This window comes from Lysinibacillus cavernae (genome assembly GCF_009724685.1).
GTDB lineage: Bacteria > Bacillota > Bacilli > Bacillales_A > Planococcaceae > Lysinibacillus > Lysinibacillus cavernae.
Map to the genome: position 1 here is coordinate 57,672 of NZ_WMEF01000011.1, position 57,671 is coordinate 115,342.

Annotated in this window: 57 protein-coding genes (2 of these 57 cut by a window edge); 21 read left to right on the plus strand and 36 right to left on the minus strand. The window is 37.1% G+C overall.

From position 1 onward, the window contains the following. Both GJU32_RS18465 and GJU32_RS18470 read right to left on the minus strand, forming a co-directional pair. Positions 1-374, minus strand: partial view of a PH domain-containing protein gene (locus GJU32_RS18465; RefSeq protein WP_155593395.1) — the 5' portion only. Its footprint begins 241 nt before the window's first position; only the first 374 of its 615 coding nucleotides appear in the window; it begins with the start codon at positions 372-374; its stop codon lies off the left edge, out of view. Between the two features lie 58 nt (positions 375-432). Next, positions 433-945: a hypothetical protein gene (locus GJU32_RS18470; protein ID WP_155593396.1), complete on the minus strand. Its 513-nt coding sequence runs from the start codon at positions 943-945 to the stop codon at positions 433-435. Between the two features lie 176 nt (positions 946-1,121). Between GJU32_RS18470 and GJU32_RS18475 the strand changes: the two genes are divergently transcribed. Together GJU32_RS18475 and GJU32_RS18480 are read left to right on the plus strand one after the other, a co-directional pair. Further along, positions 1,122-1,844: a response regulator transcription factor gene (locus GJU32_RS18475; protein ID WP_155593397.1), complete on the plus strand. Its 723-nt coding sequence runs from the start codon at positions 1,122-1,124 to the stop codon at positions 1,842-1,844. After that, positions 1,841-3,229, plus strand: coding sequence for a sensor histidine kinase (locus GJU32_RS18480; protein ID WP_155593398.1), 1,389 nt, complete (start codon positions 1,841-1,843; stop codon positions 3,227-3,229). The genes GJU32_RS18475 and GJU32_RS18480 overlap by 4 nt, the downstream gene beginning before the upstream one ends. A gap of 24 nt (positions 3,230-3,253) precedes the next feature. Here GJU32_RS18480 and GJU32_RS18485 read toward each other — a convergent pair whose 3' ends face one another. From GJU32_RS18485 to GJU32_RS18515, 7 genes are all read right to left on the minus strand, one after another. Beyond that, a complete protein-coding gene (locus tag GJU32_RS18485) occupies positions 3,254-3,613 on the minus strand; it encodes a YxeA family protein (RefSeq protein ID WP_155593399.1) in 360 nt (119 codons plus the stop codon). 1 nt (position 3,614) lies between these two features. Next, on the minus strand, positions 3,615-5,489 hold the full coding sequence (locus tag GJU32_RS18490) for an ABC transporter permease (protein ID WP_155593400.1): 1,875 nt from the start codon (positions 5,487-5,489) through the stop codon (positions 3,615-3,617). Continuing rightward, positions 5,476-6,243: an ABC transporter ATP-binding protein gene (locus tag GJU32_RS18495; protein WP_155593401.1), complete on the minus strand. Its 768-nt coding sequence runs from the start codon at positions 6,241-6,243 to the stop codon at positions 5,476-5,478. The genes GJU32_RS18490 and GJU32_RS18495 overlap by 14 nt, the downstream gene beginning before the upstream one ends. Positions 6,244-6,586: 343 nt before the next feature. Beyond that, positions 6,587-7,063 carry a glutathione peroxidase gene (locus tag GJU32_RS18500; RefSeq protein ID WP_155593402.1) on the minus strand — a complete coding sequence of 159 codons (477 nt, stop codon included), beginning with the start codon at positions 7,061-7,063 and terminating at the stop codon, positions 6,587-6,589. 14 nt (positions 7,064-7,077) lie between these two features. Next, positions 7,078-8,412, minus strand: coding sequence for an FAD-dependent oxidoreductase (locus GJU32_RS18505; protein ID WP_155593403.1), 1,335 nt, complete (start codon positions 8,410-8,412; stop codon positions 7,078-7,080). A 13-nt stretch (positions 8,413-8,425) separates the two neighbouring features. After that, the gene (locus GJU32_RS18510) at positions 8,426-9,571 is read right to left on the minus strand and encodes a VanZ family protein (protein WP_155593404.1); all 1,146 of its coding nucleotides are present in this window, start codon (positions 9,569-9,571) and stop codon (positions 8,426-8,428) included. A gap of 151 nt (positions 9,572-9,722) precedes the next feature. Next, a complete protein-coding gene (locus GJU32_RS18515) occupies positions 9,723-10,010 on the minus strand; it encodes a DUF6509 family protein (RefSeq protein WP_155593405.1) in 288 nt (95 codons plus the stop codon). 156 nt (positions 10,011-10,166) lie between these two features. Here GJU32_RS18515 and GJU32_RS18520 point away from each other — a divergent pair, with 156 nt between their 5' ends. Further along, positions 10,167-11,345, plus strand: coding sequence for an alanyl-tRNA editing protein (locus GJU32_RS18520; protein ID WP_155593406.1), 1,179 nt, complete (start codon positions 10,167-10,169; stop codon positions 11,343-11,345). 46 nt (positions 11,346-11,391) lie between these two features. Here GJU32_RS18520 and GJU32_RS18525 read toward each other — a convergent pair whose 3' ends face one another. Continuing rightward, a complete protein-coding gene (locus GJU32_RS18525; RefSeq protein ID WP_230875091.1) occupies positions 11,392-13,413 on the minus strand; it encodes a methyl-accepting chemotaxis protein in 2,022 nt (673 codons plus the stop codon). Between the two features lie 307 nt (positions 13,414-13,720). Here GJU32_RS18525 and GJU32_RS18530 point away from each other — a divergent pair, with 307 nt between their 5' ends. Genes GJU32_RS18530 through tatC form a run of 4 tightly spaced genes read left to right on the plus strand, consistent with a single transcriptional unit; the run spans position 13,721 to position 17,293 of the window. Continuing rightward, complete coding sequence (locus GJU32_RS18530; protein WP_155593408.1) at positions 13,721-14,470, plus strand: gluconate 2-dehydrogenase subunit 3 family protein; 750 nt, start codon at positions 13,721-13,723, stop codon at positions 14,468-14,470. A 10-nt stretch (positions 14,471-14,480) separates the two neighbouring features. After that, the gene (locus GJU32_RS18535; RefSeq protein ID WP_155593409.1) at positions 14,481-16,193 is read left to right on the plus strand and encodes a GMC family oxidoreductase; all 1,713 of its coding nucleotides are present in this window, start codon (positions 14,481-14,483) and stop codon (positions 16,191-16,193) included. Between the two features lie 39 nt (positions 16,194-16,232). Beyond that, the gene (gene tatA, locus GJU32_RS18540; protein WP_155593410.1) at positions 16,233-16,436 is read left to right on the plus strand and encodes a twin-arginine translocase TatA/TatE family subunit; all 204 of its coding nucleotides are present in this window, start codon (positions 16,233-16,235) and stop codon (positions 16,434-16,436) included. Between the two features lie 11 nt (positions 16,437-16,447). Beyond that, positions 16,448-17,293, plus strand: a complete 846-nt coding sequence (gene tatC / locus GJU32_RS18545; RefSeq protein WP_155593411.1) for a twin-arginine translocase subunit TatC — start codon at positions 16,448-16,450, stop codon at positions 17,291-17,293. A 14-nt stretch (positions 17,294-17,307) separates the two neighbouring features. On the opposite strand, the gene GJU32_RS18550 is transcribed toward tatC, so the two are convergent. Further along, on the minus strand, positions 17,308-18,123 hold the full coding sequence (locus GJU32_RS18550; protein ID WP_155593412.1) for a metallophosphoesterase: 816 nt from the start codon (positions 18,121-18,123) through the stop codon (positions 17,308-17,310). A 256-nt stretch (positions 18,124-18,379) separates the two neighbouring features. Here GJU32_RS18550 and GJU32_RS18555 point away from each other — a divergent pair, with 256 nt between their 5' ends. Further along, entirely contained in the window at positions 18,380-21,406 is a 3,027-nt protein-coding gene (locus tag GJU32_RS18555) for an ATP-binding protein (protein ID WP_155593413.1), read from the plus strand. Continuing rightward, positions 21,393-22,112: a DNA-binding response regulator gene (locus tag GJU32_RS18560; RefSeq protein ID WP_230875092.1), complete on the plus strand. Its 720-nt coding sequence runs from the start codon at positions 21,393-21,395 to the stop codon at positions 22,110-22,112. Before GJU32_RS18555 ends, GJU32_RS18560 begins: the two co-directional genes overlap by 14 nt. Positions 22,113-22,159: 47 nt before the next feature. Here the strand turns inward: GJU32_RS18560 and GJU32_RS18565 are convergent, their stop codons facing one another. From GJU32_RS18565 to GJU32_RS18600, 8 genes are all read right to left on the minus strand, one after another. Further along, positions 22,160-27,010 carry an InlB B-repeat-containing protein gene (locus GJU32_RS18565; RefSeq protein ID WP_155593415.1) on the minus strand — a complete coding sequence of 1,617 codons (4,851 nt, stop codon included), beginning with the start codon at positions 27,008-27,010 and terminating at the stop codon, positions 22,160-22,162. A gap of 15 nt (positions 27,011-27,025) precedes the next feature. Further along, entirely contained in the window at positions 27,026-27,550 is a 525-nt protein-coding gene (locus GJU32_RS18570) for a phage tail protein (RefSeq protein WP_155593416.1), read from the minus strand. 14 nt (positions 27,551-27,564) lie between these two features. Beyond that, entirely contained in the window at positions 27,565-28,065 is a 501-nt protein-coding gene (locus GJU32_RS18575; protein ID WP_155593417.1) for a phage tail protein, read from the minus strand. Between the two features lie 14 nt (positions 28,066-28,079). Then, complete coding sequence (locus tag GJU32_RS18580; RefSeq protein WP_155593418.1) at positions 28,080-28,592, minus strand: phage tail protein; 513 nt, start codon at positions 28,590-28,592, stop codon at positions 28,080-28,082. A 178-nt stretch (positions 28,593-28,770) separates the two neighbouring features. Beyond that, positions 28,771-29,232, minus strand: a complete 462-nt coding sequence (locus GJU32_RS18585) for a GNAT family N-acetyltransferase (protein WP_155593419.1) — start codon at positions 29,230-29,232, stop codon at positions 28,771-28,773. Between the two features lie 20 nt (positions 29,233-29,252). Then, a complete protein-coding gene (locus tag GJU32_RS18590; RefSeq protein WP_155593420.1) occupies positions 29,253-29,648 on the minus strand; it encodes a hypothetical protein in 396 nt (131 codons plus the stop codon). Between the two features lies 1 nt (position 29,649). Beyond that, positions 29,650-30,786 carry a hypothetical protein gene (locus tag GJU32_RS18595; protein WP_155593421.1) on the minus strand — a complete coding sequence of 379 codons (1,137 nt, stop codon included), beginning with the start codon at positions 30,784-30,786 and terminating at the stop codon, positions 29,650-29,652. Positions 30,787-31,069: 283 nt separating this feature from the next. Further along, positions 31,070-32,116 carry a LuxR C-terminal-related transcriptional regulator gene (locus GJU32_RS18600; protein WP_155593422.1) on the minus strand — a complete coding sequence of 349 codons (1,047 nt, stop codon included), beginning with the start codon at positions 32,114-32,116 and terminating at the stop codon, positions 31,070-31,072. Positions 32,117-32,214: 98 nt separating this feature from the next. Between GJU32_RS18600 and GJU32_RS18605 the strand changes: the two genes are divergently transcribed. Further along, positions 32,215-32,919: a class I SAM-dependent methyltransferase gene (locus GJU32_RS18605; protein ID WP_155593423.1), complete on the plus strand. Its 705-nt coding sequence runs from the start codon at positions 32,215-32,217 to the stop codon at positions 32,917-32,919. Continuing rightward, on the plus strand, positions 32,916-33,977 hold the full coding sequence (locus GJU32_RS18610) for a saccharopine dehydrogenase family protein (protein WP_155593424.1): 1,062 nt from the start codon (positions 32,916-32,918) through the stop codon (positions 33,975-33,977). Before GJU32_RS18605 ends, GJU32_RS18610 begins: the two co-directional genes overlap by 4 nt. Positions 33,978-34,049: 72 nt before the next feature. Here the strand turns inward: GJU32_RS18610 and GJU32_RS18615 are convergent, their stop codons facing one another. The 10 genes from GJU32_RS18615 to GJU32_RS18660 form a co-directional block, all read right to left on the minus strand. After that, entirely contained in the window at positions 34,050-34,772 is a 723-nt protein-coding gene (locus tag GJU32_RS18615; protein ID WP_155593425.1) for an amino acid ABC transporter ATP-binding protein, read from the minus strand. Next, complete coding sequence (locus GJU32_RS18620) at positions 34,765-35,424, minus strand: amino acid ABC transporter permease (protein ID WP_155593426.1); 660 nt, start codon at positions 35,422-35,424, stop codon at positions 34,765-34,767. The genes GJU32_RS18615 and GJU32_RS18620 overlap by 8 nt, the downstream gene beginning before the upstream one ends. A gap of 133 nt (positions 35,425-35,557) precedes the next feature. Continuing rightward, positions 35,558-36,352 (minus strand): transporter substrate-binding domain-containing protein, encoded by a 795-nt coding sequence (locus GJU32_RS18625; protein WP_155593427.1) that lies wholly within the window; start codon positions 36,350-36,352, stop codon positions 35,558-35,560. A 310-nt stretch (positions 36,353-36,662) separates the two neighbouring features. Further along, complete coding sequence (locus GJU32_RS18630; RefSeq protein WP_155593428.1) at positions 36,663-37,022, minus strand: Na+/H+ antiporter subunit G; 360 nt, start codon at positions 37,020-37,022, stop codon at positions 36,663-36,665. After that, entirely contained in the window at positions 37,000-37,284 is a 285-nt protein-coding gene (locus tag GJU32_RS18635) for a Na(+)/H(+) antiporter subunit F1 (RefSeq protein WP_025116881.1), read from the minus strand. The genes GJU32_RS18630 and GJU32_RS18635 overlap by 23 nt, the downstream gene beginning before the upstream one ends. Further along, a complete protein-coding gene (locus GJU32_RS18640; protein WP_155593429.1) occupies positions 37,284-37,766 on the minus strand; it encodes a Na+/H+ antiporter subunit E in 483 nt (160 codons plus the stop codon). The genes GJU32_RS18635 and GJU32_RS18640 overlap by 1 nt, the downstream gene beginning before the upstream one ends. Next, complete coding sequence (locus GJU32_RS18645) at positions 37,766-39,271, minus strand: Na+/H+ antiporter subunit D (RefSeq protein ID WP_155593430.1); 1,506 nt, start codon at positions 39,269-39,271, stop codon at positions 37,766-37,768. Before GJU32_RS18645 ends, GJU32_RS18640 begins: the two co-directional genes overlap by 1 nt. Continuing rightward, a complete protein-coding gene (locus GJU32_RS18650) occupies positions 39,264-39,602 on the minus strand; it encodes a Na(+)/H(+) antiporter subunit C (RefSeq protein WP_004233143.1) in 339 nt (112 codons plus the stop codon). The genes GJU32_RS18645 and GJU32_RS18650 overlap by 8 nt, the downstream gene beginning before the upstream one ends. 3 nt (positions 39,603-39,605) lie before the next feature. Beyond that, complete coding sequence (locus GJU32_RS18655; RefSeq protein WP_155593431.1) at positions 39,606-40,028, minus strand: Na(+)/H(+) antiporter subunit B; 423 nt, start codon at positions 40,026-40,028, stop codon at positions 39,606-39,608. Next, complete coding sequence (locus GJU32_RS18660) at positions 40,018-42,429, minus strand: Na+/H+ antiporter subunit A (RefSeq protein ID WP_155593432.1); 2,412 nt, start codon at positions 42,427-42,429, stop codon at positions 40,018-40,020. Before GJU32_RS18660 ends, GJU32_RS18655 begins: the two co-directional genes overlap by 11 nt. 600 nt (positions 42,430-43,029) lie before the next feature. Between GJU32_RS18660 and GJU32_RS18665 the strand changes: the two genes are divergently transcribed. Further along, positions 43,030-43,716: an adenine nucleotide alpha hydrolase family protein gene (locus GJU32_RS18665; RefSeq protein WP_155593433.1), complete on the plus strand. Its 687-nt coding sequence runs from the start codon at positions 43,030-43,032 to the stop codon at positions 43,714-43,716. Positions 43,717-43,753: 37 nt separating this feature from the next. Here GJU32_RS18665 and GJU32_RS18670 read toward each other — a convergent pair whose 3' ends face one another. Continuing rightward, the gene (locus GJU32_RS18670) at positions 43,754-44,959 is read right to left on the minus strand and encodes an MFS transporter (RefSeq protein ID WP_155593434.1); all 1,206 of its coding nucleotides are present in this window, start codon (positions 44,957-44,959) and stop codon (positions 43,754-43,756) included. Positions 44,960-45,065: 106 nt separating this feature from the next. Here GJU32_RS18670 and GJU32_RS18675 point away from each other — a divergent pair, with 106 nt between their 5' ends. Then, positions 45,066-45,785, plus strand: a complete 720-nt coding sequence (locus tag GJU32_RS18675; protein WP_155593435.1) for a YetF domain-containing protein — start codon at positions 45,066-45,068, stop codon at positions 45,783-45,785. A gap of 18 nt (positions 45,786-45,803) precedes the next feature. On the opposite strand, the gene GJU32_RS18680 is transcribed toward GJU32_RS18675, so the two are convergent. Then, positions 45,804-46,508, minus strand: coding sequence for a CBS domain-containing protein (locus tag GJU32_RS18680; protein ID WP_155593436.1), 705 nt, complete (start codon positions 46,506-46,508; stop codon positions 45,804-45,806). Positions 46,509-46,713: 205 nt separating this feature from the next. Between GJU32_RS18680 and GJU32_RS18685 the strand changes: the two genes are divergently transcribed. Together GJU32_RS18685 and GJU32_RS18690 are read left to right on the plus strand one after the other, a co-directional pair. Beyond that, positions 46,714-47,475 carry a MerR family transcriptional regulator gene (locus GJU32_RS18685; protein WP_155593437.1) on the plus strand — a complete coding sequence of 254 codons (762 nt, stop codon included), beginning with the start codon at positions 46,714-46,716 and terminating at the stop codon, positions 47,473-47,475. Continuing rightward, entirely contained in the window at positions 47,472-48,125 is a 654-nt protein-coding gene (locus tag GJU32_RS18690) for a GAP family protein (RefSeq protein ID WP_155593438.1), read from the plus strand. Before GJU32_RS18685 ends, GJU32_RS18690 begins: the two co-directional genes overlap by 4 nt. 175 nt (positions 48,126-48,300) lie before the next feature. On the opposite strand, the gene GJU32_RS18695 is transcribed toward GJU32_RS18690, so the two are convergent. The 5 genes from GJU32_RS18695 to GJU32_RS18715 all read right to left on the minus strand — a co-directional run bounded on the left by GJU32_RS18695 (position 48,301) and on the right by GJU32_RS18715 (position 51,685). Beyond that, on the minus strand, positions 48,301-49,083 hold the full coding sequence (locus tag GJU32_RS18695; RefSeq protein ID WP_155593439.1) for an ABC transporter permease: 783 nt from the start codon (positions 49,081-49,083) through the stop codon (positions 48,301-48,303). Continuing rightward, entirely contained in the window at positions 49,080-49,964 is an 885-nt protein-coding gene (locus GJU32_RS18700; protein ID WP_155593440.1) for an ABC transporter ATP-binding protein, read from the minus strand. Before GJU32_RS18700 ends, GJU32_RS18695 begins: the two co-directional genes overlap by 4 nt. After that, complete coding sequence (locus GJU32_RS18705; protein ID WP_155593441.1) at positions 49,961-50,164, minus strand: PLDc N-terminal domain-containing protein; 204 nt, start codon at positions 50,162-50,164, stop codon at positions 49,961-49,963. Before GJU32_RS18705 ends, GJU32_RS18700 begins: the two co-directional genes overlap by 4 nt. A 121-nt stretch (positions 50,165-50,285) precedes the next feature. Next, complete coding sequence (locus tag GJU32_RS18710; RefSeq protein WP_155593442.1) at positions 50,286-50,717, minus strand: protein-tyrosine phosphatase family protein; 432 nt, start codon at positions 50,715-50,717, stop codon at positions 50,286-50,288. 20 nt (positions 50,718-50,737) lie between these two features. Next, positions 50,738-51,685: a carbohydrate kinase family protein gene (locus tag GJU32_RS18715; RefSeq protein WP_155593443.1), complete on the minus strand. Its 948-nt coding sequence runs from the start codon at positions 51,683-51,685 to the stop codon at positions 50,738-50,740. Between the two features lie 156 nt (positions 51,686-51,841). Between GJU32_RS18715 and GJU32_RS18720 the strand changes: the two genes are divergently transcribed. The 6 genes from GJU32_RS18720 to argH form a co-directional block, all read left to right on the plus strand. Then, positions 51,842-52,405, plus strand: coding sequence for a GNAT family N-acetyltransferase (locus tag GJU32_RS18720; RefSeq protein WP_155593444.1), 564 nt, complete (start codon positions 51,842-51,844; stop codon positions 52,403-52,405). A 23-nt stretch (positions 52,406-52,428) separates the two neighbouring features. Then, the gene (locus GJU32_RS18725; RefSeq protein WP_155593445.1) at positions 52,429-53,343 is read left to right on the plus strand and encodes an EamA family transporter; all 915 of its coding nucleotides are present in this window, start codon (positions 52,429-52,431) and stop codon (positions 53,341-53,343) included. A gap of 199 nt (positions 53,344-53,542) precedes the next feature. Further along, a complete protein-coding gene (locus GJU32_RS18730) occupies positions 53,543-54,634 on the plus strand; it encodes an extracellular solute-binding protein (RefSeq protein ID WP_155593446.1) in 1,092 nt (363 codons plus the stop codon). 83 nt (positions 54,635-54,717) lie between these two features. After that, a complete protein-coding gene (locus GJU32_RS18735) occupies positions 54,718-55,788 on the plus strand; it encodes an ABC transporter ATP-binding protein (protein ID WP_155593447.1) in 1,071 nt (356 codons plus the stop codon). A gap of 12 nt (positions 55,789-55,800) precedes the next feature. Next, positions 55,801-57,522 carry an ABC transporter permease gene (locus GJU32_RS18740; RefSeq protein ID WP_155593448.1) on the plus strand — a complete coding sequence of 574 codons (1,722 nt, stop codon included), beginning with the start codon at positions 55,801-55,803 and terminating at the stop codon, positions 57,520-57,522. Between the two features lie 27 nt (positions 57,523-57,549). Further along, positions 57,550-57,671, plus strand: partial view of an argininosuccinate lyase gene (gene argH / locus GJU32_RS18745; protein ID WP_155593449.1) — the 5' portion only. Its footprint extends 1,393 nt past the window's final position; only the first 122 of its 1,515 coding nucleotides appear in the window; the start codon lies at positions 57,550-57,552; its stop codon lies off the right edge, out of view.

Sequence of the window (57,671 nt, forward strand, 5' to 3'; positions counted from 1 at the left end):
AAATCTTTAATGTCATCAATAAAGCGTTTATGGATGTCGATAGATAGTGGAGAATTGCCGATTGTAAACTTAATTTCGACATCAAGATCGATTGTTCCTGCTGTTTCGAGAAAAACATCTGTAATAGAATACATAGAAAAATCATAGCGTCGTAGTAATCGTTTCTTACTCATGGCACTTTCGCCATCTACATGAATAATGGCACGATTTGTAAAGCAATACTCATCTGCCTTCGTTTTAATTAAAAAATAAATTTTCTCGTCAATTTCATGAAGAATAAAATCATCAGCATCTGTTTTATCATAATCCTCTTGTGACACAACTACCCCAATATCTGAAAGTCCAAGTGCATCTGCTGCTATTTTTTTAAACATCTTCATTCCTCCTAATTCGTAATACTCTTTTTACGCTTTAGTATCTGTAAAGGTTTCATTACTCTCCTAAATCATCCATTGGTTGTGTATATCTGATCATTGTTTCACATTGATAGTCCGAGCACTCGAAATAGTAGGGTTCCTCGGTAACTGTAGTTGTAATTTTCACTTTATACCTAAAAGGAAATCCTTCTTTTTTGGTATACTCTCCAGTCTCCACCTGTCTAATTTGTCTTTTTTCTAATCCTTTAAAAGCTTGTGAAGCCCCTGTTAATAAAATTTGTTTCTTCTGGAAATGGTCATATTTATGATGATTAAAATAACCAGCCACACCTATTGAACAAATGAAGAGAATAATAATAGCTAAAATCGAAATAGAGTTTGTTAATTTTTTATTATTCGATGTTACTCCAATAATAAAAAGACTAATCATCACGGAAGTGAAACTATAAATGGCTGTAAATATAAGTGTCGGCTTTGCATTTAAGGGCATTTGATAAATAAACAAGATAAATACAAACACAACAAGTAAAACAATCCAAATAGGAATGAGTATTCTTTTTGATGTCATCTTTGTAAACCCCACATATCATTTAACCCAATTCTAGCATATACTGTATATTTATACATACAAAATCTTACATAAATACGATTCAATGTAGTATCTTCATTTCCTCTTTCCAGTACATTTCATTTATAATGATTGTCAGTAAAAGATTCTTTTAAATAGAAAGGTCGTGTGAACAAGTGCAAGAACCAACCATATTAGTAGTGGATGATGAAGCTGATTTAGCTAATTTGCTAAAATTAAGCTTACAAAAAGAGGGTTATAAACAAATTTACACAGCTGGCTCCATTCGCGACGCTTGGACAAGCTTTCAACAAGCAAAGCCAGATATTGTACTTCTAGACGTCATGCTTCCAGATGGAGAGGGCTACGATTTATGTAGACGTATCCGAGAAGTATCACATGTGCCTGTGCTCTTCATGTCTGCTAAAAATGAAGAAATTGATAAAATTTTAGGGCTAGCTATTGGTGGTGACGATTATATTACCAAACCTTTTAGTCCTAAAGAGGTTGCCTATCGCGTAAAGGCTCAATTACGCAGAGCTGGCTATCAAACACAAGAGACAGCTACAAGCATTGCCGAAAAAGCACTACAGATTGGGCCGTTTCAGCTAAATGCCGATGAAACTGAAGTACATAAAGATGGGGTTTTATTGGAGTTAACAGCTAAAGAAATTGGGCTAATGACATGCTTTATGCACAATCCTAATCGAATTTTAAGTAAAGAAACACTGTTTGAACGTGTATGGGGAGAGGATTTTTTCGGTTCCGATAATACCGTCATGGTGCATATTCGACGTTTGCGTGAAAAAATTGAGCAGGATGCCTCTAAACCTTTGTATATCACAACAGTAAAAGGGCTTGGCTATAAATTCATCATGCCAAAAGAAACGCAAGGATGAAGTGGAAATTAACAGCGCGCTTTCTCCTTTCCGTACTATCTATTGTCATCATCGTTATTTTTGTCAATACGGCCATTTTAATGGGACTGCTCACTTATCGGTTAGCAACTGATTCTGATGGTGCTTCTGCAACCAAAGAGGAAAACTTTGTACGGGATTTCCAGAAGTATATTGAAATAAAGGACGGAGCGCCTTCAATAAGTACTGAGGGACTTGAACACTTGCATCATCGAAATGCTTGGATTCAATTACTTGATGTAAATGGTCAAGTTATCGATTCCCATTTCACGCCAGATCAAGCTCCTTCACACTATGCACCTATCGACTTAATTCAAGTATATAAATATAAAGAATTTGATTCTGATACTACGGTTTATGTTGGTAGTAAGGATGAGGTTAGTTACCTTATTGGCATCAAAGGTAGTGGTGTTACAAGACTTGTTATGCACGTTTCTGGTTCCTCACTCTTACAGTTCATTGGAAAATTTGGTTTATTCATTGTCATTGCAGACTTGTTAGTAGCTACATTAGTTGGCTGGCTTTTTGGTCGTACATTAACTAAACCTCTTTATGCGATGATAGAGCGCATACATCATTTAAAGAATCATGAGCATAAGTTTATTAAAACCCCTGGTGGTGTCTACAAGCCTGTTTTTGAAAATTTAAATGAAGTATCGCGCGAATTGGCTGCGCATGAACAGGAGCGAAAGAGACTCGAGATTATGCGTGAGGAATGGATTAGTAATGTCTCACACGATATGAAAACTCCACTAGCCTCCATTCGAGGTTATGCAGAGCTATTGAATGATGAACAATTAATTCATAGTGAGCAAGCTGCGTACGCAAAAATAATAGAAAAACAATCCTTGCATATGCAGGATCTACTCGAGGATTTAAATTTAACGATGCGTTTAAGACATCAACAGCTGCCACTCACATTAAAAAAAGTGAATATGGTGCCATTTATTCGTGAAGTTGTGATCGATACATTGAATACACCACAATATGAGCTTGCCAATATTGAATTTGAGGCATCTACAGAAAATAGTCTCCATCAAATTGATGAGCATTTTATGCGCAGAGCTATCATGAACTTTTTACAAAATGCCCTACTTCACAATTCGCCTGATGTATCTGTTCATGTGTCTGTTGATGATGCTACTATTACAATTTCTGACAACGGCAAAGGGATAGCAGCAGAGGATTTAGAACATATTTTTGAACGCTATTACCGAGGTACAAATACAGAAAAAACAACTGGCACTGGTTTAGGCACAGCCATTGCTAGAGATATTATCGAGGCCCATGGAGGCATTGTTACCATCAGCTCTGATGAAGGGAAAGGCACAACCGTTACCATTTATTTAAAAAAGGAGCAGCCCTAGTTTTCTAGTGACTGCTCCTTTTGCCTATTTCATTTGATCCTGCACCTTAGCAGGTAACTCATGGAATTTTACTTCATCGAATGAAGTGACTTCTGTTTCTTTTTTCACATAAAGCTTTAAGTAAGCATCATGACGTAGATTTTTGTGAGCTGAAAACTTTAACGTTTTATCTTTTCCATTTTTATCGTAAGCAGATAGCTCGTACCAATACATTTTAAAGATTTCACCGCTATCTGCCTTATACTCCTCTATCTCACCATCAGCAGTGATATGAACATAGTATGTGTCTTTATTTAATCGGTTAAAGTCTACAGTCATCAATACGACCAACCCTGCAACGAATAAGATAAACAATGCACCTATTCCGAAAAATACTTTTTTCATATTAATTATTCCCCTGTCTCACTATTTTATAGAACGAACGCACTGTAAAGATATAATAAATAAAGTAAATAGCTGAGTATGCAACCATCCACAGTATTACTGGCTTTGTAATATTCATACCAAATAACTGTGAAAACGCTAGTAGCGCAAACGCACTATGCACTATGCCTACGATCAGTGGTGCACTAAAGATAACAGCCACCTGCCCTGCCACCGTCTTTAAGATTTGCTTACTATTCACACCGATTTTATTTAGTATTGCGTATTTTGCCTGATCTTCCTCAGCTTCCGTTAAAATTTTGAAATAGATAATACTACCAGTTGCCGCTAGGAAAACGAGACCTAAAAAGCTTCCTACAAACAATAGTGCACCAACTGTTGCTAAACTATCCTCATAGCTTTGAGGAACACTAGAGAAGGATTCTTGTTGTTCAGAAGATAATTGCTTGTAAATATCTTGTGAAACGTCCTGTTGTTTCAAATCATTGTCCAATCCAACAACCTGCATTATTACCTCTTCGGCATCATTTGTAGCAGTAAATTCTTGATCATTTACAACGAGTACTGTTCCCGCTGGTATAAAGTTTAGTACGCTTTCTGTGAACATTCTCTCTACATGGAAGGAATCTCCGTTTTGTAGCTTAAAGTCTTCTCCCGTAAAATCATGTGAAAATCGATCGTCATAGGCTGCATCAAGTAAAACAGTAGAGCCATCTGCAATGTGCAGTTCTTGATCCTTACCTTGTAATTTCGCTAAACGATTATAATCAGATTCCTTAAGTAATGTATATTCAAAAAACGAGAATTCATTATCGACACGTAAATTTTTCACAGACAGTGCTTCATTATATAAGACGTCTTTCTGAGAAAATTCTACTGTATCGCCTTTCCACATAAATGTATTTGGCAACATCTGACGTACGGTTGCTTCTGCATTGTAATACATCCCGAAGACGCCACCGCCCGCTGTAATCGTTGTTGCACTTAAAATCGCAATGATCGATAAGGATTTAGCATTTGCTCGAATTCGATACAATAGCTGAGAAACACCGATTAAATTCAAGCCCTTCCAGGACCATGATGTCGCTCTTTTTAATGCTGTTAATACAAAGACACTCACAGTATGGAATAGAAGATATGTCCCGGCAATTGTTACGCCTATGACCATTAGTGGCGTACCTAACACCGTAAAGAACCGCCAAATTTCACTTGTAAACATATCAGAGGCAGCTGTGTAATAACCAAATGCAATGAGAGCTGTGCCAAGTAAAGCGGCTACTAAAGAGGCACGTGGAATTTGCTCACCTTGTTTTTCTGCATGAAATAAATCAATCAACTTAAATTGATAAATAACACGATACCCTTGTAATGAAGTGAATAAAAACAGTAGTGTAAAAATACCAGTCGTATTCATTAGGGCATCCATTGAAAATGTCAGGCTTCCAACAACTTCATAGCCCATTAAACGTACTAAGATCATTAATAGACCTTGTGACATAAAGAATCCCAATACAATACCAAGCACTAGAGAAACAAGCCCTATTACTAAGTTCTCAAAAAAGAGCATTAAGCCAATTTTTTGCTTACGTACACCTAGTAAAGAATAGAGGGCTACTTCCTTCTTCCGTTTCTTCATAAAAAATGAGTTAGAATAGGCCATAAAGATGACAATAAAGAATAATAGCACTACTGACGACGCACTCATCAATCCTTTAATTTGCTGAGAGGATTGTTTTAAAGCTGAAAGATCGTCATTATATTTGAGCGTCACAAACGTAAAGTAAATGACGATACTAAATACCATGGAGGCAATATATAAGAAGTAATTCGACAAATTACGCTGAATATTTTTGCGCGCTAAACTAAATAACGTCATTTACTCCACCCCCGATGCTAGACAGCACCTGCAAGATCTCTTGGAAAAATTGCTTCCTTGTAAGAGTCCCACGATGAATTTCCTTAGAAAGCCGCCCATCCTGAATAAATAGTATGCGCTGACAGAAGCTAGCTGCAAAAGCATCATGGGTAACCATCATAATGGTTGCCGCTTGAGTTTGATTTAAATCACTTAAACTTTCTAACAAATCGGTTGCTGATTTCGAATCTAATGCACCAGTAGGCTCATCGGCAAAAATTAATTTTGGCTCTGTCACTAATGCTCGTGATGAGGCTGTACGCTGCTTTTGTCCACCTGAAATTTGATAAGGATATTTATCAAGTAAATCACTTATACCAAACAATGCAGCAATCCGATCAACCCTTGCGTTTATAGCCTTTGTTGGCATCTTCGCAATAGCTAGTGGTAAAACAATATTTTCTCTTACTGTTAAAGAATCGAGTAAGTTATAATCTTGGAAAATGAATCCTAAATTATCACGACGAAAATCTGCTAATTCAGCATCCTTCATACGTGCTAAATTAGTATCACCAATAATAATTTCACCAGTCGTTGGCGTATCGATAGTTGCTAACACATTTAGCAACGTAGATTTCCCAGCCCCAGAAGGACCCATTACACCAACAAACTCTCCTTTTCCTACTTCAAATGATATATTTGATAGCGCTGTAAAAGTATTTGCGCCTTTGCCGTAAGTTTTTCCAACGTTTTGTACCTTTAATAATGGCGTCATATACGCTCACCTCTTCTTTCTGACTTTAGTATACGACCCCAAACTTACAACAAATTTGTCGCAAGCTTACAACAACCTTAAATCATTCGTTCAGAAAATGTTTTTTGAGCGAAACAGAAACGTCAGGTACAGAAGACTTCCCCTTATATAAAGGGAGGAGTCTTCTGCTAAATCAAGATACAGCTATCATAGATTCTGAATGCAAACATGCTGAGGCATAATTGATTATCGATAAATACACGCTTTTTATTAAAATAATATCCTTATTTTTCACCAAACTTTTGAAATTTATCGACATAAAAAAAGATCCATACACAAATAACTGTGCATGAACCCTTCTAATCTATTGTGCTAAAACCTTTTGAATATCATCCTCAAAGCTACTCGGCTTATCCGCCGATGCGTAACGTCCAACAACTTCACCATCGCGATTCACAAGGAATTTTGTAAAGTTCCATTTAACGCTGCTACCTAAAAATCCTTTGGAGTGAGAAGTAAGATAATCGAAAATAGGATGGGCTTCCTTACCATTCACCTTGACAATCTCATGCATCGGGAACGTCACTCCATATGTCAGTCGACACTGCGATGCTGCTTCCTCAGCAGTTGCTAGCTCTTGCTTAAATTGATTTGACGGAAATCCAAGTACAACAAGGCCTTCTTCCTGATATTTTTCATAGAGACCTTCTAACTCCTCAAATTGCGGTGTAAAGCCACATTTCGAAGCTGTATTGACGATTAACATAGGCTTCCCTTTATAACGTTCTAGACTATAGTCAGTACCATCCTCTAAAGTTACGTTAATATCATAAATGCTCATTTCTCTACCTCCTATTATAAACGTCCATTCATTCTTGCCACCTGCTGCAAAGGATCCCAAACACCGTTAAATGGCGGTGCGTAGGCTAAATCTAAATCTAGCAAATCAGGTAATGTCATTTTACTATATAATGCCGTAGCAAAAACATCGATACGCTTATCGACCCCCGCGGGACCCACGATTTGCGCGCCTAATAGCAACTGATCACGCTTGCGCACAACCACTTTAATATACATACGCTGTGCGCCTGGGTAATAACCAGCTATATGGCGCGCTGATAATTTAAATGCCTCATAGTCAAAGCCAAGCTCTTTTGCATTGCGCTCATTAATGCCTGTCGTAGCAATTGTTAAATTGAAAAATTTTAAGATAGAAGTCCCCACAATTCCTCTAAAAGGTGCAAATTTCCCTGACATATTAAGGCCAGCTAAACGACCTTGCTTATTGGCAGTGGTTCCCAAAGGTACGTAATCTAAACGCTCTTTCACAATATTAAAATGGGTTGCACAATCTCCAGCTGCATAGATATTTTCAATAGAAGTCTCCAAATGTCGATTCACAATGATAGCTCCATTTTTTGCAAGTGCTATCCCTGTGTCCTTTAGAAACTGCGTATTTGGTTTAATACCTGAAGCTACAATCACTAAATCTGTCTCATAAACACCGTTGTCTGTAATAACACGTTCAACCCGTTTATTACCTTCAAATGCTTCCACACTTGTATTTAATAACAGCTCCACATTGTTGTTCTTTGCTTCCTCATGAACATGTTGAGCAAGCTCTTCATCTAAAATTCGCGCTACATGGCTGCCTCGTTGAACCAGTCTTACCTTTTTCCCGCAGGCATGTAGCGTTTCTGCCATTTCTAAACCAATATAGCCACCACCTATAATGGTAACCTGTTCTATATTTGATGTTAAATCAGATAGTAAATCCTCTAGTTGAGGAATCGTTTTCACTGTGTGGATACCTTCTAGATCGATTCCCTTGTTCACAGGTATTACTGGATTGGCACCTGTTGCAATAAGAAGCTTATCATAGGGAATTTCAAATGATTCGCCACTTGCTTGTGTACCGGTAATAATCTTTTTTTCTATATCTACATTTTCTACCTCATAGCCAACTCTTGCATCAATGCCATACTTATCTCGAAAAGTCTCGACATCTCTTGCAATTAAACGTTTGGTTGATGAAATACGACCATCTACAACATAAGGCAATCCACATTGCCCATATGAATAAATAAAACCACGTTCTAAAGTAGTTATTTCTGCCCCTGGTACATTACGATAGATTTCCATTGCTGCTGACATACCTGCAGCATCTCCCCCAACGATGACGTATTTCATTCTACAAGCCCCCTTATTTTTTCCTTGTTGCGATTAAATCTGCATATTGATCGATATACAAACGTCGTTTTCCACCACTTACAATGACACGAATAACATGAATAGCTATTATTATTGTAAGTGCAAAACCTGCTAATGCAGTTAGTAGAGAAATGACAATTTGCAGAACATAAAATGGTGAATCCATATCTAATTGAATGCCACCAAGTGTTGCAATGGCATCTGATAGACAAACGGTTGCGATAATGGCTACACAACGACGCCACGATTGCCTTACAATACTTTTACCATTCCTGTTGACCATTGTAAAACGCATCACTTTCATACCTAGCGTTGCACCATTCATCATACTTGGAATCAAACCAAAGAGTATCATGTAAAGAACCATTTTCACTAAAAATTCGAAAGTGCCACTATACCCTGTCAGAACACCAATAATGAGCCAAATCGTTTGTGCAATAAATAAATCAATGACTAGTGCCAGTAAAATAGAAATAGGTTTAACAATATCCTTTTTTTCCATTTCTGTAGCTTTAGCCTCAACCTCTTCATGAGAAGGGAATAATGCCCAAATAATCGGTGCTAAGAAGAATCCTAGTAACGCGCCTACACTGTTTAGTAATAAATCATCAACATCAAAGATGCGGTATGCACAATTAAAAATGCCGTATATACCCGTTCTTTGTGTGACCTCATAAAACAATGTTAGCAAAAAACTTATTAGAAATGCACGTTTCCAGTACCTTCTTTCTTTAAGAAAATATCGTAAGTAAACACCAAACGGCATTAGTAGTAAGAAATTAAAAAAGGATTGGAAAAATGCTTGCTGTTTCGTAACAATAAGCCAAGTAGACGGATTTGTTACAACAACTCCACTGTCCTTTAAAATATCTTCGACAAATTGAAAAAGTCGTAAGTTTGTATGGACTGTATTAGCTGATTGCAGTGAGCAAGTATCTCTTGTAGATGGAAATGGCAGTAACACTAAACATAACGCGGATAGAAAGTAAAAAATAAATGACAACATAATAATAGTTTTGGACATAGATAAGTAACCATATTTGCGATACGTATAAATAAGCCACGGAATAAAAAGTACAAATGAAAAAATAATAGTTATAATAAATGCTATTAAGATGGATTGTGTGTAAGTTGACATATAAGCACCTCTCTATTTAAATTGCCCGATTTTATGAACACTAAAACTAAGTTTAGCCCTCTAACACTACATGTATATTTCATCAAACTTACATAATCCTTAATTCAATAAAAAAACAGGTAAAGAGTATATACTCTCTACCTATTACTTATTATGCTTTCGTTATTTCATCTTTACAAAATACTAAAATCTCTTCTAGCTCATCTTCTTCTAATGCAAAGTCTAAGTATTCACCCTCTGCTTTTTCGATGATGAAGTAATTTAAAATGAATGGCTCCTCGCCCTTTTCACCAATGAGTGCACGAATTTCAATGCCAGATTCGTGGTATAGCTCATCTTCTTCATCAATTTCTACATCCAAAATAAATTCATAACGCTTACCTTCAATAATATTTGTAGGGTCTAAAATTTCTTCCATTGAGAATTGTGTAATTTCCATTATGCTAGCTCCTTTTTCTTTAGCTGTTCCTTTTTATATTAAATCAATTTCAGCATGGGTCAACTAGAAAAGCCGTATACACCTGTAAGTAATTATGCCAAAATAAAATGGAATTCATTTTATAGTTAAGTATATCTACATAAAGGAGGCTATTTCTTGAAAGAACTATTATATTATCAAGACGTAATGTTACGTGAGTTTGATGCTACCATTGTCAGCAAAGGAATCGACGAAGCTGGTCATCATTATGTTGTACTATCTAATACCGCATTCTATCCAACTGGAGGAGGGCAACCTCATGACACAGGGACATTAAATACGATTGAGGTTATAGACGTTGAGAAAATTGATGATGAAATTCGGCACTATATTCAAGGTGACCTATCAGCTTTAGATGGTGTCATACATGGCAAATTAAATTGGCCAAGACGATTCGATCATATGCAGCAACATGCTGGTCAACATATTTTAACAGCTTCCTTTGTGGAGCTTTTTGATGCTCAAACTGTAAGCTTTCACCTAGGAAGTGAGCAAGTCACAATTGATATTGCTGTAGATGCTCTGACAGAACAACAGCTTGCAGCGGCAGAAGCAAGAGCGAATGACATCATTTTAGAAAATCGCCCAATTCAAACGGCATGGATTACAGAGGAGGAGCTTGTCAACTATAACCTTCGTAAAGAAGTCGCTGTGACAGGAGATATTCGACTTGTGATGATTCCTGATTTTGACTACAACGGCTGCGGAGGAACGCATCCAACCTCTACGGGACAGGTCAGTGCCATTAAAATTCTAGGAACTGAAAAAATGAAGGGCAATGTGCGCGTCTCTTTTGTTTGTGGACAACGTGTTTTAATTGAGCTTGCAATGCGTAAGAAAGTATTAGCTGATGTTGCTCGACAATTAAGCGTCCCTGAAATTGAAGCCGCTACAACACTTGCGAAAGTTCTATCGGCTCAAAAAAATACAGAAAAAGCACTTGTAGCTACGAAAGAGGAGTTACTAACATATGAAGCCAAAGCACTTGTTGCTAATAGTGAAGGTGTAGTAACTGCTGCTTTTAATCAACGGACAATGCAGGAGCTACAAAAAATAGCTCGTATTATTGTCACAGACCAAGCAGACATTATGACCCTACTTGTTTCAGAAAATGAGGGCAAACTACAATTCGTTGCTGCAAAAGGGAAAAATGTTACTAAAAGCATGAAGGATGTTGCTGGAAAGGCACTGCCTCTTATTAATGGTAAGGGTGGAGGAAGTGATCAAATGGTACAAGGTGGCGGAGAATGTACCATGTCTAAGGAAGAACTACTAGTAGCTCTGCAAAACGCTTAATTTTATTACAAAAAGGAGCTGTCAACACTGGACAGCTCCTTCTTTTTTAATATTTAAATTTTTGAATGGCTCCATATAATCGCTTTGCCATTTCTGATAATTTCTCGGTTTGAATGTTCATCGTTGCTACTGTCTTCACCTGTTCTGTTGTTGCATCTGTTACCTCATGCACATAATCACTTGCTGCATGTGCAGTTGCTGCCATTTCTTCCATAGAAGCTGAAACTTCCTCCGTATTCGCAGACATTTGTTCAGCTGAAGCATTCATTTCTTCAATTTGACCAGCTATTTCTCCAACCGCTCGAACCATTTCCTCAAAACGCTCACCTACTGCCTCAATAGACGCTAACCCACGCTCTACATTATCTTCGCCTGATTCAGCTGCTTTTACTACTTCTAATGTGTAGGATTGAACGCGTTCAATTAATACATTAATTTTTGTAGCCGATTCAGCTGTTTGCTCTGATAATTTGCGAACTTCTTCTGCCACAACAGCAAATCCTTTACCAGCATCTCCCGCACGTGCTGCTTCAATAGAAGCATTCAGTGCCAATAAATTCGTTTGATCAGAAATATCGGTAATCATTTTAGAAATTAAGCTAATTTCCTCTGACTCTTTTTCTAGTTTGTGTATAATCGTCAACTCAGCTGATGTACCTTGCTGAATCTCATTCATGCGATTAATAGATTGATGGACAGCATCATTGCTTTCACTAATTTTCTGGGAAATAAATTCTGTATTACAAGCAATTGTAGACGCTACTTCGGCTACATTTTGTATACCTAATGCCATTTGTTCCATTGCAGATGCACTTTCCTCTGCCATCACAGTTTGACTCTGCGCCCCTCTGTCTACTTCATTGATTGCACCAGCTATTTGCTTGGAATGCTTTGTCACAGCAGTTACATCCCCCATTAAATCACATGAAGCTTCATTCACTGCAGTTGCTTCCTGGCTCACTTTCGCAATCATTTCCCGCATATTAGCAGTCGTACGATCTAATGCACGCGCCATTGTCCCCATCTCATCAATACGCTTTAAATACTTCTCAGGAATCTCTTGTGTAAAGTCACCTTCTGATAAACCTTCACTAATGCGAAGCACATGACGAAGTGGTCTGCTGACAGAGCGTGAAATAGCAAACGAAATGAATAGACCTAGTATCGAAACAATGAAGGTCGTGACAATAAAGTTTGTCTTAAGCTTAGAAAGCCCTGAGAACATCTCGTTTTCTACTGCTATAACGCCCATTTTCCAACCATTATTAAGGGTATGATAGCCCATTAAGTTCGTACCTGCATCCTCTGCTGTAAATGAAAAATAGCCGCTATTATTAGCGATCATTTCTTTTGCAGCCAATGCTCTGCCCGTCATGATACCTGTTTCTTCAGCTTCTTTAATGGGATTGTTTTGCTCCTTTACATATGCATGATTATTATGCCCAATGATGGTTCCTTTGGCGTCTAACATAAATGCGTAGCCACTGTCTCCCACTTTGATACCTTCTACAATATTGGATAAATAATAGCCATCAATGCGGGCTAATAATAAAGCTTTTTCACCTGTTACTGTATTAATTGGTGAAACGATTAAAATAACGGGTTCACCTGTTACACGGCTAATCGTTATTTCAGACATAACAGACTTGCCAGTAAAACCTTCCTTGACATAATCACGATCACCTAATTCAGCTGTTGTATCATCTAAATAATGAGCAACTCCATCAGCTTTAATAATGCCAAATCCTAAATAATTTTCATTATTAGCAAGTCGTTTCGACAAGTATTGTTTTTGCTTCTCAAATTCCATACTACGAACTGCCTCTTGCTCTGCTATTGCCTCTACCTCCACTAATGTTAATTGGAAGTGCTCTTCTATGTATTGTGAAACATCCCCTGCTCTAGATACTAAATTGGATTCCACTTGCTCATTCATTGCATTCGTACTATTTATCCAAGTAGATAGTCCAAGCGTGCCGCAAGTCACAAATACAAGAGCTATAATTGCAACAATTAATTTACCACCAATACCTTTTATCCACATTTCTCTACTTCTCACTTCTTCCATTTTTAGCTATGTTATTCGGATATTTATGCATTTACTTCAGAGTAAGGTCACTAAAAGTAGAAGTCAACAAAACTTTTCCAATATGATTAATAAATGTATAATAATACCATTTTCACTATTGTTATAGTGCTTACAATTTTCTACAATTTTTTTAATTCATAGGCACACTTTGCTATAGAAAGACAGAATGCATCAGCACTATTGGATTAAATTAAAACTTTTTCCAACAGGAATTGATTATAATTCACATTTTTTGCTGATTAATAAAGATAGGATCGGTTTAAAACATTTTGAGGGGAGGATTACTATGAGCACAGAGAAAAACAATGTTTCTCGTCGAGACTTTTTAAAAACAACAGGTATTGCCGCTGGTACATTAGTTGGTGGCGGATTAATTGGTGGTCTAGTAGGCTATAACATCAATGGTAAAGGAACTGCTACTCTGGAGCATGATAAGCATGGCACTACGAATGAAGCTACTGGTTCACCAAAGGCTAAGATGTTTTTCAGAAATGAAAGAGATTTTAGTATCCTATCAAAGGCCACAGAACGTATTTTCCCAGAAGACGATTTGGGACCAGGTGCTATAGGCTTGGATGTTCCTTACTTTATCGATCATCAACTAGCAGGAAATTATGGAAGTAACTCTAAAGAATATATGCAAGGACCATTTGACGTGGGTGCCCCTACACAAGGCTATCAAAGTCGTTTAACACGTGCAGAAATTTTCAGGCAGGGCATTCAAAAAATAGATGACGAGGCTCAAAAGCGTTATAAAAAGAGCTTTAACGATTTAGACGGTAAACAAATGGATGAGATTTTAACAACTTTTCAAAAGGGTGAAATAGAAATGGTTGGGGTAACATCTGCATTCTTCTTTATATTATTACGTGCCGCTACATTAGAGGGGGCCTATTCTGACCCAATGTATGGGGGAAATCGTAATATGGATGGCTGGCGTATGAAGGGATTCCCTGGCCACCAAATGGCTTTTATTACGCAAATAGAAGATTCGAAGTTCCAAAAAATTGAGCCTAATCCACTAGGCGGTCATTAGGGGGGAGAACATGGCTAAAACATTGCCAAGTGTAGACGTTGTAACAGTTGGTGTAGGTTGGACAGGCGGTATTGTTGCTGCTGAATGTGCCAAAGCCGGCTTAAAGGTTGTCGGTTTAGAGCGTGGACAAAAGCGTGGTACTGAAGATTATTTAAATGTCCATGATGAATACCGTTATGCCATTCGATATGATTTAATGCAAAATCTATCCAAAGAAACGGTAAGTTTTCGTAATGATCGAAATATGAAGGCATTGCCAATGCGTCAGCTTGGCTCCTTTTTACTCGGAGAGGGTCTAGGAGGATCAGGAACACACTGGAATGGTATGACATATCGATTTTTACCCTATGATTTTCAAATAAAAACTTTAACAGACAAACGTTATGGACCAAACAAGCTTGGACCAGATTATCTTATTCAGGATTGGGGTTTAACATACGATCAATTAGAGCCCTATTTCGACAAATTTGAAAAAACCGCAGGTATTTCAGGTGATGATAAAAATACATTTAGTGGTAAGCGTTCAAACCCTTATCCAACACCACCTATGAAAAAAACACCGATGCTTGCACAATTTGAAAAAGCCGCAAATAATTTAAAGCTAACACCTTTTATGGTGCCATCTGCCAACGTATCAGAGGTTTATAAAAATCCTGATGGTGAAACGATAAATGCTTGTCAATATTGTGGGTTCTGTGAACGTTTTGGTTGCGAATATGGCGCAAAATCTTCTGCAGAGATTACGGTAGTCCCTACTGCATTAAAGACAGGTAATTTTGATTTACGCTTTAATTCGAACGTTGTGGAAATTTTAAAGCAGGGCAATAAGGTTACCGGTGTAAGATATATCGATACCGTATCTGGGGAGGAATTTATTCAGCCTGCTAATGCTGTCGTATTAACTAGTTATGTCTTTAATAATGCCAAGCTATTAATGGTCTCTGATATAGGTGAAAGATATGATCCTACTACTGGTAAAGGAACACTTGGCAAAAACTATTGCTATCAAATCTTACCTGGTGCTGCTGGATTCTTCGATGAACAATACAACACTTTTATGGGTGCAGGTTCTTTAGGTATGTGTATAGACGACTACAATGGTGATAATTTTGACCACAGTGATTTAGATTTTATTCATGGTGGTAATATCGCCCTCACACAAACAGGTACCCGACCAATCGGCTCCAATCCAACACCACCAGATACACCTACTTGGGGACCCGAATTTAAAAAACAATCTATTTATTACTATACACGCTCATTCGGGATTGGGGCGCAAGGTGCGTCTATGCCACATAGGGAAAACTATATATCACTGGATCCTACCTACAAGGATGCTTACGGGCTACCATTAACTCAATTAACATACAACTTTACCGCGCAGGATCGTGCACTTCATAAATATATTTCTGCACGTGCTGCAGACATTATGAAGGAAATGGGTGCAAAAACGATTGTCCCTAACGCTGAAATTACCGATTACAATATCGTACCTTATCAAACAACGCATAACACTGGTGGGACTGTAATGAGCTTATCACCAGAGCAAGGTGTCGTTAATAATTACCTACAGCATTGGAATGTTGATAATCTTTTTGCGGTAAGTGCTGGGAACTTTGCACACAACAGTGGTTACAATCCAACAGGTACGTTAGGAGCACTTGCTTATCGTTGTGCAGAAGGGGTTATTAAATATAGTCAATCAGGCGGGTCTTTAGTGTAATTTTTTAATGAAAAATTAATTGTAAAGGAGGCAAGACTTATGGGAGGTCTTGGAGCAATTGGAGTACCTGGATTAATCATTATTTTAGTCATTGTGTTAATTGTATTTGGTCCGAAAAAATTGCCAGAAATCGGTGGAGCAGTTGGAAAAACTTTTGCAGAATTTAAAAAGTCTACTAAGGGGCTTATGGACGATGATGATGATCCCGTGAAAAAGGTCGAAAAAAAATCTGACGCTTCGTAGGAGGGTTTCCTATGGATCCATATGAAGACGGAAAAAGAAAATATTTAAGCCCTCTTGATAAACCACAAGCTGAGCCTTCTATAACTGTGGAGGCTTTAGTTGAAATTCCAACGGTAACAGTTGAACAGGGTTATGTAGCAAATGAACCATTAATACCTATTCACTCATTATTGGAACATCTTTCTGAACTACGTAAGCAAATCATAAAAGGGCTAACCGTTTTTATTTTATTTTTTATTATTGTCTTTTCTACTATAAATATTTGGTTTCCCTTTGTAACTCGAGGTCATTCTCTAATTATTTTAGGACCACTTGAGGTTGTGAAATTTTATATGACGATTTCAACTACTTTAGCATTTGGTCTTTCAATGCCTTTTCTCGTTCATTTTCTGTGGAGCTTTGTAAAACCAGGGTTAAAGGAAGAGGAAAGTCGATTTTTAGGTCTCTATTCACCAATTATGCTAGTCCTTTTCTTATTGGGTATAGCTTTCGGCTATTTTGTCGTAAACCCACTTAGCTATTCATTTTTAGTAAGCATAGGAGCTACCAATTTCGATGTCATGGTATCAGCAAGTGAATATATGCATTTTTTAATCATGACCACTGTACCACTTGGTTTATTATTCGAATTACCGATTGTCGCCCTATTCTTATCAGCCATTGGTGTACTGACTGCTGAATCCATGAAAAAAATACGAGGCTGGTCTTATATTGCAATGGGCGTAGGCTCCGCTATCATAACCCCACCTGATTTTATAAGTCAGCTACTCGTCTTAATACCTATGATTATTTTGTATGAAATAAGCATCTATCTTGTCAAACGTATAGAACGTAAACAAATTGAAAGCACTGCGTAAATTTAACGCAGTGCTTATTTTTTCTTCAAATCCATCACAATAATTTCTGGGAGATTAAACATGCGATATGGTACTGAACTATTGCCTAACCCTCGGCTAACCACCATTTTGGTCGCCTCAGCTTCGTAGACACCGGCTGTATATTTTGGAAATAGTCCCTGTCCTGGCGCAACAAGCCCACCAAGCCCAGGAATACGAACTTGCCCACCATGCGCATGTCCTGAAAATACTAAATCTATGTGATAACTTACATACGTAGTAAACATTTCAGGTCGGTGTGCTAGTAACAGCTTAAACATATCGTCTGGTAAATAAGCTGTTGCCATGTCCAACATATCTTCTGTTGATCTACCCATTAACGGATCCTCAATTCCAACAATCGCCAAGCGCTCCCCGTCGCGCTCTAACACGGTCGATTCATTGGCCATTATATGTACCCCTAACGATGACAGCGCCTCATAAATTTCATTAACCTTATTTGTCGCTACTTCATGGTTTCCCAGTACATAATAAACATCCGCTATTTCAGCTAGCCCTTTCACTGCCTGTAGACTTTGCTTTAAATCGTAGCGATTGCTATCTATCACATCACCTGTGATAAAAATATAGTCAGGATTTGTATCCTTAACCTTAGCAATCAGTTTTTGTTGATTGTCACCAAAGAGGGCATCATGTAAATCCGATACTTGTACAATGCGTAGCCCATCAAAGCTGGCAGGCACTTTTTCTGATTCAAACTCATGTTTACTTATGACTAGCCAGTGATTGTTTACGTACAAAAAAATGACTATAAAAACAACAAAGAAAATAACATATAATAATTTTTTCAATCGCAATCGCTCACTTTGTGGCTACTTTTTTCAGAAAGAATCTGACTTCCCTATTATAAGCAAAAAACAGATTGATTGTAAGTATATGCACTATAATTACATAAAATGCACAAAATCTATCCATAGCCTAGCGCTTATGATAGGAAATCATGCGCATTTTAACTATTCTTACCCAACTTTCACATGATATACTATGGGTATAATTACATACGTATGTACAACATTGTCTTAAAATAACAAGATTGAGAGAACAAGAATGAGAAAGTTGTTACTTATTTTTATGGTCATTATTAGTGTTGTGATGATTGGGGTGACGTCTCAATTACTCAGTAATGAGAGCCCTAATGCTCCAAAAGCAGTTGCTGGAGTAATAGATCTAAGACAGTATGATATGCACCGTAATACCATCAGTTTGGATGGAGAATGGGATTTTGTCCCTAATAAATTATTAAACTATTCAGAATTCGATCATTACAAATCTTATTTAGTAAATGTTCCATCACTATGGTCAAAGTACAAACTTGATGATCAAAATTTCACTACTTTTGGTAGCGGTACCTATCGGTTAAAAATTTTAATTAATGATACAGATACTATATTGGGTATAAAAACCGGTAATATTCGGATGTCGAATGCCGTTTACATTAATGAAAAACGCATTGGACAAAGTGGTGAACCTGCAGAAGACTCGACATTTGTACAACAAAATGTCCCGTATATTGCTTATTTCTCGCCTGAAAAGGGAGAACTTGAACTCATCATTCATGTAGCTAATTTTGATTATGCATCAGGTGGAGGAATTATTGGGTCAATTTTTATCGGGGATCAAGAAAGTATTGGTAAATTAAGAGAAAGCTCACTTTTCTACGATTTAATAACCATTGCTGCCTTTTTTACAATGTTTATCTATTTTGCTGGTTCATATCTTTATGCCAAGCTTGAAATCGATCAGCTATACTTTTCCTTATTCTGCTTCATGGTTGCTTTATACTATGCCTCCCATGGAGAAAAAATATTAATGTTGTTACTCCCTATCTCCTATGAACTCCTTATAAGAGTTCAGATCATTTCAAGTATCTGTACAGGCATATTCATGCTGTTGTATTTTTACCATGCCTTACATCAATTTGCTTATAAAAAAGTCGTGAAATTACTTTGTATTATTGGATTTGTATTATTAGCTACCGTTATGCTACCAATATCCATTAGCTCATACTTACAAATTGTGTATTCCATTTATATTTTTATGAATATCTGTTATATCCTTTATATTCAAACCATTGCAATCTTTAAACGAGCAGTTGGAGCCATTTATTTATGGCTTAGTTCATTTGCTATTCTCGTCTATATGGTTGTAGCTACTTTAAATCTCAATATCAATCTAGAAATCTACTCTTTACCTCCCTTGCTCCCTTTCATTTGTTTAACGATGCTCTCTCTTTATATTTCTCATCGTTTTACAGATTCTTATTTAGAAAAGGGAAGATTAACAAAAGCTTTAATTAGAGTAGATAAATTAAAAGATGAGTTTCTCGCAAAAACTTCCCATGAATTTCGCACTCCATTACACGGTGTGATTGCCATTTCTCAGTCCATGTTAGAGCCTCATGACAGCTCTACATTAACACTGGAACAAAAGGAAAAAATATCGCTCATATTTAATATCACAGAAAAGTTATCTCACCTTGTTAATGACATATTAGATTTTTCAAAATTAAAAGAAGGTGAACTAAAACTACGTCTTACCAACGTTGATCTTTATTCTGTAACTCATGTCATCGTTGAAATATTGTCGTACATCGAAAATAAAGACGTAAAAATTTACAATTACATCGAACGAGGAAAATTCATATTAGCTGACGAGGATAGACTACGTCAAATTCTTTATAACTTAATAGAAAATGCTGTTAAATATACGAGGCACGGAAAAGTAGAGATTTCATGTTATGAAGAACATGGATTCCTTGTTATTGAAGTAAGTGACACTGGTCGAGGTATTGCTCCCGAACATTTAGAGTCGATCTTTGAGCCATTCCGACAGTTAGGAAATGCAAGTAGAGGAGCAGGTCTAGGTCTAAATGTGACTAAAGAGCTTGTAAAGCTGCATGGTGGGGAAATCACTGTCCATTCAGTCGTTGACCAAGGCACAACTTTCTGCGTCAAACTACCTGTAGAACAATTAAAGAAAGAGCAGCAATATAAACAACAAAAAAATCAAATCACATTGACTAAAGAATATTTGCCGATAACTTTCCCTTATTTTACAGAAAGAAAAATGGGCAAAAAAATACTGATTGCTGATGATGATCATATTAACCTCAAAGTATTAATCGATATTCTTGCAAAGGAGAATTACTCTATCATTGCGGTTGACGATAGTCAGCAGGTTTTTCAACAATTAATATTGCATCCAGACATCGATTTACTGATTTTAGATATTATGATGCCTAACCTTTCTGGATACGAGGTCTGCCAGCAAATTAGAAAGAACTATTCTTCTGCGGAACTACCAATATTAATGCTCACAGCAGCCATTCGTCCAGAGGATTTGCTTGCAGCTTTCCAATCTGGAGCTAATGATTTTCTACATAAGCCATTAGATACTGCTGAATTGAAGACAAGAGTTAGAAATCTTATCTTGCTAAAGGAATCTGCGGAAACAGCTGTAAAAATGGAAACTGCTTTTTTACAAGCACAAATTAAACCACATTTTATTTATAATGTTTTAAATTCCATTCTTTCGCTGAGCTATTTAGACATAGATAAAGCGCGTACTATGATAACGGATTTTGCCACATTTTTAAGAAGCAGCTTTTCATTTGAGAATACTAATAGCCTTATTCCTTTAGAACAAGAACTTACGCTTATACAAGCTTACGTAAATATTCACCAGACAAGATATCCAGATCAGCTAGTATGGGAAAGTCAGGTGGAGGAGCATTTAAGCATACTGATTCCCCCCCTGCTACTTCAGCCTTTAGTGGAAAATGCACTTTTTCACGGATTAAAAAACAAACGAGTAAATGGAAAAGTGACAATGACTATTAAAAAAGAGCAACAAATGATTGATATCCTAATCAAGGATAACGGTAGTGGGATGACACAAAAAATGGTAGAAAACATTTTAGCGGAAGAGCATTCCGTTCATCAAGGTGTAGGAATCCGTAATATCTCTAAACGTTTAAAAAAATATGAAAATGCTACTTTCCTTATCGAAAGTGTTGTAGATAAAGGAACGACCGTAACAATAAAATTTCCATTAATTTTGGATGAAAAGAGGTGAAAGAATGTTAAAATCGATCATCGTGGACGATGAAATTTTAGCAATCCACTTATTAGAGGCAATGTTAAAGGACAATGAGACAGTAGAGGTTATTGGCAAGTTTACAAATCCTCTAGAAGCGATAGACAACATCTTTAAGCTAAAGCCAGATATTCTTTTTTTAGATATTGAAATGGCGGAGATGAATGGCATTGAGGTTGCCAGCAAAGTAGAAGAATTAGCGCAATTAATGGATATCATCTTTATAACCGCCTATGAGCATTATGCTATTGAGGCATTTTCAGTTCAGGCAGTAGACTATATTTTAAAGCCAATAGAAAAAATGCGTTTAATGAAAACCATTGAAAGAATCGCTTTACGAAGGAAGCAAACACATTTAATAGATAGGCCTAGTAAAGATGAAGCTATTCGAATCATTGATAATTTTCACTTTCATGTTCATTCCGGAAGGGCTTATATTGAGGATATAGCATTAACATTATCAACAAAAGAATTTCAAATTTTATTCTTTCTAGCACAACGCCCAGAGCAAATTTTCCATCCGACTGAATTGTACAAACTGATCTGGGCAGAGGAAAGCATTGGACAAACACAGGCATTGAAAGTGCATATTAGTAATTTACGAAAAAAACTGGAGTCCGCCTCCGGTCATCGAGCTAAAATTGTAACTGTGAGAGGATCTGGTTATCAGTTCCTCTTTGAATAAAGAAAAAAAAGCACGACGAATCGAAAACTAAATCGCCGTGCTTCTTTTTAATTTTGTGCCGCTTCTTGGATTTCATAAAACGCCCAATGAGTGCTTGGGACATCTGTAAAAGTTGGATTTTGATGCTCTTTTGTTACTTGACGCTCAAACAAGCGATTTAGTACCTTCACCGCTTGTGCACGCGTTACATAACCATCAGGGTTAAATGTGTCTGCTGTCATGCCGGTCATTATACCCAATTTACTAACAGTATCAATCGCTTTAACAGCCCAATGATTGAGACTCACATCTTTTAATACTACACTTTGTGAAGTTGGTTGACAGAAATCTACATTTGGACGATTTACACATTGCTCTTCTATCCAGCGGGCAGCCACTGTTGCCATCTGAGCACGAGTAATCAAGCCGTTTGGATTAAAATTAGTTGTAGTAACCCCTTTAAACAGACCCTTTTCCTTCGCAAATTCTATAGCATCTTTAGCATCATGTTGTAGTGTATCTGTATATGTTGCCTTCGCTTGCGGAATTTCATTACCTGTTAATTGACGAGCAAACATACTTGCCATTTGTGCTCGTGTAACAGGGGCATTTGGACGAAAGGCACCATCCTGGTAGCCTTTAATATAAGGTGTATTTGTAACAGCATCTGTAATTAGCTCCGTCACTTCTTCCTTTTCTGGTAAGTAGAGAATGGAGAAAGTGGAGAACTTATTTACCACAAACTGTAAACCTGCTATTCCTTTTTGAAATTCTACAATCTTTCCATACACAACCTCTTTTGTGCCATCACTATGCTCAATATAGATAGCCAGATGATCAAGCTGTTCCTGTGTTAAATCTGTAGGTAGAGGTAAGGTTAATGTGACGGGACGGCTTTGCATATTTGTTTCTATGGTCATTGGACGACCAAGCAACTCAACAACTGCACTTCCTGCCAACTGCTGCACAACCCTTTCCTTTTTTGCTTGTTCTTTGATATCCAATTGTTCAGCCTGCCCTTTTATAGGAACAAGTCGGAAATAGAGATTATCATTAAACATTTCCAACGAAGTTTTTGGCACTTCAATTCTGACGTTATCTGTGACAATTTCAAGATGGACTGCACCATTTTTTAAAAGTGTCACCACATTTTTTGGTATGGACACATGGACTTGATTTACTTGATCCTGCTGGTCTGGAATAATTATTCTAGCTTTATCATTTCCTTGTTCCTTTAATTTCCTAATCGTCTCTGTTGCGCTCTCTGCAGTTAATGTCACTTCATCGTTTATCGTGTTATCTACATTTTTTGTTCGTTTTATTGTTGTTTTAGAAACTAGGTCACCATCACCAGACTCAACATCTACCACAATTTCCTCTACATTGGTTGAAGGTGTTGATGAACCTGAATCAGGATTTGGTGAAGGATCCGTATTGCCGCCACCTGTATTACTACTAATCCATTTTGCATAAATCACTGTGTTCGCTGTAATAGCAGTATCAAAATTATATGGTGTTGTGTAGGCATTACTTGTATACCAGCCACCAAATGTATGCCCCGCTTTTGTTGGCGTTGGTGTCGGCTGACTTGCTTTTCCTTCATGTGCCACCGTCTGATTTGATATGGCACTTCCTCCTGCTACATCAAAGCTTACCGTATGTGTCACAGCTAATGGATTCCATTTTGCATAAATCGTTGTATCCGCTGTAATTACACTGTCAAAATCATATGTCGTCGTGTAGGCACCACTTGTATACCAGCCATCAAATGTATGCCCCGCTTTTGTTGGCGCTGGGGTTGGCTCCGTTACCTTTTCCCCAGAGATTATTGTTTGCGAATTGACTACACTTCCTCCATCCACATTAAAGCTCACCATATACGTCATTGGATTCCATTTCGCATAGACGATTGTGTCTTCTGTAATCCCATTAGAAAAATTAAATGGCTTATCTCCGGTACCGCTTGTGTACCAGCCGCCAAATATATAGTTTGCTTTTGTTGGCACTGGGGTTGGCTCTGTCGCTTTCTCTCCATAGGCTATGGATTGCGATGTAACTACACTTCCTCCACCCACATCAAAGCTCACCGTATACGTCATTGGACTCCATTTTGCATAGACAGTTGCGTCTCCTGTAATAGCAGTATCAAAACTAAATGGTGTATTCCCAGTACCGCTTGTATACCAGCCACCAAATGTATAGCCATCTTTTGTTGGTTCAGGTGTTGGCTCCGTTGCCTTTTCTCCATAGGTTATGGTTTGTGACGAGACTGCACTTCCTCCACCCACATCAAAGCTCACCGTATATGTCACTGGATTCCATTTTGCGTAGACTACGGTGTCTCCTGTAATGGCAGTATCAAAACTAAATGGTGTATTCCCAGTACCGCTTGTATACCAGCCGCCAAATGTATGACCAGCTTTTATTGGCTCAAGGGTTGGTTGACTTGCTTTGTCCCCATGCTCTACCATTTGATTTGAGACGGCACTTCCTCCTGCTACATCAAAGCTCACTGTATAATGATTAATTGCCCATTGTGCAAAAAGTGTGACATTCTCGGTTGCTATTTTAAAGGTATTATTCGGCAAATAAGAAGTTCCTGTACCATCCGCCTTTGTATTCCAGCCTATAAAAGAGTGCCCTGTTTTAACTAGATACCCATCATTTACAGCTACAGTAACATCGTCATTTTGACTATATGTTGCATTATCTTGAGGTATAGTTCCACCTGTACTACCGTTACCATCGTATAAAACTGTATAAGTTAAAGGTGAAATGATTTTTGCAGCTGATGATACACCTTGACCCCCATCTAAAATGAGTAGTTCATCACCTTTTGGCTGTACAGTAAAAGTATAGCTTCCTACGCCATTTGTTTGGAATGCGGTAGTAAAGTCAAAACCTTCATTGATATTTCCAGCTAATACATTTGTTGCTGTTCCAACCGCTGCACCTTCCTTATACAGAAGCACATCATAGCTCACAGCATTAGGGATAGCCTGCCATTTCGCAATATTTCCATCCCAGCTCAAGCCATTTGTAATGCTTGCTAGCTTAATAATCGTTTGTGTATTGGAATGAATTGACGGAACTCCATCTAAATATGCTAGCCCATCTCCCTTGGCTTTTACGGTTACTGTATATGCTCCCACTCCAGCTGCACGCATTGTTGGTAAGAAATTATGCGTTGTTGTATCTGCTGATATATCAACGACACTACCAATCGGAGAGCCACCTTTAAAGAGCTGTACAGCATAGGAAGATTCACCTGCTATATCGGTCCATGTCGCAATACCACTAGTACTTAAAGCGACATTGTCTACTTGTTCGAGAGTAGGTAATGCTCTTATCACCGTAAGGGTATATGTTTTAGTGGCTACTCCGTTTTCAGCAGTCACAACAATGGTAATTGTGTTACTGCCTACATTTAGAGGTATGGTGCTCAATAGCCCACTTGCAATGGAGGTACCATTTAATGTAAGAGTTGCGCTACTATTTGCAGTTGTTGGCGCTATATCAATATTTTCAACATTATAAGCAACATTAACCTGATAATTCACTGTACTATCTGTAAAATTAGGATTTAAATTGCCTGATGAAATAACTAAATTACTTAAATAGGCATTATCACTAGGAGATAACGTAGTAAAACGCCATGTATTAGTTGATGTTATACCTGCTATCCCCTGATTTGCCGTATCCATGAATGCCCCATTATCCATTAATACATAATAAGTCTTTCCTTTTAATAGAGTGTTAGTTGGTTGAATTGATACCATAGAGCCATTTACAGTCGCATTAGTAGCTTCTATTGATTCTATTAAATTATCATTTTGATCATAGATACGAATGTTCTTTCCTTCAACAGCTTCTACATTTTCGCTAAATGTTAAAGAAAGTGTAGGGTTAATTGAAACATCTGTTGCATTGTTTACTGGTGCTGTTGATAGTAGTATAGGTATCGGATCTTCGTTGACATCGATAACCGAAATAGTAAATTCCTTTTCATAAAATAAGCCACCTTTATCTGTTACCCTAATCCGTACACTATAGCTACTATTAGTTTCATAATCAAACATACTTTCCGTTTTCAACTGATCTCCATAAATACTAAAGCTACTATTATTCGTATCCCCTTGACCTGCAACTAAACTATACGTTAACGTCTCTCCAGCATCGGGATCTGTAGCGCTTAAAGTTCCCACCGTTGTTCCTGTTGGTTGGTTTTCTTCTACTGTGGCTGGATCTAATTTTATATCGGTAGGTGGACTATTTTGGACATGGGCATCACCATAGGTAATTTTTAGAGAAGGTGCCAAGGGTGCCAGCTCAGGTTCCATCGAGCTACTAAATTTAACTACAGTCATCTCACTTGAATCGCTTGTTAATATAAATGTAACATTATCCCCACTAATAGCTGATGCATTTTTTACTAAATTTGTAACATCAATTAATTTTTGGTATATTTCGGAGCCGTCACTTGATGTTACATTCGTAGTAATTCCTTCTTCCGCTTGCATAAAATTCGGAAATTCACTTCCCTGTGAATTACTATCCCAACTATTATTTCCTATCTTAACTGTTAGATTGGAAGAAGATTTACTATCTTGATTAATTCCATATAAAGTGAGCTGAGCTGAAAGAATAGATTTAGATGTATCAATAGGGCCAAATTTGAGGGCAACAAAATCTATCATATTAGCTTTATATGCAACATTCATAATATCAGGTGCCTTATATTCTGTAAGTAAATTACCATTTGAGTCCTTTTGTACATTCATCTGATCCACGGGAGATAACGATATTGTAGAACTAGCACTTGCAGGTTGAATTCCTAAGGTTGAGAAAACAACCGTAGCAATGGTAACAATTAAAAATACTTTGTATACTGCTGTTTTCATAAAAGAAGTTAGATCCATTCTCACTCCCCCTTCCTATGGCTTTGGAGGAAATACTCCATCTAAACAAATAATAAAATTCATTGCTACAAAAGGTTGCATATTATTATGTGGCTGATTCCCACCTTGTGGCTTTACTATATCCACCTTCATTGCAACTGCATTTTTCAAATTAACATATGGTTTTGTTGAAATTGCTAACTCACTTCCCCAAATGGCATTAGTGGGATTGTTAATGCCACCTGCTACTACAGAGGAACCCTGTGCTCTATGTGTATGAATAGGCATTTGCGTTTCATTAAGTGTTACTGTACTTGATCCTATTGATTGGGCAAATGTCCTTGGTGTTAAACCAGGACCATCGCCATAGTGTATGGGGGCACGTCCCCTTAAATCAGGTAACTGAAATGTTGTCTTACCATCTCCGCCATAAGTTATTCCGATAATGGAAAATAAAGCATTATATTGAGCAATAGACAATAGACTGCCATCACAAAATGCCCAATCCCTCGGAGCATAGTTTCCTGCGAAAATTCTAATTTCACCTAAATACGGATCCATTCTATAATCTCTCCTTATCCTCTACTTGGAAAAATGCCCATTGTTGCAATACAAAATGATAAGCTTAAATAGGGCTGCATATTATTATGTGCTTTATTCTGTCCTGTACTTGACAAAGCAGCTTCATTCATGGCTGTATTATGATTTTTAGCATAAATATTCTTTCCATTAACTGCCCCCCACGTATTGTCTTTTGGTGAGGGCTTATCTGTTGTTGAGGAATCTGCTGTTATATCATGGGTATGAGAGGGTATCTCGTTAACTGTCAATGTATGTGCTTCCTCTCCTCCTACTGTTCCGTAAGCAATCTGATTACCTTGATGTAATGGTACTTTACCTTGTAAATTTGGAAGCGCAAAGGTTGACTTACCATCCCCGCCATACGTACATCCTAACAATGAATATAGCGCAATATTTCCAGTTATCATTAACAATTGACCATTACAAGGAAGCCACCCTCTCGGTATTTTATCGAAACTAAAAAGACGTATTTCTCCTAAAAATGGCTCTGCCATTATACTCACTCCTTTTATTGAAAATCCGGATAAAGACCCTGCGTTGCAATAATAAAATTAATGACTAATGATGGCATGATGTTATTATGAGAGTAAGTCCCACCTGCATTAGAAACTAACTCGTTGTTCATTTGTATAATATTACTGGTAACATTCGTTTGATAGTTTGTGAGAGTTGATACACCCCATGTATTATTAGCTGGTGAATTTTCTGTTGCATCAGTTGTTATATTATTGGCATAAACTTCATGCGTATGTGCAGGTAAATTTTCCTCCGTTAATGTAACTGTCTCCACTCCACCTTTACTTGCCCATGGATACTGAGAACTAGTATGAATTGGTAATCTTCCACGTAAATCAGGTAAAGCAAAATTCGTTGCACCATCTCCACCGTATTTGACACCTATTAATGAAAAGAGTGCCTCATTACCTGTAATAGTCAATAATTGACCATTGCATAATTCCCATCCTACTGGAGCATATTTACCACTAAACATGCGGATTTCGCCTATATATTGATCTGACATAATGCACCCTCCTTAATGTAATTTCAATGAATGCTATAAAAACCCATTAAATAACACTCGCTAACATATCTTTATGTGCTTCTTAATAGACCCTACTTCCATATCTACTTCGATGCGAAATATTTAGTAAATGTCTGATACATAGTCTTGAGTTTTTTGAAATAGAAAAATTTCATTCTTACTGCCATCTCATTTTCAAATATATTTCATCTGCTGACGATACTTGAAATCCTAATCTCTCATAAAGATTTCTCGCAGGATTTGTATGAAAAACTTGCAATATAACTGGTTTATTCCCTTCTCTTGCCTTCTGTAGAAGTTGAGTAATTAACAATGTACCTATCCCTTTACCTTGGTAACTTGGTAAAATAGAAATATCAATAAGGTGATGATAATCTGTTAATTCTTCTGTTAGTAATCTCCCTACGTATTGCTCACCTACGACAATGATAAAATGATTTGCCTCTTGAAATTGCTGATTATAGGAAACTTGCTGTGTGCGCCATTGCATTTCTAAAAAAAGCGCCTTTTGTTCAGCCGACCATCCCCATGAATCTATTTCTTGATTTCTTGTAGAAGCATAGATTTCGTAGAGAAAGGCTTCATCTTCCTTTGTGATCGATTTAAGCTCTATTTTCATCACATTTGTTCCACTTTCTTTTAAGCATTCTTATTAGTCACAATGATAGATCTTACAAAGTTATGCCCTTTTTCAGGAAGGTCTTCCCAGCTATCAACGTGCAATTGATGGTCTGCTAAACATTCAGCTCGATTTTCGCTTTTTTGCGGAACGTCTAATGTTAACGAAATTGTGCCATATGATTTTTCACCAAGCGGAACTATATCTCGCCATGAACAAGAGCATTCATAACCATTTGGACCAGTGGATGCTTTTATTCCTAATGCCTGTAATGTTGTATATGGAGGAATATTAACCGGCTTTTTATCTTCCTTATCATCGGTATTCCAGATTCCCCATTCCAACTGTGATTGAAAAACTTCAAGCTCACGGTCTGTTGCATTTGTGATCATTAGTGAGAATGTCCAAGTCGCCATTTTAGTACTCTCCTCCTGTCATTATTGGTTTTCTCGCATTATTCATTACATCGTACAGATGTGTACGATGTAATACGGCGTAATCCCATTCAGAAGCACCAATCAACGTTGTTACATGATTGTTATCCGTTCGATAAAGGAGAATCATTTTACTAAAAATCCAAGGTACAACGTCCATATCTTTATCACTTGGTGCTTCAAAAACTCTTTCTTTCGATTTTTTCTCCGTTTGCTGTTGCTCTTTTGTAACAGCATTTAATATATTAAACTTTGCTTTTAATTCCGCCTGTAATTCCTGTGCAACACTTGCCTTTACCACTTTTTCATCAGATACAGATACCTTTTCTGTAAATTTAAAGGCCGTTTCAATGGTGCTAACTTTTTCCTCTACCACTTTACTTGCAGTCGATATTCCATACTCATCTTTTACTGTAATTTTTCCCTTTTTAGTAACTGTTTCAATTTTAGTTGCGTCGGCTCTTAAACAAGTTACCTCAATGGAAAAATACTGTTGCACCTCACGCTGTTTTAAGTAAAGGCTATCAAACTCTAAATCATTGACCCCATCCCATAGCTTTTTTGAAATATTAAAGGCAGGTGTGCGGAATAATGACATTTTTTCAAAATGAACACCACTAGGAATATATTGATTTAAATCAATATCTCTCACGTCTTCAATTTCAACGAGTGCTTTGATTTTGGACCAATTTGTATTTAAATCATTATTTAGTTCCTTTTGTTTCGATATATCTAATTTGTTAAAGATTCGTATATTTCGCACAAAGTTATGACCATCATGTGCAATGTCTTTCCAATCAGCTACTTCAAAATATCCATTTGCTCGACAGCTCGCTTCATTTGGATCATTATAGGGAACATTCACATAAAGACTTATTACCCCATATGGTGCCTGCGTTTCATTATTTTTATCTTTCCAGGAGCATGAAAATTCATAACCATTTGGTCCAAAGGCTGATTTGGCCCCAACAGCTTGAATCGTTTGTCCCGCTTTAATAGCTTGAGGTTTTTTATCCTCTTCACCGTCTGTATTCCAATAACCCCAATGTAACTGTGATTCTACTAGCTCTAAATCTCGATCCGTGTCATTTGTGACATTTAAATAAAAAGTCCATGTCATCGTCATTACCTCCATTTAACTGAATTTTCTGAATATAAAATCCAGATGTGTATTAACCTTTCTATCTCTTAATACCTAAAAATGATGTCGAGTATTGTATTTTTTAGGACTCTCTTACTGGTTTTTATTATATTATAACTTCCCTATTTTCCACTACGAAATAATGCCATTTTCTAAGTTAATTTTTCTTAACCTTTCAACCTATCTCTTGTCATAGTTCAAAAAAAAATCTGCTGATGTTCTTTTAGATGAACATGAACAGATTTTAATAGTGCCTATTTATTCAATTAAAACGGGTAAAGATCTTCCATACTAACTCATTTCGATCCCCCACATCTATTTTTTGAAAAATTATCTTTAAATGATCTTGAACGGTATAACTGGAAATACCAAGATTATGGGCAATGATTTTTGTTGGCACCCCCTTCATTATTTCAACTACTACTTCCTTTTCTCTAGGTGTAAGATGATAAGCTGTTAATAAAAAGGTTAGCATTTCTTTAGGAGATGCTTCATTTAATATTATCGCTATTTGTTGCTGTGAATCGGTTGTCTTGAGCAAGGATGCTTGGATCGTTATATAACCCGTGTTATTAATAGGCACTAATAACGAAGTTTGCATGTTCAATCTGTTAGCCTGTAACTTCGCACAAAATGCCTGTATTGGCTTGGGCAATTGCCAATCAAGCAAGCCTTCATTGCTTCTTAAATGGGTTAACAATTGAGAAGCCTTCGAACTAATAGATAGAATATGATAATCCTTATCTAAAATAATGATGCCACTCTCTCCTGCTTCCGTTGACAGCCGCTCTTCAATAATCGAATGGTAGAATGCCTTTAATGCCTCTCCCATCACTGACATGAGTATTTTTACTTGTTCTAGCTCATCATCTTGAAATATGGGCTGTGCATTTTCCATCTTTTTAAAAAGGGTTAAAAAGCCATAGCATTGCCCCTGAAACATTAATGCAGCCCGAATTTCATCACTAAATCCATAGGGCACTAATATTTCCCTATATCGTAAACTCTGACTACTTGCATCACTTAGCCGTCCAATGCATTTGCCACTTTCTACTAGATTCCTATAGTTATGTACGTCTTCAGTCGCATATTCTAAAGTCATTATTTTTTGATGAACATCCTCGATCGATTGCTCTGTTACAGCACCTATAGAAAAAAGGGTTTGCGTATCTATCACAGAACAACAATATGCATCAAAATCAATGAATCTCCGTAATTCTTCTACTATCATTTGTCGATATTGAAATGAATTTTGACTATTTTTTATACATCTCGCTGATATCCTTTGCCAATCATGACGATTTCTCATAAAACTCCTCCCCCAGAATTATGGGATAGCACATTCTCCATAAGTATTTATAATTGAGAATAATTCTTAATTATATTGTACAACACGGAGGTATAAAAATGAAAAATCCACTACATGATTGGCACAGTCCCATTGTATCCACTTATCAAAATACGATTCGGCAAAAAATTATAGGCTATGACCTCATCTATAACATGATGACAGACATACTTCGTGGTCACACAGTCATCAATAACATTTTAGTAGTAGGTGCTGGCGGAGGTCAGGAACTTCTTACGCTAGGAGAAGCCTTCCCTTCCTCACATTTTACAGCCGTTGATACATCAACAATCATGCGACTGGCTGCTGATAAGCGGCTAAAACAACTTGATCAGGCGCTTCATATCGAATGGTATGAGGATGATGTACTTTCGCTCGTATTCCACCATCAATATGATGTTGCTACCTGTCATTTAGTTTTACATTTTTTAAAGGACATTGAACAAAAAAAAGCATGTCTACAAAAAATGGCGTATAGCTTACAGGACGGTGGTGTTTTATTCCTTTCTTCAATCAATGCAGACATTGAAGACGCGACATTCCAACAGCAGCTTCAGTATTGGCGAAGTTCTATGCTCCAGAACGATATCTCTGAAAATGATTGGTTACGCTTTGAGCAGTCCCTTGGGTCAACTATCTATCCAATTAAACTTGAGTTACTTACTGATTTGCTACATGAGATGGGCTTTACAAAGGTTATCCCCTATTTTAAATCACACTTGGTAGATGCCTTAGTAGCTATTAAAGAAGAGGGAAACAAATGACAAGAGAAAATATATTAATCGTCGGGGGCTATGGTGAAGTTGGTAGTAAAATTGCAACTTTACTACTCTCAAGCTATCCAAATAGAGTGTGTATTGCTGGTAGAAATTTAGAAAAGGCTAAACAATTTTGCGCCCAACACCATGACCTTGCTAAGCCTATACAAATGGATGTGTCAAAGACTGTACCTTCTCAGCAATTAGCCAATGTAGCACTTGTGATTATGTGTTTAGAGCAAAAAAATACTTCATTTGCGCATCTCTGCTTGAAGGAGGGGATTAAGTATATTGATATTACAGCAAGCTATGCCTTCCTAAAAAAATTAGAGGATCTCCATCTAATAGCTGAACAGAATCATTCTACAGCCGTATTTAGTGTAGGGATGGCCCCAGGTTTGACCAATTTAATGGCCATGCATGCTGCACAGCAATTATCCTCTATTGAGAAACTTCATATTTCTATTTTACTAGGTGCAGGCGATACACATGGAACCGCAGCGATTCTTTGGATATTGCAGCAATTAAATATACCGTATTATACTTACAGAAATCGCAAAGTTGCTAATTTTACTAAAAAGCGGATTGTTCAATTTAAAGGAATTGGCAAACGTAGTGTATATCAATTTAATTTTTCAGATCAGCACACATTAACGAGACATTATTCTCATATTCCTATTGAGACAAGATTGGGCTTTGATGTAGAGTCACTCAACCGGTACGTATCATTTTTACAAAAAAGTCGTATTGCCTATCTGTTGAAGTTTAATAAAGCACAAACAACGCTTGCCTCAATCATTCAAAAAACAAAAATTGGCTCAGATGTTTGTGCTATAAAAATTGAAGCTATTGGGACAAAGCATCACAAGGATACAACTGTTATAGTAGACTTTATAGACCATGATGAATCTCTTGTTACAGCAAAAGTTGCAGCGTCTATTGCTACACAGCTCCTTGAAAACAAATATCCTTCAGGGACCTACCATATTGAAGATTTGTTTACATTTGAATCATTGCAACAGCAATTTGAAACGTCCTCTTTTTCTAAATCTTTTATGCCTTAACTGTAACGACCAGCGCATATAAAAAACGCATTTAGCTCCCCTTCTATACGAGGGCTAAATGCGTTTCATTATTTATAAAACCTTCTCTAAAAAATCCTTTGCACGCTGTGTTGATGGTGCTGTAAAAAACTGCTCTGGTGGAGCATCCTCAATAAGTTTGCCACCATCCAGAAATAGAATACGATCAGCAACTTCACGAGCAAAGCCCATCTCATGTGTAACAATCAGCATTGTCATACCAGTTTCTGCAAGGTTTTTCATCACGGCCAATACCTCTTTAACCATTTCAGGGTCAAGCGCTGACGTAGGCTCATCGAATAATATAACTTGAGGGTCCATCGCAAGTGCTCGTGCAATCGCAACACGTTGCTTTTGTCCACCCGATAAACGATTTGGATATTCTTGACGTTTCTCAAAGAGACCTACTTTCTTTAGTAACTCTTCTGCTTTATTGATTGCAGTGGTCTTGTCCATACCCTTCACATTGATTGGAGCGTATGTTAAGTTTTCAAGCACAGTTTTATGTGGAAAGAGATGAAAATGTTGAAAGACCATACCTACTTCTTCACGTATTTTCATAATATTTGTCCCTTTATCCGTTAGGACATCACCAGCGATAGTTACTTTTCCGCTTGTAGGGATTTCTAATAAGTTTAAACAGCGTAGGAACGTCGATTTGCCAGATCCAGATGGACCAATAATGGCGATTACTTCTTGTTCTTTTATTTCTGTGGAAATGCCCTTCAGTACTTCATTCTGTCCATATGATTTGTGTAAATCTTCAATTTTAATCACTTTTTCTCATTCCTTTCTCGATTCGTTTACCAAGGAACGTTAAAACTAGCGTCATGATGTAATAGATAATACCTGCAAAGAGTAAAGGCTCAAGATAACGATATGTCGAACCCCCTACAATATAGGCACGACGCATAATATCCAGCGCACTAATTACTGTAACAACTGCTGTCTCTTTATTTAATGTAATAAATTCATTGACTAAAGACGGTAAAATATTTTTTACTGCTTGTGGGATAATAATATCCTTCATCATTTTTGCATACGGAATCCCAAGAGCTTGAGCTGCCTCCATTTGTCCTTTATCCACTGCGTTAATTCCAGCACGAATAATTTCTGAAATGTAAGCACCTGAGTTTAAACCAAACGCAATAATGGCTGTTGGAATGGGTTCAATTTGAATATCTAGTAATTGTGGAACTGCATAATAAATAATTAATAATTGTAAAACAAGTGGTGTACCACGGAAAATGGATGTATAGAAATCAGCAAACCAACGTAAAACATTTACCTTGCCAATTTTACATAATGCTAGTAGTATACCTACGATAAAACCGATGATGGATGCACCGATTGCAATTTGAAGTGTAACACCTATCCCTTTTAAAATATAAGGAATAGAGGGAACGATAGCTGTAAAATCTAAATTCACAGCCCTCCCTCCTTTCTTTTTTATCTTGATTCATAAATTGTTTTTGTATCGAAAACGAAGTGTCCTGATACGCAATTGATAGACATGAAAAGCACAAGCGATAGCCCAAAAATAGAGCTATCGCATCTTTTAACTATTCAACTTTTTCTAACCATTTTTCTTCTAGCTCTTGAATTTTGCCTTCATCAGCTAGTTCTTTTAATGCTTTGTTAATTTTATCTTTCAAATCGCTTCCTTTTGGAACAGCGATAGCTTTGAAATCTTCTGGCTGCTCTTCTACAGGGAAGGCTACTAATTGATCATTTGTTTTTAAATAACCCTTCGCAACGCCACCCTCTAAAATACCTGCATCTAATCGTTTAGACATCATATCTTGAATAATCTCAGGGATTCGTGTACGACCTTCTACAGCTACATCTACTTTTTTCGCAATTTCATTACCTAAATTTTCTTGAATAGATGCTGTCTGTACACCAACTTTTTTACCAGCAAGATCTGCTTCTTTTTTAATACCACTATCCTTTTTAACAATGATTACTTGCTCTGTTTCATTGTATTTATCAGAGAAATCAACTACTTTTTCACGTTCTGGGTTTGGCGTCATACCAGAAATAACTACATCAATTTTTCCTGCTTGTAATGCTGGGACTAAACTGTTGAAGTCCATATCTTGTACTTGCATATCAACGCCTATTTTTTCTCCAACTAACTTGATTAAATCAATATCAAATCCAATAATTTCTTCACCTTTTGCTGCGTCAACATATTCAAATGGCGCATAATCAGCTGAAGTGCCTACTTTTAATACTTGCTTGCCCTCTGTATCCGTATTAGATCCTGTATCGCTTGCATTATTGTCTTTAGTGCCACATGCTGCAAGTACACCGATGACAAGTACAAGCATTACCATGAATAACTTGTTCTTCATATTCAGAAACTCCTTTTATTTATAATTTATTGTGTATGAGAATACATTTCTCGAAAATAGTCGATTGGATATTTATTCATATAGAAGAATAAAAAATCTATCTGCTAATTAAGATATACTCTTTTGAAATAATAATCAAGATAAAGTAAAAAAAATTTAACAAAATATTATATACATAATTTTCTGATAAGTCAATTTATTTATATTTCAAGTATGCTTTACTATACTATTTTCCGAAAGCTCGATAATTATCCCCTAATTACTGAATTTTAAAAAATAAAAAAAGACCCCCAAATGGAGGTCCTATCCTTTATTTATCCTCAGGAAACAGCTTTGACTTTAATTCGTCCTCCCCAGAGCCCTCAGCTAATGGAACACGAGAACGATAGGCGGCTCGACAGATTAAATGTCCTGCAACTGGTGCTGTCACAAAGACGAAGAGAATCCCTAAAATTAATCGTACACTGACAAAACCATCATGCACCCAAAAATAAATAAACGCACCTAATAAACATGTTAATACCGACAACGTTGAGCTTTTAGTAGCAGCATGTGATCTTGTATAGACATCTGGTAAGCGAATCATCCCAAATGCGCTAATAACACTCACAATTGAACCTATAAGAATTAGTATGACTGCCGCCCATTCAATCATTTGATTTACGTTCAACAATCACACCTCTTTCTATATATTTTGTAAAGGCAATGGTTCCAATAAACGCTAATATACCTAAAATAAGAATAGCTTCTAAGTATGCCTTTGTTTTTAAGATAATCGAAACGATCGCAATAGCTGATAATAGATTTACCCCAATCGTATCGAGAGCTATGGCTCTGTCAGGCATTGAAGGACCGCGGATAACACGATACAATGACAACGCAATAGAAATACTAAAGAAGGCGAGGGCCAGAAGTAAAATATTCTCAATCATTAACGTGTCACCTCCATAATTGCTTGTTCAAATTTTCCAATTGAGCGAATAACAGCATCCTTGGACTGCTCGATGTCCATTGCATGGATATAGAACACGTCCCCCTCTTCGGATACTTCCATGACGACAGATCCTGGTGTTAGTGTTAGCAGTAATGCAAGTGCTGTAATCTCCCAATCACCCTTTAGCATGGTTTTATAAGTAAAGATACCTGGTGTAATAGTAAGCTTTGGTGTAGTAATTTGTCTTAACACACTATAGCTGGATAAAAATAGCTCCCAATTAAAAAGCCATAACAATTTTATAATCGAAAAAACTCGTCGCAAGTAGAACTGTGTGCCATAAAAGCGATGCATTGCATATAAAATACCCATACCGACAATAAAGCCCATTAAAAATGTCGAAAATTGTGGTGTCACTTCATCCTTCAAGAGTAACCAAAGTGCTGCGATAAATAAATTCAATATAAACTGCATTGCCATTATTTATTCACCTCACCTTGCCATAATTCACCATCTAAAACAGCGTCAATATAGGTAGAAGGCGTATAAAGCGTTTCCGCCGCATCTGTTACAAAAGGTGCCAATCTTTCAGCCCCAATGCCTAAACCAATTGTACAAGCAGCCAGTAAAGTTAATGGTAGTAATATTCGTTTTGGTAATGGTTTTTCATCCTCTAAACTAATAATCGTTTCGCCAAAAAAGGAAGAAAGAAATATGCGCAGAAGTGAATACAAAACAATTAAACTAGAGAAAAACCCTAGACCTAATAGAACAAAATTGCCACCTTCGATTGCCCCTTGTCCTATTAAAACTTTCCCTAGAAAACCACTTAATGGGGGTATACCAGCTAATGAGCACATTAATATAAAGAATAACCATCCAAAGAAAGGATAATTTCGAATTAGTCCACTCATTTTATCTATGACCGTTTCCCCAGTGACATAAATCATCATACCAACAGCTAAAAACAACATAGCCTTTGCTACCATATCATGCATTAAATAATAGATAACACCTTGTAAGGCTGATTCTGTGCCGATGGCTAGACCAGCTACTATAAAGCCAACACCAATCAGCACATTGTATGAAGCAATCGTTCTGACATCACGTCCTGAAAGAGCACCTATACAACCTGCTACAATCGTTATCCCTGCCATTATTCCAAGCGCAATGTGCGTGACTTCAGTATTATTTGGGAAAAGCAATGTAAAAGTACGTACAAGTGCATAGACCCCCACCTTTGTTAATAAAGCAGCAAATAACGCAGCAATGGCAGTTGGTGGCACACTGTAGGAGCCTGGCAACCAAAAGAATAATAACAGTCCAGCCTTCAAACTAAAGACGATTAAGAAAATGAGCGACACTGTTGTAATTAGAGGGTTAGCTCCTGCCTCCATCACACGAACCGAAATATGAGCCATATTTAATGTGCCAACTGTTCCATAAAGGAAGGCTAATGCCACTAAGAAAATCCAAGAGGCAACAATATTAATTAACACGTATTTCAGTGCTTCACGCAGTTGAATTTTTTCTCCACCTAAGCTGATAAGTGCATAAGAAGCTAGCAACATTACTTCAAAACATACAAATAAGTTAAAAATATCGCCAGTCAAAAATGAACCGTTGACCCCCGCTACCATGAGTAAGGTAAATGGATAAAAATACATTTTTTCATACCTTAACTCTATTGTGAAAATTGCATATAACATACAGATAACGGCTACTAGATTTGCCACTAACACTAATAATGTTGCAAATGAATCTGCAACAAATGAAATACCAAATGGTGGTGCCCAGCCACTAAAATCAATTCGCATTACACCTTGTTGCTGAATCTCTAACAATAGAATGATGCAAATAATAACGATAAAGCTTAATGTCAATAAGCTAATGATGCGTTGTAAAATAACACGTTCTTTTAAAAACACCAGTAAAATAGCTGTAATTACCGGTACGATTAATGGTAAAACAATCATATTACTCATCCGGCGTACCTCTCAATTCATCAAAATTCCCTGAACCATTTGTTTTATACGCTCGATAACCTAAAACGAGAACAAATGCTGTGACAGCAAAGCTAATAACAATAGCTGTTAAAATTAATGCTTGCGGTAACGCATCTGTATAAGGACCCTCTGATTCTCCTAATAATGGTACATCTCCTTTTTTAAGGCCTCCCATTGTAAGAATCAGCAAGTGGGCGGCATGCGATAAAACAGCTGTGCCTAAAATAACACGCAATAACTGTTTCGAGAGGATTAAGTATGTCGCAACAGCTACTAATATACCTACTAAAACAAGTATTAAAGACTCCATTGGCTACTCATCCTCACTTATACTTAAAATAATTGTCACGACAACACCCACAACCGTTAAAGCTACACCTGCTTCAAAAATGGTTACGGTTGAAAAACCCATTTTCCCAAATATAGGAACATCTATATACGTATATGCCTGCGTTAAAAATGGTACATCGAAAAACAACGAACCAATTGCAGTTCCAGTAGCAAGCAAAACCCCCAGTGCTGCAACCTTTTTAAAGTCGAATGGCATTCCTTTATGCACAGTCTCAATATCATAAGCTAGATATAATAAAACAATGCCAGAAGCTAACACGAGGCCACCTATAAAGCCACCACCTGGAGCATGGTGCCCAGCAAAGAACAAATACACTCCAAGTGTTAAAATAATGAACACGACAGCCTTTGTGACCGTCCTTAATATCACATCATTAATTTTCATGATCTGCTTCCTCCTTTCGTGGCTTAAGCTTTGTCAGCGCATAGACCCCTAAGCCAGCAATCAGAAGAACAACAACTTCTAGCATCGTATCAAAGGCACGGAAATCCCCTAGTATTGTATTGACGATATTGGAACCGCCAGCCAATTCATAGGCATCATTGAAATAAATAGATACTGGTTCAAAGCGGTCGTAGTGTACTACTGCCAATCCTACAATTGTTACAGTTGCCCCTACAAAAATGGAAATCATCGCTTTAGACCATTGAATCCTTTTTCGAGGCACTTCCGGCATTAAATCTGGTAAATATTTAAAACATAAAAGGAATAAAGCTGTTGTTACCGATTCAACAACTAATTGTGTTAATGCTAAATCTGGTGCACGGAAGATGACAAAGAAAAATGCAATTGAATAACCTAGTACACCATTTAACAACATCGCTGTCACTCGGCCCTTTGCAAAAATCATCCAAACAGCCGCAAATATCATGACAAATACAAGAATTAATTCGTAGGACTCAATAGCAGAGTCCCTATCAAAATGAAAGGTCATTGCATCTGACCAAATAAAGTAACCAGCAATAAGTGCAACGAAAAATACATATATATAGACAAAATAATGTGTTAAATTACCCGTCATATATTTGCGAGTAAGCTTCTCTGAGCCATTTTCACTCATCTCAATCATTCGATTGTAAAACGTATTAAACGTATATTTTTGTGAAAATATGCGATATAGTGGCTTCCAGCTTTTTAATGTTTTGAATAAGACAATCCCAATAATAATGACACCTAACGTCATCAATAATTCTGTATTGATACCATGCCAAGCATAAATATGTGGTGTTAATTCACTTGTTGTTGGGAATGTAGGATAAATACTTGCCATGGCAGGTTCTAAAATATAGTGGCCCAGCACATTTGGAAAGAAGAAGATACCGACTACTAACAAGCATAAGATGATTGGTGAAATTAACATACCAAGTGGTGCTTCGTGTGGTTTTCTATCCATCTTCTCAGGCTGTAGTTTACCCAAAAATGTGCGACTAATTAAAATCAAACTATAGACAAAGGTAAAGATACTTGCTACCCATGCTACTATTGGGAAAAATAACCCTACATCGGCAATAGAGAATGCTTCTACATCTCGAATAGCTAATACCGCTGCAAAAAACATTTCCTTACTTAAGAAACCATTAAATGGTGGTAATCCTGCCATCGAGAAGCTACCGATTACTGCAATTGTAAAAGTTATAGGCATTAAGGACATCAAGCCACCAAGACGACGAATATCACGAGTACCTACTTCATGATCGACAATCCCAACCATCATGAATAGGGCACCTTTAAATGTCGAGTGGTTGACAAGGTGAAACAGTGCAGCAAAGCTTGCCTGTGTGTACAAAATAGAACTTTCTCCATAGCCATAATAATGACCAACAGAACCAAGGCCAAATAGACTCATAATTAGGCCAAGCTGACTCACTGTTGAAAAGGCTAATAAGGCTTTTAAGTCCGTTTGACGAACAGCATTAAACGAGCCCCAGAATAGCGTGACTAGACCGACGACACTTACTAGCCAGAACCAAATTGCTTCCCCGCCAAAGACTGGAGAAAAACGAGCAACTAAATAAATACCTGCCTTTACCATCGTGGCAGAGTGCAAATAAGCACTAACAGGTGTTGGTGCTTCCATGGCATCAGGTAACCAAATATGGAATGGAAATTGTGCAGATTTAGTAAAGGCTCCTAGTAAAATCAGGATTAGCGCTGGCGTAAATAGGGCATGATCACGTATAACCCCTACATTAGCTACAATTTCACGAATACTAAATGTATTGGATGCAACATAGAGCATTAGGAAACCTGCAAGCATGGATAGACCGCCAAAGACAGTAATCATCATCGCCTTTTTGGCCCCTGCACGTGATGCCTTTCTATGATGCCAAAATGCAATTAATAGGAATGATGACACACTTGTTAATTCCCAAAATGTGTATAATACCATTAAGTTATCTGAAAAAACAACGCCAAGCATAGCGCCCATGAATAGTAATAAATAGCAGTAAAAATGATGAAGAGATTCTTTCGTTGATAAATAAAAAATAGAATATAAAATGACTAAACTACCTACACCTGTAATCAGTAAGCCAAAAATCATACTGAGTCCATCAAGGTAAGTTGTGAAATTTATATTAAAAGAGGGAATCCACTCATATGTATGGATAAACGTTTTACCCTCGGCAAGTTGAGGAATGTAGCGCGCGAGTAAAAGAAATAAGATGAATGGAACAGATATAACAAACCAGCCAAGATGTGTGACACGCCTTAGTCGCCTATAAAGCAATGGGATAAGGGCCGCACAAACAAATGGCAAAAGTATCGCAATGAGAACAGTAACCAAATGAAAACCTCCTACTATCAAAATCATCTAGAAAAAAATTTGTGGTGATTGGATTGTTAAGTGCTAAGACTTTAGAAATTTGTTCAAGCTAAGTAACATGTCAGATATGTTCTTGAAATTTTTACAAATGGAATGTGGTGGGGTGTTAAAGTGCCTTGTCGTTACTCTACGCGACAGCGGCAATGATTGGAAAATGGATATTTTAAGTTATTTAGTCACTTCTAACCCGATGTAAGCCTAAATAACTTGTGGAAAATCAGATAATTTATACAGTTGCACATCAATTCGACTCAATTATACCGGCATTATAAAGACACTTGACTATCTAATTAACTCACTGCATAATAGTGTGGCATATGAAAGCAATTTAGCTTAGATGCACGTAATGCATAAATTAAATAACTTTAAATTATTGATTTAAACTTAATCCTTCAAGGGTTTTCCAATATATTTCCGTTAACTTTTATACATTTTTAAGTATACAATATAAATGAGCATAATGCACTGTAACAGCATCGATTTTAGCTGTTTTAGGATAATTTCTTCAAAATCAACAGTGAAATTAACAAAATACCAACAGATAAGAGGTGTACATTTTTTATGAAGCATATAAAAGGGCGTTTGGATGAAAGTATATTAGTTTGTGTTTACTACGGCTTAAATGGCGAACGTTTAATACGTCGTGGTCATAAAATGGCCACAATGCTAGATTGCCCACTCTATATTCTTTCAGTCGATTCGCAACCCCTTGATGCATTTGACGCAGAGAAATCTAGCTATATAGAGCAATGGAAGAAGTTATCAAATGAACTTGAGGTAGAACAATTCATTTTGCAAGATAATGAAAAACGCCCCATACAGAAAGTTATTGCTGAAGTCGCAAAGAATTATGGCATTTCGCAAATTATCGTAGGGCAAAGCGCACAAAGCCGTTGGGAAGAAATCACTAAGGGGTCGTTTCTTAACGTTCTGTTAAAAGAAGTTCCTTTTGTAGATTTTCATATTGTGGCTGTCCAACGTCCGACAGACGATGATGCAAATGAAACATATGAAAAAGGAGTACGTGCATACTTAATTAAAGAGCAGGATAACTTTAAAGTAGCATTTACATGTCCAAAATATGTATCTATTGAAGGCATATTCTTCAAGGAAATTGGCACAGACTTTGACAATGGCATCTTTAAATTTACTTACAACGATAAAATGCATGAAGTTCACATTTCAGAAGGCTATGTGATCGATCAAGAGAATCTTCCAGCAGAATTTTTAGCTCCGTTAAGACAATAAAAAAACGCGTACCTCTTTAAGAGGACGCGTATTTTTATTAGACTGCAGCGGATGCTGGTTTATCCTTCGGTAAAAAGAAAGCAATCAGCAATAATAAAGGTAATAAAGAAACGACCATCATGGTAAAATCTATACCTTTGTGATCCATCAAAATACCGATTACCATTGCACCTATTGCCCCCATGCCAAAAGCAAAGCCAGTCGTTAGGCCTGCCATTGTGCCAATCTTTGTAGGAACTAGCTCCTGAGCATATACCACTGTTACAGAGAAACTAATCATGATCAACGTACCGATAATGACTAAAAATAGCATGGCAGCCCATAATGGTACATATGGCAACGCTAAACAAAATGGCATTGGTACTACCACAGAGAGTATAATGACATTTTTTCTACCAATACGGTCTGATAGAGACCCTCCGAAAAAAGTACCTACAACGCCAAATGCCATGAAGGTGAAAATTAATATTTGTCCTAATCGAAGGCTGACATCATAATGATCCATCAGATAAAACACATAAAAGCTTGTTATATTTGTTGTATAAAATGATCGTGCAAAAATTATAGTAAACAATAACGTTAAAGCAATTCCTACTTGTTTCTTTGTTAATGGAGGCAAAGTTGAAACTAAAACACGTTTTTTCTTCGCAGTTCGCTCTTGCTCCAACTGCTTTTTATACCACGCTGCAATTTTACTCAATAAAATGATGCCGAACGTTGCAACTACTAATACGATGGCAGCGCCACGTTGTCCAAATATATCAAGAATGTAAGCACTAATTAATGGTGCAAGAGCTTGTCCTGAATTTCCCCCTACTTGATAAATAGACTGAGCAAGCCCTCTTTTAGAGCCAGCTGCCATAAATGAAACTCTCGATCCTTCAGGGTGAAATATAGCTGAACCAAAGCCTATAAATAATACCGCAATAATAATTATCCAGTACTGGGTTGTGAACGCTATTATGGCAATGCCTATAAAAGAACTAATCATACCTATTGGCAAAGCATAGGGCATTGGTCTTTTATCACTAATAAAGCCTACAGCCGGCTGTAATGCAGAAGCAAATATATTTAAGACAAAAGAAATCAGACCAATTTGTGTAAAGCTCAATCCTAATTCACTCTTAAAAATTGGAAACATTGCTGGGATAACAGCTTGCATCGTATCATTAATAAGATGAGCAGCACCTATTGCAATCATTATTGGATAGATGGGATTTGTCATATTTAATTGTTTGTTCATGCTGCCACCTCGCTCTTTCAAATTTTGTTTATTCATGATTGTCGCATACTATTAACCATTTTGCACAAGCTACAGTTTGACAGCTGTAAAAGGAGTTGATATATGCATGGAAAGCTTTATTCATGCTCACTTTTGGGAAATGATTCTTCGAACTACACTTTCGTTTTTTGCATTACTTATTCTGGCACGTGTACTTGGAAAAAAACAATTGGGCCAACTAACATTCTTCCATTATATTACAGGTATTACATTTGGATCGATTGCATCAGAAATTGCCTCACAGGAAGAAACGCCTTTTTTAGACGGTATGATATCCCTCATTTGGTGGAGTGTCTTAACATATTTGATGACCGTTATTACCATTAAATCAAAAAAAGCACGTGTTCTCATTGATGATAAACCTACGATTGTTGTTCAAAAAGGGCTTATATTAGAATCAGCACTACGAAAAAACCGTCTTCATTTAGATGAGCTAACAATGATGCTACGTGAACAAGCCATTTTCTCTGTACAAGACGTTGAATATGCATTACTAGAAACAAACGGGAAACTCAGTGTATTACAAAAAACCTCTGAACAAGTGGCTACAAAGCAGGATGTTAAAGCAGATATTTCACCACCTACTTATCTGCCAACAGAAGTCATTTCTGATGGTCAACTTATTAAAGAAAATATGGTTGAGCTTGATTTGACTGAAGACTGGGTAATGAAGAAATTGAAAAAGCAAAATGTGCAATCAGTAGAAGAAGTCTATTTTGCTCAAGTCCAAACAAATGGTTCCTTATACATCAGCTTAAAAGATAAAGCGAGACATTCAAGCCCATAAGTTTGTCTCTTCTCTTTGCTATTCGATCTTAACAATATCTAATGGTGTAATAATACCTAGTAATTTTTGATGTGGTTCGCCATGCTCCGTTATTAATAAAGCCTCAAAACGCCTTCCTCTTTCGACCCCTTGTTTAAAAAGTTCCTCAGCCTCATAGATCGTTATGTACCTACTGATAAATTTGTAATTCACCCTATTTTTCTCATGCATTAAAATATCATGCAACGTTGGAATCCTTTTTGGTAAATGGTCGCCACCCATCTTTGACGCAAGCCAATTAGTGATTCCTACTGTCGTGATAAGCCCTTTAAATTGTTTATTATAATAGACAGGAAATTGGGTATATTTTCGGTGACGTATCACTTTCAACATATGTTTTAGAGAATCATTTTCTTGAAAAATCAGTACTCTTTTACGGAACATTTGCCCCACAAGCGTTGGCTTAGCAAGGGTAGCATCTATGTATTCAATTTTTTCTACAACATCTGTATGTGGTTCTGCAATTACATAGTGTAAAGAAGTACGATGATGCACAATCGCATTTCGTAAGTCCGCATACGAGCGTAAATCGTCTTCATACTTCTTCACTAACACATCCTTTTTCTTCGCTTGATCGATAAGACGATAAAAAGGCATAAAATCCTTGGCACCTACAATATCTCGTAATCTATGGTCTATTCGATTAAACGCTGTCAGGAAACGATCGGAATTTTCAGTCTCCACTTTTCATATACCTTCTTTCTATAAAAATCTATATATTTTCCGAGTTATTTGACAAATTTCGAGTTACACCCCCATTATATTCCTAAGTTATGGATATTCCAAGAATGTAGTTTTTTACTAGCATAAAATAATTTTAAAATCCCCCTTGAAAGTGACGTAACGTCATTTTGTATACTATCAGTAACAGAGAGGGGGATTCGTTATTTTGCTTACAATTCACAATGTTTCCAAACAAACTGGCATTTCTGTTCGAACATTACGTTATTATGAGGAGATTGGACTGTTACTTCCAACTACTAAGACGGATGGTGGACATAGGATTTATGGAGAGAATGAACTGAAAACGCTACAGCAAATCGTATTTTTAAAGGCATTAGGATTCAAATTAAAAGAAATTCAAAAACTTATTACTAATTCATGGGAGTGGGAAGCAAGTTTAGACCATCAACTTTCTTTTGTAGTAGAGGAACAAAAGAAATTACAACAAATGGAGAGCGCTATACTTGGATTAAAGAATGCTTCCGCTATTGAGGGAGGTTTAACAGAGTCTCTTATTCAAAAGTTCATTAAACTTTCGATTCAGGACCAAGAAAAAAAGCAAGCTTTCCGACAGCAGATGTTTGTAGCTGCCGAAATGGACCTTATTCACAAACTCCCTAATATAAATCGCAATGATCCTAATTCTTTAGAGTGGATTGGTTTATTAGGTCAGTTAGAACAGCTAAGTAATGAAAATCCTGAGGCAGATTCCGTACAGTGCATTATCAAACGAATGATGGAAAAGGCTAAAGTAGAATACAAGGGAAATGAAGAATTTTTAGAAAAGATGTGGGCAATACGTATGTCTCCTCAAATAGCAGAACAGGTTGGATTATATCCATTAAAGGAAGCATTTCTGCATTTTATTGAACAGGCTTTCAATGTTTATGAAGCAAAAAATCATCCATTTGGTGATTTACAAAAATGAACATAGAATTTTTACTGTTGATTGGCGCCCTAGCTTTATTAGACATGTTTAGCCCTGCTATCATTGGTGTTACTGTTTATATACTACTTGTAGCTAAAAAAAATCAAATTCGGCTTTTACTAACGTACTTAATAACTGTGGCTTTGTTTTACTTTAGTACAGGGATTTTTTTAATGTTAGGTTTACATGTCCTATTCGATCCTATTGCTAATTTGCTAAGCAGTTACACTGCTCGGTTAATCATGACCATTGTGGGGGGAACTTTATTTATAGGTAGTTGGTTAGTACCTAAGAAAAAGGCAAAAGGAGCACCTAAACCAAAAGCTTTACATGTGAGTGCTATGGTAGTCCTAGGTATCACCACTTCTATTTTAGAAGTTGCAACTGCTCTTCCTTATTTCGCTGCAATTGGCATTTTAACGAGCAATCAATTAGCGTTTTATGAATGGTTGCCTTTATTGGCAGCTTACAATTTAGTGATGATAACACCAGGAATCATCCTACTTTGCTTACATCTTTTATTCCGTGGCTATATGATAAAACCTTTAAGAAAAATTCAAACACTTTTTGATCAAAGCACAAGTTCTGCTCTTTCTTGGATCATGTTCTTTGTTGGACTGATTTTGCTTATAAATGGTGGGATGATTTAAAGCAAAAAAAAACGAGGCTGGGACAGAACTCGATTATTTTGAAAAATAGCAAAAACAGATAATAACTTTTTCGCTTCAATGAATAGAGTGTTCCTTCCTAAATCAAAAAAGTGTTAGACCGAAATACAATCGGTCTAACATTTTTTCTTTTTGTCCCAGCCTCGTTTTATACGCTTCAGATTTTTGTAGAAGAAGCATTTCTTTTCATCATCATAATCCCAATGTTAATAAAGATAAGCGTCAGTACTACGGTAATAATAACACTCCACCAATAATCTAACATTTCCATTGTTCCCCGCGCTAGCAATATTCCATAGCTCGGTAATTTCCAGGGGGATATAGTCCAAAACATCCCCACTATCATATCTACTATTTGCCCTAAAAAAATAACCGTAAATCCACATGTCGTAGCTATAACTGTTTTAAAGCTAGCACTCATCATCAACGTTACAGCTATTACAAATAACAGCCAAACATAGTACGTACAAAAGCTCACTAGTAGTGCCCCAAGGTCCAAGGTTCCGTATAGAATACTTGTATAATAGACACTTGCAGCAAACCCAGCAAAAATGCTTACAAAGCTAACTGTGCTCATAACGATGAACTTGCTCATAAAATAAGCGCCAAAAGAAATGGGCCTTACATAAAATAATGTAGCCATACCGTTTGCTCGTTCTTTACTAATGATCCCTACAAAAGTAGCCATCATCACCAGTAATCCTATTGTTTGAAACTGCCCAATAGAGGCTTGCAGTAAATCAACTGGCATTAATTCTGGCACCAGCATTTCAAAGCCTTCTGGTACATTCCCAACAGCATTTAAAATATCCATCATATAATAGTTTGTCAGTGGGTCACTCATTCCAAGCAAAGCAAACACAAGAGGTATCCATAAAAATTTCCAGCTCCGCCATGCCTCTTTAAATTCTTTTTGTAATAGTATATTGAATCCTCTCATGCTTTTTTCGCCACCTTCATGAAAATTTCTTCCAAAGATGCTGTTTGTCGCTCTACTTTTCTTATTGTATAAGTGCATACACTTAAACGGTGAAGCAGCTTCTTCATCGTTGGTTCCTCATTCAATATCTCGATATACACATAACAACCTACTACCCGATCAGATGGGCTTGCGAAAAGTTTTGCCTCCTCTTCACTGCCAAATTCAACTACAAACTTTTGTTCATCAAATCGCTGTCGAACCTCACGTAATGTCCCCTGCTCTACTAGCTTTCCATTTTGCAAGAATAAGAGCTGGTCTGTCATCTCTTCTGCATCATTTAAAATATGCGTTGAATATAAAATGGTTGTGTCTTGTTGTAAACCTTTTAATAAATCAAGCACTTCTCTACGTCCAACGGGATCTAATGCTGAAACAGGTTCGTCTAATAGCAATAATTTAGGCTTATGCACTATTGCTTGGGAAATACCTAGACGCTGCTTCATGCCACCAGAAAAAGTTGCTATTTTTTTATGTTGGGCATCCCCTAACCCTACAAACTCTAGTGTTTTTCGCGCTTCCACTTTAGCCTTTTTAGCTATTACACCATTTAGCCTTGCAGCCATTTCAGTAAACTCTAACGCACTAAGCCAAGGATGGAATTGTGGATATTGAGGTAAGAACCCTATATTTGCACGTAAATCGCCATCTAATATCCTCACACTCCCAGCAGTCGGTTTTAAAAGCCCTGTTAACATAGATAAAGTTGTCGTCTTACCAGCTCCATTTGGGCCAATTAAAGCCGTTGAAGTCTTATCTTCTAAAATGAAATGAACATCATCTACAACTTTGTGCTCTGCAAATTGCTTGGTCAATCCCGTTACCTGAAGTAATGTTGTCATGACTGCTTTCTCCCCACAATAAAGTACGCTATGGACCCTATTAGATTTGCAAATAAAATGATAAATACCCATAAAATTTTAGGTCCATTTGTTGCGTGAATTTTACGCAAGTCAATAAGTGCTACTATCATTAAAATAATTTGAACGATGATGAGCGGTGCTATAACTGCCCATGGAACTTTTGCTAATTCCTCCATCATACATATCACCCCATTATTTGTTATACTCAAACTATAACAATTTTGTTCTAATATGTATAGAACAAAATCTTATTATTCAAGCATAAAAAAAGACGTACCCTAATCGGTACATCCTTCTCGATCATTTATAAAGTTTTTGTAGCGCTTCTTCCATTTTTGGACGAATGGCTACTTGTGGACGAGCTTCTTTGACTGTCGCTTCCGCTTCCTCTAATGAATTGGTCATTCCTAGCTCCATTAAGACAGCCGTTGCGGCAACACCTGCACGACCACCACCACTTCCACAGTGAACATATACTTTCTTCCCTGCCTCATAGGCTAAAGCAATTTCCTTCGCTACTTTTTGAATAGATGGTGCTACTTCAATATCCTCATCTGCTATAGGTATATGTTTATAAGCATACGGAACTGTTTCTTGCTCTTGTGAGGAAAGCCCATGAACGCGAACATCGATCACAATATCCACTGATTCTTGTGTAAAAGCTGCCTCCGCATCTTTTGCACCGCCAAAATATAGTTGATCCTTTACTAAAACATCGTAATTTTTTTCCATATATTACTCACTCCGCATGTTTATTTCAGTAAATGCTTAATATCCTCATAATATGGTAGAGCAGTTAATGCACCTGCTTTTGTTGCGGCAAAAGCTCCTAACTTATTGCCAAAGCTTGTACAACGCACAAGTTCTTCTTTTGTTGTAGGTAAACCATTGTAATGGACATCACGCAATACACCTGCCATAAATGCATCTCCTGCACCTGTAGTATCCACAGGCACAACTTTCTCAGTTGGTACATGGATAACCTCACCATTAAGGACAGCATAAGTGCCATTCTCTCCTACGGTAATTAAAATAATAGGTACTAAATAGCTATTTAGTTGTTCAATGCCTTCTTCTAAGCTAGTTGTTTCTGTTAGGAAGAATAATTCATCATCCGTTACCTTTAAAATATCGACATCTTCAAAAAATGATGTAACCGTATCTCGACAGATTTCTTCGCTACTCCAACGTAATGGACGTATATTGGCATCCATTGCAATAATTGCACCCTTTTCCTTAGCTATTTCAACAGCAGCTCGCGTTGTGGCAAGTGCCGTAGGATGGAACATAGTACCTGAACACACTGTTAAAGCAGATGCATGTTTAAAAGCTGCTTCGTTTAACTGTGATGGTTCTACTTGTAAATCTGGTGTTTCATCTACATAATCTTTAAAAATTCGCTCACACGCTTCTGTTAGATGCACATATACACCACTTACTCGCTTTGCTGGATTAAATACGGCATAATCCAGCTTTACACCCTCTTGAGCAAGCCCATCTCGAACAAATTGAGAGCCTTCGTCATCCCCTGTGATTGTAATGAGTGCGGAAGGCGCACCAATACGGCTAATACCAGCTGCAACATTTACCGTTGCACCACCCATATATTTAGTAAATGATGCGTTTGTTACATCATCAGCAATATAGTCAATAAAAGCATCTCCATAGACTAATATAAAATCCTTATCTTGCTTTGTCATGATTGTCCTCCTGAAAGTCTAGTCATTATAGATTAACACGAAAATTGTCATTTTATAAAGGTTTTTACTTTTGACATTTCTTAATGAGGGGCTAGAAAACTTGAGTCATCCTCTATCTTTGTTATACTTGCCTATAGAAAGGAAGGGATTTTCAAGATGAGTATTACAATTCGACAAGCGCAACCACAAGATGCCCATGCCGTTGTGCCTTTAATTATCGATGCCATTGGCGATATTGCTAATCGCTTAACTGGTGAACAATCAGCAGAAGCTGTTATGCAAGAACTGACAATTCTCTTTCAACGTGACGACAATCGACATTCATATTTAAATACCTTTGTCGCTACTGAAGGTGAGCAAATATTAGGGATTCTCGTTTACTATTATGGCGCACATGCTGTTAACATGGATGCTAACCTTATTAAATGGCTAGAAGCAAAAAATGCCCCGTCGATTATTATTGATCAAGAAGCCCATGAGGATGAGGCCTATATCGACACAGTTTGTGTAGCACCAGAAGCACGAGGTAAAGGTATCGGAACATTGCTATTACAATTTGCCGAAGAGCTCACAAAGCAGCGCGGCTACACTAAATTATCATTAAATGTTGAAACTCAAAAAGAGGATGCTCGCCGTCTTTATGAACGTTTAGGCTTTGTTATTACGGAGCCATGGTCCATAATTGATGAGCCATTTCATCATATGGTAAAACAGTTTTAGGAAGAGAAGTGAAAAATTAATAGATGAAAACAAATTTTATTTACCCTCTTTTGATTGTCATTGCTTCTAGTAGCTATGGTATTTTGTCGACTATTGTCAAAGTAGCTATGCAGCATGGCTTTACATCAGCAGAGGCTGTATCAAGTCAGTATATTATTGGCTTTATACTCGTATTAGCCATTTTTATTTTTACAGACAGAAAATTACCAAAGCCGTCCAAAAAGGGCTTACTTATTTTAATTTGTGCTGGTATTTTTACTGGAACGACAGGTATAGTGTACGGGGAATCTTTGAAGTATCTACCTGCTTCTCTTGCAGTAGTCATGTTGTTCCAATTTACATGGATTGGATTGCTCATTGATTGTGCCCTTCATAAAAGATTACCAAGTCGACCTGAAGTGATTTCTATCATAATTTTATTTGTAGGAACCATTTTAGCTGCTGGTGTATTAAATGTAGATTTAAGCGGCATCCCTATTCAAGGTTGGCTATTTGGCTTTGCAGCAGCCGTTACCTTTGCCTGCTTCATTCAATTCAACTCTCGACCTGTTGAAGGTGTTACTACCACATCAAGGGTATTATTCGTTTCCTTTGTAGCTCTCATCATGATCAGTATTTTCCTCAGCCCTGAAGTTATTTGGAACGGCAAATTATTCATGCAAGGCCTGTGGAAATATGGACTAGCACTTGGACTTTTAGGTATCATTTTACCGATTTATTTATTTTCAATTGCTATTCCTAAAGTTGGTGGTGCACTTGCTTCCATATTAAGTGCCATCGAATTACCCGTTGCCGTAACAGTTTCAGTTATTGTTCTACATGAACCTTTAACTGTTGTACAAATCATCGGTATTATTCTCGTTATTGCTGGTATGATGTTGCCAACTATCATTGCACAACGTCAGCAAAAAGACAGCTTATTAGAAGCACATTCATAAATCGACAAAAAACTCCTTAAAAATGGATTGATTCCTTTTTGTGGAGTTTTTTTGAACTTTACTGAAATGCCGTTGCTAACGGTTTTACACTTCGCTATGATGAATGCAAATGTAATTTTTTAATAATTCTAACATTAATGTTATCCCTTCGTATTATACTGCATTATGCAAGTACCTTACTTTAAGAAAGGGGAAGAGGATGAAAAAAAACCACATTCTTGGTTTTTTCCTAGTGCTGATGCTTTTGGTTTTAGCTGCTTGTAACGAGAAGGATAAGCAAAATTCTACAAATGATGCAGAAAATAATGACAAAACATCTGAAGTAGCAGCTACAACACCATCAGGAAAGCTTGTAATCTACACAGGACGTGACGAAGAAATGGTGCAAAATGTGATCGATCAGTTTAATGAAAAGTACCCAGACATTGAAGTAGAGTTTTTAACGATGGGCGCTCAGCAAATTTTGGAACGCTTACGTGGCGAAAAGGCCAATCCACAAGCCGACTTTTGGTGGGGTGGCACACAATCAGCGCTCATTGTTGGTGCAAAAGAAGATCTATTGCATGCATGGCAGCCTAGCTTTATTGATTCCATTGATGTTGCACATAAAGATGCTGAAGGACGTTGGATTGGGGAAATGCTGCTACCAGAGGTCATTATGATTAATAGTGATTTACTGACAAAAGAAACAGGACCACAGGATTGGGATGACCTATTAGATCCTAAATGGAAGGATCAAATTTTAATTCGTGGTGTTCTTGCGTCAGGTACAATGCGCACGATTTATTCCTCTATGATTGTACGACAAGGTAAAGATTCACCTGATAAAGGCTATGACTGGTTATTACAATTAGATGCTAATACAAAAGAGTACACACAAGACCCTAATGCTTTGTATTTAAAGCTCACACGCCAAGAAGGTAGTGTCTCCTTATGGAATTTACAAGATATTTTATTAAAGAAATATACGACAGATTATCCTTTTGACTATATTTATCCACAGAGCGGAGCACCTATTTTAGTAGATGGTGTAGCTGTTGTGAACAACGCTAAAAACCTAGAAAATGCGAAATTATTTGTAGAGTTCTTATTTGAAAAAGAGATGGTGACACAATTAGCTAATGATTATTATCAAATTCCTACACGTTCGGATATTGAGAAAGCTTCCATGCCAGAATGGTACCAGGAATTAGATTTAAAAACATTCGATATTGATTGGCAGCTAATGTCTGACAAAGAAGCTGAGTGGATGGAATATTGGGATAACAACATAAAAGGGCGCGGTAAATAGTATTGACGGTAAAAATTCGGCTCATATAGCGGATTTTTACCTTCCTGGATCATCCCTATTCTTTGTTAGAGAGGAGTTTATGATTGAGAAGTGTCCGAATCGAGAATGTCTCGAAGCAATTTGGTCAAGTGTATGGTGTGAACGATTTAAATCTCGAAATAAAAGCAGGTGAATTTTTTACTTTTCTCGGTCCTAGCGGCTGCGGCAAAACAACTACATTAAGGATGATTGCAGGCTTTTATTACCCTACTAAAGGCAAAATTCTTTTTGATGATCGAGATGTCACTCGACTTCAGCCAAATAAACGTAATATCGGTATGGTATTTCAAAATTATGCCCTTTTCCCTCATATGACAGTTGATGAAAATATTGCATTTGGTTTACAAGTTCGCAAATTTTCAAAGTCTGAAATTATGCACAAAGTTGATCGAATTAGAGGACAAGTACATCTAGCAGCTTACGGCAATAGAAAAATAAATGAACTATCTGGTGGACAACAGCAACGAGTTGCTTTAGCTAGAGCACTGGTGATTGAGCCAGACATTTTATTACTTGATGAACCTTTATCTAATTTAGATGCTAAATTACGCGAGGAAACACGCATTGAAATCAAACGAATTCAATCTGAGCTTGGTGTCACAACGATTTATGTTACCCATGATCAAATGGAGGCAATGGCTATGTCAGATCGAATTATGGTCATGGAGAATGGCTATATCAAGCAAATTGGGACCCCTCAGGAGATTTATAATCAGCCAGTAGATCGATTTGTGGCTAATTTTATTGGTGAAACCAATTTAATTGAAGGCACAATACAAGCAATTAATAGTGAGGATGTTCAAGTGAGAACAGTAAATGGACATATGATTACTGGGCGAAAGCAACAAAGCTCTCCGGCTGTAACGCATATGATTGGAGACAAAGTGTTTATTTCAATTCGACCGGAGTCTATTCATCTAGGTGCTGGTGATAATACTTTAACAGGGAAAATTACTTTTGTTGAATTTACAGGTATTAGCGTTAATTACATTGTAGATTTTACTGCGTTTTCACTCAAAGTAATGATTATTAATTCTTATGACCAAATAAAGAAGATCGGTGATGACATTACAATTAATATTGCTCATGATTCACTGTATTTTTTAGGGGAATAGGAGGAAGCCAATATGGAAAAACAGTCTGTCAATGCTTCTGAAGAAAGTGCGTGGACACGTATTTTTCATTCCAATTGGTTTGTCTATGTTTTAATATCGCCATTATTTTTAGTGTTGTTCGCCTATGTGGTTTATCCCTTCTATCAAACATTTATCCAAAGCTTTGCTGGTGATGAGGCTTTCTTTCACTATAAGAAATTTTTTGATATAGCTAGTCCAGCAAATTTAGAGGCTTTGTGGACCAGTGTCTATATTTCGATAATCAGTGTGATTTGCTGTGCAATTGTTGGGGTAACGATGGCCTTTTTACTTGAACGTTATAATTTCCCAGGAAGACGAATACTTTCAATCTTAGTATTGGTTCCTATGGCACTTCCTCCCCTAGTGGGTGTGCTTTCCTTTTCATTTTTGTATGGGGATAGTGGTATTTTCCCTCGAATCTTTCAACATCTATTCGGCTTAGATCATGTTCCATTCTCATTGAAAGGGATTTGGGGGGTTATCGTCGTTCATACTTTCACGATGTACACCTATTTCTATTTAACAGCATCTGCAGCTATCAAAGGGCTAGATCCTGCTCTTGAAGAGGCTGCAACTAGTCTAGGCGCAGGGCGTATACGAGTATGGACAAAGGTTATTTTACCAATGCTCACACCTTCCATTGTCGCCTCTTCCTTATTAGTATTCATGATTTCTATGGCTTCTTACACGGCACCGTTAATGTTTGGTGTAGAACGTACAATGACGATGCAAATCTATTTATCACGTACGAATGGGAACCTTGAGATGGCCGCAACACAGTCGATGATTTTATCTTTCGTGTCTATCACCTTTTTAATCATCATGCGCTGGTATCAAAATCGGCGGAATTATCAAAATCTCAGTAAAGGGATTAGTGTTCATCGTTCTGAGGTAACCTCTAAAAAAATTAAAATTGTGGCAACAATCTCCTCCTTTATTGGCACATTAATATTGCTATTACCTATATTAGTTCTACTATTAATATCCTTTTCTGTTGATGGTGCTTGGAAGACACAAATTCTCCCGACTGACTATACGATGGATCATTATATTGCACTTTTTACTGATGAGCGCACATGGCGCCCTATTTGGAATTCTATTCAAATGGGTGTCGTCGCAACAATAGGCAATATTATCTTTGGTGTCGCCGCTGCTTATGCTATGGTCCGATTAAACTTTAAAGGGAAAACGTTACTCGATATTTTGATAATGGTGCCTTGGGCTTTACCAGGAACTGTTGTAGCGGTCAATTTAATCGCAGCTTTTAGTACAGAAAGTATTTTTAGTTTTAATCAAGTATTGATTGGTACATTTTGGATTTTGCCATTAGCCTATTTTATTCGACATTTACCACTTGTTTTTCGTTCGACATCCGCGTCTCTCGTACAATTAGATCAATCGATTGAAGAGGCTTCTCGTGGCTTAGGCGCTAATTGGTGGTATACATTTAGACGTATTGTTGTACCTTTAACATTCACCGGGATATTAGCAGGGACACTTCTAGCCCTAGTGCAAAGCTTTGGTGAGTTCGTAGCATCCATTCTGATTTACAGTACATCTACTATTCCATTATCTGTAGCGATATTCCAAAAATTATACGCATTTAAATTTGGGACCGCCTGTGCTTATGGTGTCTTACAAATTTGCTTAATTTTAGTTGTCCTTATTATTTCTGAAAAATTATCAAAAGGCAGCGCTGGTACAGCCATATAACTGCCAATCTATTAGGGGGCCATTACAATGTTTGAAGATTTTCGCAACAAAACACAGCAAGAAGATGGGATGATATTCCCTTCTAACATCTATCGAAAAATTGTTTTACAGCCAGCTTATGATGAGGCGAAGAAAAACTTTTTAACAAT

Bases quoted from the DNA above. Each gene is read 5' to 3' on its own strand.
- GJU32_RS18495 (WP_155593401.1), bottom strand. From the start codon at position 6,243: ATGACGCCATTATTAAAGGTACAAAACGTTGGAAAAACTTACGGCAAA.
- GJU32_RS18490 (WP_155593400.1), bottom strand. From the start codon at position 5,489: ATGACGTTATTTAGTTTAGCGCGCAAAAATATTCAGCGTAATTTGTCG.
- GJU32_RS18530 (WP_155593408.1), top strand. From the start codon at position 13,721: ATGAGCACAGAGAAAAACAATGTTTCTCGTCGAGACTTTTTAAAAACA.
- GJU32_RS18565 (WP_155593415.1), bottom strand. From the start codon at position 27,010: ATGGATCTAACTTCTTTTATGAAAACAGCAGTATACAAAGTATTTTTA.
- GJU32_RS18640 (WP_155593429.1), bottom strand. From the start codon at position 37,766: ATGGCAATGCAGTTTATATTGAATTTATTTATCGCAGCACTTTGGTTA.
- GJU32_RS18560 (WP_230875092.1), top strand. From the start codon at position 21,393: ATGAAAAGAGGTGAAAGAATGTTAAAATCGATCATCGTGGACGATGAA.
- GJU32_RS18675 (WP_155593435.1), top strand. From the start codon at position 45,066: ATGGAAAGCTTTATTCATGCTCACTTTTGGGAAATGATTCTTCGAACT.
- GJU32_RS18570 (WP_155593416.1), bottom strand. From the start codon at position 27,550: ATGGATCCGTATTTAGGTGAAATTAGAATTTTCGCAGGAAACTATGCT.
- GJU32_RS18700 (WP_155593440.1), bottom strand. From the start codon at position 49,964: ATGACAACATTACTTCAGGTAACGGGATTGACCAAGCAATTTGCAGAG.
- GJU32_RS18655 (WP_155593431.1), bottom strand. From the start codon at position 40,028: ATGAAAATTAATGATGTGATATTAAGGACGGTCACAAAGGCTGTCGTG.
- GJU32_RS18500 (WP_155593402.1), bottom strand. From the start codon at position 7,063: ATGAGCATTTATGATATTAACGTAACTTTAGAGGATGGTACTGACTAT.
- GJU32_RS18505 (WP_155593403.1), bottom strand. From the start codon at position 8,412: ATGAAATACGTCATCGTTGGGGGAGATGCTGCAGGTATGTCAGCAGCA.
- GJU32_RS18525 (WP_230875091.1), bottom strand. From the start codon at position 13,413: ATGGAAGAAGTGAGAAGTAGAGAAATGTGGATAAAAGGTATTGGTGGT.
- GJU32_RS18730 (WP_155593446.1), top strand. From the start codon at position 53,543: ATGAAAAAAAACCACATTCTTGGTTTTTTCCTAGTGCTGATGCTTTTG.
- GJU32_RS18665 (WP_155593433.1), top strand. From the start codon at position 43,030: ATGAAGCATATAAAAGGGCGTTTGGATGAAAGTATATTAGTTTGTGTT.
- tatC (WP_155593411.1), top strand. From the start codon at position 16,448: ATGGATCCATATGAAGACGGAAAAAGAAAATATTTAAGCCCTCTTGAT.
- tatA (WP_155593410.1), top strand. From the start codon at position 16,233: ATGGGAGGTCTTGGAGCAATTGGAGTACCTGGATTAATCATTATTTTA.
- GJU32_RS18710 (WP_155593442.1), bottom strand. From the start codon at position 50,717: ATGGAAAAAAATTACGATGTTTTAGTAAAGGATCAACTATATTTTGGC.
- GJU32_RS18635 (WP_025116881.1), bottom strand. From the start codon at position 37,284: ATGATTGAGAATATTTTACTTCTGGCCCTCGCCTTCTTTAGTATTTCT.
- GJU32_RS18645 (WP_155593430.1), bottom strand. From the start codon at position 39,271: ATGAGTAATATGATTGTTTTACCATTAATCGTACCGGTAATTACAGCT.
- GJU32_RS18485 (WP_155593399.1), bottom strand. From the start codon at position 3,613: ATGAAAAAAGTATTTTTCGGAATAGGTGCATTGTTTATCTTATTCGTT.
- GJU32_RS18535 (WP_155593409.1), top strand. From the start codon at position 14,481: ATGGCTAAAACATTGCCAAGTGTAGACGTTGTAACAGTTGGTGTAGGT.
- GJU32_RS18575 (WP_155593417.1), bottom strand. From the start codon at position 28,065: ATGGCAGAGCCATTTTTAGGAGAAATACGTCTTTTTAGTTTCGATAAA.
- GJU32_RS18590 (WP_155593420.1), bottom strand. From the start codon at position 29,648: ATGGCGACTTGGACATTCTCACTAATGATCACAAATGCAACAGACCGT.
- GJU32_RS18625 (WP_155593427.1), bottom strand. From the start codon at position 36,352: ATGAAGAACAAGTTATTCATGGTAATGCTTGTACTTGTCATCGGTGTA.
- GJU32_RS18720 (WP_155593444.1), top strand. From the start codon at position 51,842: ATGAGTATTACAATTCGACAAGCGCAACCACAAGATGCCCATGCCGTT.
- GJU32_RS18650 (WP_004233143.1), bottom strand. From the start codon at position 39,602: ATGGAGTCTTTAATACTTGTTTTAGTAGGTATATTAGTAGCTGTTGCG.
- GJU32_RS18515 (WP_155593405.1), bottom strand. From the start codon at position 10,010: ATGGAAATTACACAATTCTCAATGGAAGAAATTTTAGACCCTACAAAT.
- GJU32_RS18470 (WP_155593396.1), bottom strand. From the start codon at position 945: ATGACATCAAAAAGAATACTCATTCCTATTTGGATTGTTTTACTTGTT.
- GJU32_RS18480 (WP_155593398.1), top strand. From the start codon at position 1,841: ATGAAGTGGAAATTAACAGCGCGCTTTCTCCTTTCCGTACTATCTATT.
- GJU32_RS18725 (WP_155593445.1), top strand. From the start codon at position 52,429: ATGAAAACAAATTTTATTTACCCTCTTTTGATTGTCATTGCTTCTAGT.
- GJU32_RS18600 (WP_155593422.1), bottom strand. From the start codon at position 32,116: ATGAGAAATCGTCATGATTGGCAAAGGATATCAGCGAGATGTATAAAA.
- GJU32_RS18705 (WP_155593441.1), bottom strand. From the start codon at position 50,164: ATGATGGAGGAATTAGCAAAAGTTCCATGGGCAGTTATAGCACCGCTC.
- GJU32_RS18740 (WP_155593448.1), top strand. From the start codon at position 55,801: ATGGAAAAACAGTCTGTCAATGCTTCTGAAGAAAGTGCGTGGACACGT.
- GJU32_RS18670 (WP_155593434.1), bottom strand. From the start codon at position 44,959: ATGAACAAACAATTAAATATGACAAATCCCATCTATCCAATAATGATT.
- GJU32_RS18610 (WP_155593424.1), top strand. From the start codon at position 32,916: ATGACAAGAGAAAATATATTAATCGTCGGGGGCTATGGTGAAGTTGGT.
- GJU32_RS18555 (WP_155593413.1), top strand. From the start codon at position 18,380: ATGAGAAAGTTGTTACTTATTTTTATGGTCATTATTAGTGTTGTGATG.
- GJU32_RS18690 (WP_155593438.1), top strand. From the start codon at position 47,472: ATGAACATAGAATTTTTACTGTTGATTGGCGCCCTAGCTTTATTAGAC.
- GJU32_RS18510 (WP_155593404.1), bottom strand. From the start codon at position 9,571: ATGTCAACTTACACACAATCCATCTTAATAGCATTTATTATAACTATT.
- GJU32_RS18585 (WP_155593419.1), bottom strand. From the start codon at position 29,232: ATGAAAATAGAGCTTAAATCGATCACAAAGGAAGATGAAGCCTTTCTC.
- GJU32_RS18580 (WP_155593418.1), bottom strand. From the start codon at position 28,592: ATGTCAGATCAATATATAGGCGAAATCCGCATGTTTAGTGGTAAATAT.
- GJU32_RS18595 (WP_155593421.1), bottom strand. From the start codon at position 30,786: ATGACATGGACTTTTTATTTAAATGTCACAAATGACACGGATCGAGAT.
- GJU32_RS18605 (WP_155593423.1), top strand. From the start codon at position 32,215: ATGAAAAATCCACTACATGATTGGCACAGTCCCATTGTATCCACTTAT.
- GJU32_RS18695 (WP_155593439.1), bottom strand. From the start codon at position 49,083: ATGAGAGGATTCAATATACTATTACAAAAAGAATTTAAAGAGGCATGG.
- GJU32_RS18715 (WP_155593443.1), bottom strand. From the start codon at position 51,685: ATGACAAAGCAAGATAAGGATTTTATATTAGTCTATGGAGATGCTTTT.